The sequence below is a fragment of the Acidovorax sp. 35-64-16 genome (assembly GCF_002281195.1).
Lineage (GTDB): Bacteria > Pseudomonadota > Gammaproteobacteria > Burkholderiales > Burkholderiaceae_C > Acidovorax > Acidovorax defluvii.
The window spans coordinates 1-55,261 of the sequence record NZ_NCFM01000001.1; the positions used below are offsets into that span (position 1 = coordinate 1).

At 63.0% G+C, this 55,261-nt stretch carries 55 protein-coding genes and 2 pseudogenes; 22 read left to right on the forward strand and 35 right to left on the reverse strand.

Annotated elements, in window-relative coordinates; translation table 11 throughout:
• The 9 genes from B7Y64_RS00005 to B7Y64_RS00045 form a co-directional block, all read right to left on the reverse strand.
• Positions 1 to 120, reverse strand: a 120-nt coding sequence (locus tag B7Y64_RS00005; RefSeq protein ID WP_233250791.1) for a GTP-binding protein, incomplete at its 3' end; no start/stop codon positions are given.
• A 219-nt stretch (positions 121 to 339) separates the two neighbouring features.
• Complete coding sequence (gene fusA / locus B7Y64_RS00010) at positions 340 to 2,442, reverse strand: elongation factor G (RefSeq protein WP_291325989.1); 2,103 nt, start codon at positions 2,440 to 2,442, stop codon at positions 340 to 342.
• A gap of 150 nt (positions 2,443 to 2,592) precedes the next feature.
• A complete protein-coding gene (gene rpsG / locus B7Y64_RS00015) occupies positions 2,593 to 3,066 on the reverse strand; it encodes a 30S ribosomal protein S7 (RefSeq protein ID WP_005798541.1) in 474 nt (157 codons plus the stop codon).
• Between the two features lie 164 nt (positions 3,067 to 3,230).
• Positions 3,231 to 3,608 (reverse strand): 30S ribosomal protein S12, encoded by a 378-nt coding sequence (gene rpsL / locus B7Y64_RS00020; protein ID WP_024813771.1) that lies wholly within the window; start codon positions 3,606 to 3,608, stop codon positions 3,231 to 3,233.
• 234 nt (positions 3,609 to 3,842) lie between these two features.
• Entirely contained in the window at positions 3,843 to 5,012 is a 1,170-nt protein-coding gene (locus tag B7Y64_RS00025; protein ID WP_111868740.1) for a D-alanyl-D-alanine carboxypeptidase family protein, read from the reverse strand.
• Between the two features lie 101 nt (positions 5,013 to 5,113).
• Entirely contained in the window at positions 5,114 to 5,755 is a 642-nt protein-coding gene (locus tag B7Y64_RS00030) for an alpha/beta fold hydrolase (protein WP_024813769.1), read from the reverse strand.
• A gap of 83 nt (positions 5,756 to 5,838) precedes the next feature.
• Positions 5,839 to 6,198: an NAD(P)H-dependent oxidoreductase subunit E gene (locus tag B7Y64_RS00035; protein ID WP_024813767.1), complete on the reverse strand. Its 360-nt coding sequence runs from the start codon at positions 6,196 to 6,198 to the stop codon at positions 5,839 to 5,841.
• Between the two features lie 9 nt (positions 6,199 to 6,207).
• A complete protein-coding gene (locus B7Y64_RS00040; RefSeq protein ID WP_024813766.1) occupies positions 6,208 to 7,305 on the reverse strand; it encodes a VanZ family protein in 1,098 nt (365 codons plus the stop codon).
• A gap of 18 nt (positions 7,306 to 7,323) precedes the next feature.
• Positions 7,324 to 7,752: a CopD family protein gene (locus B7Y64_RS00045; protein WP_114656278.1), complete on the reverse strand. Its 429-nt coding sequence runs from the start codon at positions 7,750 to 7,752 to the stop codon at positions 7,324 to 7,326.
• Positions 7,753 to 7,920: 168 nt separating this feature from the next.
• On the opposite strand from B7Y64_RS00045, the gene hemB reads away from it, so the two are divergent.
• Together hemB and B7Y64_RS00055 are read left to right on the forward strand one after the other, a co-directional pair.
• Positions 7,921 to 8,928, forward strand: a complete 1,008-nt coding sequence (gene hemB / locus B7Y64_RS00050) for a porphobilinogen synthase (protein ID WP_111868746.1) — start codon at positions 7,921 to 7,923, stop codon at positions 8,926 to 8,928.
• Between the two features lie 59 nt (positions 8,929 to 8,987).
• Entirely contained in the window at positions 8,988 to 10,118 is a 1,131-nt protein-coding gene (locus B7Y64_RS00055; RefSeq protein ID WP_291325987.1) for a magnesium transporter CorA family protein, read from the forward strand.
• Between the two features lie 87 nt (positions 10,119 to 10,205).
• On the opposite strand, the gene B7Y64_RS00060 is transcribed toward B7Y64_RS00055, so the two are convergent.
• Positions 10,206 to 10,895 carry a dienelactone hydrolase family protein gene (locus tag B7Y64_RS00060; RefSeq protein WP_291328103.1) on the reverse strand — a complete coding sequence of 230 codons (690 nt, stop codon included), beginning with the start codon at positions 10,893 to 10,895 and terminating at the stop codon, positions 10,206 to 10,208.
• 247 nt (positions 10,896 to 11,142) lie between these two features.
• On the opposite strand from B7Y64_RS00060, the gene B7Y64_RS00065 reads away from it, so the two are divergent.
• From B7Y64_RS00065 to creC, 3 genes are all read left to right on the forward strand, one after another.
• A complete protein-coding gene (locus B7Y64_RS00065) occupies positions 11,143 to 11,778 on the forward strand; it encodes a MarC family protein (protein WP_291328105.1) in 636 nt (211 codons plus the stop codon).
• Positions 11,779 to 11,784: 6 nt separating this feature from the next.
• Positions 11,785 to 12,504 (forward strand): winged helix-turn-helix domain-containing protein, encoded by a 720-nt coding sequence (locus tag B7Y64_RS00070; protein ID WP_291326468.1) that lies wholly within the window; start codon positions 11,785 to 11,787, stop codon positions 12,502 to 12,504.
• A gap of 89 nt (positions 12,505 to 12,593) precedes the next feature.
• Positions 12,594 to 14,042, forward strand: coding sequence for a two-component system sensor histidine kinase CreC (gene creC, locus B7Y64_RS00075; protein WP_291326470.1), 1,449 nt, complete (start codon positions 12,594 to 12,596; stop codon positions 14,040 to 14,042).
• 79 nt (positions 14,043 to 14,121) lie between these two features.
• Here the strand turns inward: creC and B7Y64_RS00080 are convergent, their stop codons facing one another.
• The 3 genes from B7Y64_RS00080 to B7Y64_RS00090 are packed head-to-tail and all read right to left on the reverse strand — an operon-like array spanning position 14,122 to position 15,049.
• Positions 14,122 to 14,772 (reverse strand): hemolysin III family protein, encoded by a 651-nt coding sequence (locus tag B7Y64_RS00080; protein WP_291326472.1) that lies wholly within the window; start codon positions 14,770 to 14,772, stop codon positions 14,122 to 14,124.
• A gap of 9 nt (positions 14,773 to 14,781) precedes the next feature.
• Positions 14,782 to 14,910, reverse strand: coding sequence for a hypothetical protein (locus tag B7Y64_RS00085; protein WP_291326474.1), 129 nt, complete (start codon positions 14,908 to 14,910; stop codon positions 14,782 to 14,784).
• 4 nt (positions 14,911 to 14,914) lie between these two features.
• Entirely contained in the window at positions 14,915 to 15,049 is a 135-nt protein-coding gene (locus B7Y64_RS00090; RefSeq protein ID WP_291326476.1) for a hypothetical protein, read from the reverse strand.
• A 165-nt stretch (positions 15,050 to 15,214) separates the two neighbouring features.
• Here B7Y64_RS00090 and B7Y64_RS00095 point away from each other — a divergent pair, with 165 nt between their 5' ends.
• From B7Y64_RS00095 to B7Y64_RS00110, 4 genes and pseudogenes are all read left to right on the forward strand, one after another.
• Positions 15,215 to 16,228, forward strand: coding sequence for a M14 family zinc carboxypeptidase (locus B7Y64_RS00095; RefSeq protein WP_291326478.1), 1,014 nt, complete (start codon positions 15,215 to 15,217; stop codon positions 16,226 to 16,228).
• A 10-nt stretch (positions 16,229 to 16,238) separates the two neighbouring features.
• Positions 16,239 to 17,024: an alpha/beta hydrolase gene (locus B7Y64_RS00100; RefSeq protein ID WP_291326480.1), complete on the forward strand. Its 786-nt coding sequence runs from the start codon at positions 16,239 to 16,241 to the stop codon at positions 17,022 to 17,024.
• A 269-nt stretch (positions 17,025 to 17,293) separates the two neighbouring features.
• Positions 17,294 to 18,706, forward strand: a pseudogene (creD, locus tag B7Y64_RS00105) (cell envelope integrity protein CreD).
• Positions 18,703 to 19,032, forward strand: a complete 330-nt coding sequence (locus B7Y64_RS00110; protein WP_291327118.1) for a hypothetical protein — start codon at positions 18,703 to 18,705, stop codon at positions 19,030 to 19,032. The pseudogene creD and the gene B7Y64_RS00110 overlap by 4 nt, the downstream one beginning before the upstream one ends.
• Positions 19,033 to 19,515: 483 nt before the next feature.
• On the opposite strand, the gene B7Y64_RS18975 is transcribed toward B7Y64_RS00110, so the two are convergent.
• The 3 genes and pseudogenes from B7Y64_RS18975 to B7Y64_RS00120 form a co-directional block, all read right to left on the reverse strand.
• On the reverse strand, positions 19,516 to 19,722 hold the full coding sequence (locus B7Y64_RS18975; RefSeq protein WP_366444406.1) for an HNH endonuclease signature motif containing protein: 207 nt from the start codon (positions 19,720 to 19,722) through the stop codon (positions 19,516 to 19,518).
• A 440-nt stretch (positions 19,723 to 20,162) separates the two neighbouring features.
• A pseudogene (locus B7Y64_RS18980) lies at positions 20,163 to 20,444 on the reverse strand (DUF262 domain-containing protein); the annotation flags it as partial.
• Position 20,445: 1 nt separating this feature from the next.
• Positions 20,446 to 21,411 (reverse strand): adenine-specific methyltransferase EcoRI family protein, encoded by a 966-nt coding sequence (locus B7Y64_RS00120; RefSeq protein ID WP_291327114.1) that lies wholly within the window; start codon positions 21,409 to 21,411, stop codon positions 20,446 to 20,448.
• A 410-nt stretch (positions 21,412 to 21,821) separates the two neighbouring features.
• Here B7Y64_RS00120 and B7Y64_RS00125 point away from each other — a divergent pair, with 410 nt between their 5' ends.
• On the forward strand, positions 21,822 to 22,877 hold the full coding sequence (locus B7Y64_RS00125; protein WP_291327112.1) for a hypothetical protein: 1,056 nt from the start codon (positions 21,822 to 21,824) through the stop codon (positions 22,875 to 22,877).
• 5 nt (positions 22,878 to 22,882) lie between these two features.
• A complete protein-coding gene (locus tag B7Y64_RS00130) occupies positions 22,883 to 23,440 on the forward strand; it encodes a hypothetical protein (RefSeq protein ID WP_291327110.1) in 558 nt (185 codons plus the stop codon).
• A gap of 305 nt (positions 23,441 to 23,745) precedes the next feature.
• On the opposite strand, the gene B7Y64_RS00135 is transcribed toward B7Y64_RS00130, so the two are convergent.
• From B7Y64_RS00135 to B7Y64_RS00165, 7 genes are all read right to left on the reverse strand, one after another.
• Complete coding sequence (locus B7Y64_RS00135; protein WP_291327108.1) at positions 23,746 to 24,285, reverse strand: hypothetical protein; 540 nt, start codon at positions 24,283 to 24,285, stop codon at positions 23,746 to 23,748.
• A 195-nt stretch (positions 24,286 to 24,480) separates the two neighbouring features.
• Positions 24,481 to 25,059, reverse strand: coding sequence for a hypothetical protein (locus B7Y64_RS00140; RefSeq protein ID WP_291327106.1), 579 nt, complete (start codon positions 25,057 to 25,059; stop codon positions 24,481 to 24,483).
• 89 nt (positions 25,060 to 25,148) lie between these two features.
• The gene (locus B7Y64_RS00145) at positions 25,149 to 25,367 is read right to left on the reverse strand and encodes a CsbD family protein (protein WP_291327104.1); all 219 of its coding nucleotides are present in this window, start codon (positions 25,365 to 25,367) and stop codon (positions 25,149 to 25,151) included.
• Positions 25,368 to 25,695: 328 nt separating this feature from the next.
• Positions 25,696 to 26,322: an ABC-type transport auxiliary lipoprotein family protein gene (locus tag B7Y64_RS00150; protein ID WP_291328270.1), complete on the reverse strand. Its 627-nt coding sequence runs from the start codon at positions 26,320 to 26,322 to the stop codon at positions 25,696 to 25,698.
• A gap of 53 nt (positions 26,323 to 26,375) precedes the next feature.
• A complete protein-coding gene (locus B7Y64_RS00155) occupies positions 26,376 to 27,353 on the reverse strand; it encodes an MlaD family protein (protein ID WP_291328107.1) in 978 nt (325 codons plus the stop codon).
• Positions 27,353 to 28,192 carry an ATP-binding cassette domain-containing protein gene (locus tag B7Y64_RS00160; RefSeq protein WP_291324421.1) on the reverse strand — a complete coding sequence of 280 codons (840 nt, stop codon included), beginning with the start codon at positions 28,190 to 28,192 and terminating at the stop codon, positions 27,353 to 27,355. The genes B7Y64_RS00155 and B7Y64_RS00160 overlap by 1 nt, the downstream gene beginning before the upstream one ends.
• 154 nt (positions 28,193 to 28,346) lie before the next feature.
• Positions 28,347 to 29,468, reverse strand: a complete 1,122-nt coding sequence (locus B7Y64_RS00165) for an ABC transporter permease (RefSeq protein WP_024813749.1) — start codon at positions 29,466 to 29,468, stop codon at positions 28,347 to 28,349.
• Positions 29,469 to 29,739: 271 nt separating this feature from the next.
• Between B7Y64_RS00165 and B7Y64_RS00170 the strand changes: the two genes are divergently transcribed.
• Entirely contained in the window at positions 29,740 to 31,425 is a 1,686-nt protein-coding gene (locus B7Y64_RS00170) for a GMC family oxidoreductase N-terminal domain-containing protein (RefSeq protein ID WP_291324422.1), read from the forward strand.
• Between the two features lie 68 nt (positions 31,426 to 31,493).
• Here B7Y64_RS00170 and B7Y64_RS00175 read toward each other — a convergent pair whose 3' ends face one another.
• A complete protein-coding gene (locus tag B7Y64_RS00175) occupies positions 31,494 to 31,811 on the reverse strand; it encodes a hypothetical protein (RefSeq protein WP_291324423.1) in 318 nt (105 codons plus the stop codon).
• An 11-nt stretch (positions 31,812 to 31,822) separates the two neighbouring features.
• Positions 31,823 to 33,214, reverse strand: coding sequence for an ammonium transporter (locus tag B7Y64_RS00180; RefSeq protein ID WP_291324424.1), 1,392 nt, complete (start codon positions 33,212 to 33,214; stop codon positions 31,823 to 31,825).
• A gap of 362 nt (positions 33,215 to 33,576) precedes the next feature.
• Here B7Y64_RS00180 and B7Y64_RS00185 point away from each other — a divergent pair, with 362 nt between their 5' ends.
• The 5 genes from B7Y64_RS00185 (at position 33,577) to B7Y64_RS00205 (ending at position 38,069) form a co-directional block, all read left to right on the forward strand.
• A complete protein-coding gene (locus tag B7Y64_RS00185; protein ID WP_114656921.1) occupies positions 33,577 to 34,335 on the forward strand; it encodes a TSUP family transporter in 759 nt (252 codons plus the stop codon).
• A 239-nt stretch (positions 34,336 to 34,574) separates the two neighbouring features.
• On the forward strand, positions 34,575 to 35,336 hold the full coding sequence (locus B7Y64_RS00190; protein WP_291324425.1) for an ABC transporter substrate-binding protein: 762 nt from the start codon (positions 34,575 to 34,577) through the stop codon (positions 35,334 to 35,336).
• A gap of 28 nt (positions 35,337 to 35,364) precedes the next feature.
• Entirely contained in the window at positions 35,365 to 36,147 is a 783-nt protein-coding gene (locus B7Y64_RS00195; protein WP_024813743.1) for an amino acid ABC transporter permease, read from the forward strand.
• On the forward strand, positions 36,144 to 36,887 hold the full coding sequence (locus B7Y64_RS00200; RefSeq protein WP_024813742.1) for an amino acid ABC transporter ATP-binding protein: 744 nt from the start codon (positions 36,144 to 36,146) through the stop codon (positions 36,885 to 36,887). The genes B7Y64_RS00195 and B7Y64_RS00200 overlap by 4 nt, the downstream gene beginning before the upstream one ends.
• A gap of 288 nt (positions 36,888 to 37,175) precedes the next feature.
• Positions 37,176 to 38,069, forward strand: coding sequence for a DMT family transporter (locus B7Y64_RS00205; RefSeq protein WP_291324426.1), 894 nt, complete (start codon positions 37,176 to 37,178; stop codon positions 38,067 to 38,069).
• Positions 38,070 to 38,156: 87 nt separating this feature from the next.
• Here B7Y64_RS00205 and mrdA read toward each other — a convergent pair whose 3' ends face one another.
• The 4 genes from mrdA to B7Y64_RS00225 all read right to left on the reverse strand — a co-directional run bounded on the left by mrdA (position 38,157) and on the right by B7Y64_RS00225 (position 42,852).
• On the reverse strand, positions 38,157 to 40,097 hold the full coding sequence (mrdA, locus tag B7Y64_RS00210; protein ID WP_291324427.1) for a penicillin-binding protein 2: 1,941 nt from the start codon (positions 40,095 to 40,097) through the stop codon (positions 38,157 to 38,159).
• 100 nt (positions 40,098 to 40,197) lie between these two features.
• Positions 40,198 to 40,716, reverse strand: coding sequence for a rod shape-determining protein MreD (gene mreD, locus B7Y64_RS00215; RefSeq protein WP_024813739.1), 519 nt, complete (start codon positions 40,714 to 40,716; stop codon positions 40,198 to 40,200).
• 37 nt (positions 40,717 to 40,753) lie between these two features.
• A complete protein-coding gene (mreC, locus tag B7Y64_RS00220) occupies positions 40,754 to 41,674 on the reverse strand; it encodes a rod shape-determining protein MreC (RefSeq protein ID WP_291324428.1) in 921 nt (306 codons plus the stop codon).
• 134 nt (positions 41,675 to 41,808) lie between these two features.
• A complete protein-coding gene (locus B7Y64_RS00225; RefSeq protein WP_024813737.1) occupies positions 41,809 to 42,852 on the reverse strand; it encodes a rod shape-determining protein in 1,044 nt (347 codons plus the stop codon).
• Between the two features lie 216 nt (positions 42,853 to 43,068).
• On the opposite strand from B7Y64_RS00225, the gene gatC reads away from it, so the two are divergent.
• From gatC to gatB, 3 genes are read left to right on the forward strand one after another with little or no spacing between them, the layout of a single operon-like run.
• Positions 43,069 to 43,368 carry an Asp-tRNA(Asn)/Glu-tRNA(Gln) amidotransferase subunit GatC gene (gene gatC, locus B7Y64_RS00230; protein WP_024813736.1) on the forward strand — a complete coding sequence of 100 codons (300 nt, stop codon included), beginning with the start codon at positions 43,069 to 43,071 and terminating at the stop codon, positions 43,366 to 43,368.
• A 7-nt stretch (positions 43,369 to 43,375) separates the two neighbouring features.
• Positions 43,376 to 44,878: an Asp-tRNA(Asn)/Glu-tRNA(Gln) amidotransferase subunit GatA gene (gene gatA, locus B7Y64_RS00235; protein WP_291324429.1), complete on the forward strand. Its 1,503-nt coding sequence runs from the start codon at positions 43,376 to 43,378 to the stop codon at positions 44,876 to 44,878.
• 1 nt (position 44,879) lies between these two features.
• Positions 44,880 to 46,340 carry an Asp-tRNA(Asn)/Glu-tRNA(Gln) amidotransferase subunit GatB gene (gene gatB / locus B7Y64_RS00240; protein ID WP_291324430.1) on the forward strand — a complete coding sequence of 487 codons (1,461 nt, stop codon included), beginning with the start codon at positions 44,880 to 44,882 and terminating at the stop codon, positions 46,338 to 46,340.
• A 158-nt stretch (positions 46,341 to 46,498) separates the two neighbouring features.
• On the opposite strand, the gene B7Y64_RS00245 is transcribed toward gatB, so the two are convergent.
• Positions 46,499 to 47,164 carry a DUF4124 domain-containing protein gene (locus tag B7Y64_RS00245; RefSeq protein WP_291328109.1) on the reverse strand — a complete coding sequence of 222 codons (666 nt, stop codon included), beginning with the start codon at positions 47,162 to 47,164 and terminating at the stop codon, positions 46,499 to 46,501.
• Positions 47,165 to 47,181: 17 nt separating this feature from the next.
• Positions 47,182 to 47,889 (reverse strand): orotate phosphoribosyltransferase, encoded by a 708-nt coding sequence (gene pyrE / locus B7Y64_RS00250; protein ID WP_024813732.1) that lies wholly within the window; start codon positions 47,887 to 47,889, stop codon positions 47,182 to 47,184.
• Between the two features lie 9 nt (positions 47,890 to 47,898).
• On the opposite strand from pyrE, the gene B7Y64_RS00255 reads away from it, so the two are divergent.
• Together B7Y64_RS00255 and B7Y64_RS00260 are read left to right on the forward strand one after the other, a co-directional pair.
• Positions 47,899 to 48,702: an exodeoxyribonuclease III gene (locus B7Y64_RS00255; RefSeq protein WP_291324432.1), complete on the forward strand. Its 804-nt coding sequence runs from the start codon at positions 47,899 to 47,901 to the stop codon at positions 48,700 to 48,702.
• Between the two features lie 46 nt (positions 48,703 to 48,748).
• Positions 48,749 to 50,680, forward strand: coding sequence for a type II/IV secretion system protein (locus B7Y64_RS00260; RefSeq protein WP_291324433.1), 1,932 nt, complete (start codon positions 48,749 to 48,751; stop codon positions 50,678 to 50,680).
• Between the two features lie 185 nt (positions 50,681 to 50,865).
• Here B7Y64_RS00260 and B7Y64_RS00265 read toward each other — a convergent pair whose 3' ends face one another.
• From B7Y64_RS00265 to B7Y64_RS00280, 4 genes are read right to left on the reverse strand one after another with little or no spacing between them, the layout of a single operon-like run.
• Positions 50,866 to 51,249: a response regulator gene (locus B7Y64_RS00265; protein WP_291324434.1), complete on the reverse strand. Its 384-nt coding sequence runs from the start codon at positions 51,247 to 51,249 to the stop codon at positions 50,866 to 50,868.
• Positions 51,246 to 51,743, reverse strand: coding sequence for a GAF domain-containing protein (locus B7Y64_RS00270; protein WP_291324435.1), 498 nt, complete (start codon positions 51,741 to 51,743; stop codon positions 51,246 to 51,248). Before B7Y64_RS00270 ends, B7Y64_RS00265 begins: the two co-directional genes overlap by 4 nt.
• Before the next feature lie 55 nt (positions 51,744 to 51,798).
• On the reverse strand, positions 51,799 to 53,250 hold the full coding sequence (locus tag B7Y64_RS00275; RefSeq protein WP_291324436.1) for a chemotaxis protein CheW: 1,452 nt from the start codon (positions 53,248 to 53,250) through the stop codon (positions 51,799 to 51,801).
• 8 nt (positions 53,251 to 53,258) lie between these two features.
• Positions 53,259 to 54,989, reverse strand: a complete 1,731-nt coding sequence (locus B7Y64_RS00280) for a PAS domain-containing methyl-accepting chemotaxis protein (RefSeq protein ID WP_291324437.1) — start codon at positions 54,987 to 54,989, stop codon at positions 53,259 to 53,261.
• Between the last annotated feature and the right edge of the window lie 272 nt (positions 54,990 to 55,261).

The following is a 55,261-nucleotide window of genomic DNA, read 5'->3' on the forward strand; positions in this document are numbered from 1 at the left end:
GAACTTGGCGGACAGCACCGTGGCGATGGCCGCCGTCAGCGTCGTCTTGCCATGGTCCACGTGACCGATGGTGCCCACGTTGACGTGGGGCTTGGTGCGTTCAAACTTACCTTTTGCCATTTTTAATTCTCCAAAGAGCGATGCCTGTGTATTGGTTTAACGTCTGCATCCGGTTGCTGATTCGCCCTGCACAGGCAACGGGGCGGCACCGGATCGCAGATTGCAAAAATAATTTGCTACTAAGTTTATAGCTACTAACGCTTACTGGATAAGCGCCAGCGGCCTTTTCAGCAAAGTCGATGGGGACACAACAGCGAAGCTGGCATTGCCCCCCAGGACTTATTTGGAGCGCGCAGCCATGATGGCTTCCGACACATTGCGCGGTGCTTCGCTGTAGTGCTTGAATTCCATCGAGTAGGTGGCGCGACCTTGCGTTGCGGAACGCAGCGTGGTCGAGTAGCCGAACATTTCCGACAGTGGCACTTCGGCCTTGATGGCCTTGCCGCCGCCAGGAATGTCTTCCATGCCTTGCACCATGCCGCGACGCGAGGACAGATCGCCCATCACGTTACCGGCGTAGTCTTCAGGCGTTTCCACTTCCACGGCCATCATGGGCTCCAGAATCACGGGGTTGGCCTTGCGGCAACCTTCCTTGAAACCGAAGATGGCTGCCATCTTGAACGCGAGTTCGTTCGAGTCCACATCGTGGTACGAACCGAAGTGCAGCGTGACCTTGACGTCGACCACCGGGTAGCCGGCCAGTACGCCTTGCGTGACGGCTTCGTTGATACCCTTTTCCACGGCCGGGATGAATTCGCGAGGAACCACACCGCCCTTGATGGCGTCGACGAACTCGATGCCCTTGCCGGCTTCGTTGGGTTCGATCTTGAGCACAACGTGGCCGTACTGGCCCTTGCCGCCCGACTGGCGCACGAACTTGCCTTCGGCCTCTTCCACCGTCTTGCGGATGGTTTCGCGGTAGGCCACCTGGGGCTTGCCGACGTTGGCTTCCACGCCGAACTCGCGCTTCATGCGGTCCACGATGATTTCCAGGTGCAGCTCGCCCATACCGGCGATCAGCGTCTGGCCCGATTCTTCGTCGGTCTTCACGCGGAAGGATGGATCTTCGGCAGCAAGGCGTTGCAGCGCGATGCCCATCTTTTCCTGGTCGGCCTTGGTCTTGGGTTCGACAGCCTGCGTGATCACAGGCTCGGGGAACACCATGCGCTCCAGAATGATCGGCGAGTCGATGTCGCTCAGCGTTTCACCGGTAGTCACGTCTTTCAGGCCCACACAGGCAGCGATGTCGCCGGCGCGGATTTCATCGACTTCGACGCGGTCGTTCGCCATCATCTGCACGATACGGCCAATACGCTCTTTCTTGCCCTTGACCGAGTTGAAAACGGTGTCGCCCTTGGTCAGAACGCCCGAATACACGCGCACGAAGGTCAACTGACCAACAAACGGGTCGGTCATCAGCTTGAACGCCAGTGCCGAGAACTTTTCGCCGTCGTCAGCCTTGCGGGTGACTGGGTTTTCATCTTCGTCGGTACCCGTCACGTCCGGAATGTCCGTCGGTGCTGGCAGGTAGTCGATGACGGCGTCCAGCATGCGTTGCACGCCCTTGTTCTTGAACGCGGTACCGCACAGCATGGGGTGGATTTCGGTGGCAATGGTGCGCTGGCGCAGACCCGCCTTGATTTCCTCTTCGCTCAAGTCACCTTCTTCCAGGTACTTGTTCATCAGCTCTTCAGTGGCTTCGGCTGCGGCTTCCACCATCTTCTCGCGCCATTCCTTGGCGGTTTCGAGCAGGTCGGCGGGAATTTCTTCGTAGGTGAACTTCATGCCCTGCGAGGCTTCATCCCAGATGATGGCCTTCATCTTGAGCAGATCAACCACGCCCTGGAACTTGTCTTCGGCACCAATCGGGATCACGACGGGCACAGGGTTGGCCTTCAGGCGCAGCTTCATCTGCTCGACGACCTTGAAGAAGTTGGCGCCGGTGCGGTCCATCTTGTTCACAAAGGCCAGACGGGGCACCTTGTACTTGTTGGCTTGGCGCCAGACGGTTTCCGACTGGGGCTGCACGCCACCCACAGCGCAGTACACCATGCAGGCGCCATCGAGCACGCGCATGGAACGCTCGACTTCAATCGTGAAGTCCACGTGACCGGGGGTGTCGATGATGTTGAAGCGGTGCTCGGGGTAGGACAGGTCCATGCCCTTCCAGAAGCAGGTCACGGCAGCGGAAGTGATCGTGATGCCACGCTCTTGCTCTTGCTCCATCCAGTCCGTGGTGGCAGCGCCGTCATGCACCTCACCCAGCTTGTGGGTCACGCCGGTGTAGAAAAGAATACGTTCGGTGGTCGTGGTCTTGCCAGCGTCAATGTGGGCCGAGATACCGATATTGCGGTAGCGCTCGATGGGAGTCTTGCGAGCCATGGTGGATCCTTGGATGGTTCGTGTTATTCGGGGGCGGGCCCAGCATTCTGACGCTGCAACCCGTCAATTTTGTGACCGCCTCAATCGCCACAAGGCTGCAGGCAAAAATGCCGGCAGCCTTGCGAAGGACGACGAGAGCGGTTCGTCGACTTAGAAGCGGAAGTGGCTGAACGCCTTGTTGGCTTCTGCCATGCGGTGCACTTCGTCACGCTTCTTCATGGCGCCGCCACGGCCTTCGGTGGCTTCGAGCAGCTCGTTGGCCAGACGTTGGGCCATCGACTTCTCGCCACGCTTGCGGGCGGCTTCCTTGATCCAGCGCATCGACAGAGCCAAGCGACGGACAGGACGCACTTCCACAGGCACCTGGTAGTTGGCACCACCGACGCGGCGGGACTTCACTTCAACCATGGGCTTGACGTTGTTGATGGCAACAGTGAAAGCTTCCAGAGGGTCTTTATCAGGGTGCTTCTTCTCGATCAGTTCCAGGGCACCATAAATGATGCGCTCTGCAACAGCCTTCTTGCCGCCTTCCATGATCACGTTCATGAATTTAGACAGCTCTACATTGCCGAACTTTGGATCCGGCAGGATTTCACGTTTGGGGACTTCGCGACGACGTGGCATTTTTTCACCTCATTCTTGCTTCAGTTGGCATCTTTTCAGACACCGCGAGAGCCATTCAGGACTCCCACTTACTCGACCCACGCAGACATTTGCGCTTGGGGTCACTACGCTGCATCACCGCGCCACGCGGGAAACAGCACCTTTTATATCGATCAACCGCAGGCTTATTTGGCCTTTGGCTTCTTGGCACCGTACTTGGAGCGCGACTGCTTGCGGTCTTTCACGCCTTGCAAATCGAGCGAACCGCGCACGATGTGGTAACGCACACCGGGCAAGTCCTTGACACGACCGCCGCGAACCAGCACGACGCTGTGTTCTTGCAGGTTGTGGCCTTCGCCGCCGATGTAGGAAATGACTTCGAAACCGTTGGTCAGGCGAACCTTGGCGACCTTCCGCAGAGCGGAGTTAGGCTTCTTAGGCGTCGTGGTGTACACACGGGTGCACACGCCACGGCGCTGTGGAGAGTTTTGCATCGCAGGGCTTTTGGAGTTGGTCGTTTCGACCTGACGCCCCTGACGCACGAGCTGGTTAATGGTTGGCATGAATACGTCCCTAAACGTGAAATGCTTCGTGAAAGCGAAAACGTGAATCCCTTCGGAAATTCCGAAAAGCCTTCTAATGTAGCAGGGCAGACCTCAACGGGCAAGCCCCGTAGAGCTCGGCCCTGCCACTGCTGCATCTATCTGATTGATAGAAACTACCGTCAAATTGATGCTTTGCGCTTATGGGTTAAGCGCCGACAGCTATCTTTTTTGATGACCGACAGCACAATGCGGTTACTTGATCCACAACCGGATCGCATCCCAGGCCCGGCCCAGAACACCCGCCTGCTCGACGCCATCCAGCGCCACCAGCGGCACTTCGGTCAGCGGCTGGTCGCCCAGCACGACCTTGAGCGAGCCAATCGCCTGGCCCTTGGTGAAGGGCGCCACCAATGGGTCCTGGCGCACGATCTGGGTGGTGACCTTGCCGGCGCTGCCCGAAGGCACAGCCACCACGATGGCCTCAGCGCGGCCGATCCGGATGGTGCTTTCTGTGCCCTTCCACACTGCGGGCGTGGCCACGGGCTGGCCCGCATCGAACAGCTTGACGGCATCAAAGGCGGTGTAGCCCCAGTTCAGGAGCTTTTGGCTTTCGTTGGCGCGGGCGTTCTCACTGGCGGCGCCCAGCACGATGGACAGCAGGCGGCGCTGCCCCACGTTGGGGAAATCGCGCTTGGAGGTGGCTACCAGACAGTAACCGGCAGCAGCGGTGTGACCGGTCTTGAGGCCGTCCACCGTGGGATCGCGGAACAGCAGCATGTTGCGGTTGTTGCCGTTGGATGCGGGCGTGCCGGGGTAGCTGTATTGTTTGGTGGCGTAGTAATGCATGAACTCCGGGAAGTCCTGCATGAGCCGGGTCGCCAGGGTGGCCAGGTCACGCGCCGTGGTGGTGTGACCGGGTTCCGTCAACCCCTCGGGGTTCTTGTAGACCGTGCCCTTCATGCCCAGGGCCTGCGCCTGGTCGTTCATGAGCTTGACGAAATTCTCGACCGTGCCGCCCACGCCTTCGGCCAGCGCCATGGTGGCGTCGTTGCCCGACTGCACGATCATGCCCTTGAGCAGATCGTCCACCGGCACCTGCATCTTGGGGTCGATGAACATGCGCGAGCCGGGCATCTTCCAGGCGCGCACGCTCACGGGCAGCTTCTGGTCCAGCGTGACCTTCTTGGCGCGCAGCGCATCAAACACCAGATAGCCCGTCATGAGCTTGGTGAGCGAGGCCTGCTCCACCGGCGCATCAATGTCTTTGGCCGCCAACACCTGGTTGGCCGTCACATCGACCAGCATGTAGGTGCGTGCGGCAATCTCGGGGGGCTGGGGCGCCTGGGCGTGGGCCCAGAAGGCGGCGGGCGCGACCGCAGCAAAAAGAGCCAGGGATCGCAGTGCGGGCAGGATTCGTTTCATGGGGCAGAAAAATGGGGCGCAAGGCCCGGGGATAAAAAAACACAAAAGGTGAAGCCTGAAAACGCCGCCTGGGGCGCGCAGCCCCCGCAATGGCCCAGGCTTCACCGCCCAGACTGGAGGTGGCGCACCACCAGATTCTTCAGCAGGGTCAATTGTCCGTGAAAGAAATGGCCGCCACCGGGGACGACTGTGACAGGCAGTATCTGGGGCCGTGCCCAGTCGAGCACTGCCGACAGCGGAACGGTGTCGTCGAGCTCGCCATGCAGCACCAGCGTGCGCAGATGGGCTTCGGGCGGCACGGGGGCCACGGTGAAGCGGCTTGCTGCGGTGCCAACCAGCACCGCCTGCGCCACCTCGCGCTCGCCCCACAGGGCGGCCAGTGCGTGGCTGGTGACAAAAGCGCCAAACGAGAAACCTGCCAGCGCTATCGGGCCCTGGGGCGCCACCTGCTGCACCACGGCCAGCAGATCCTGCAGCTCGCCGCGCCCCTCGTCGTGTACGCCGGCGCTGGCGCCCACACCCCGAAAATTGAACCGCACCGTCGTCCAGCCGCATTGGGTGAAGGCGCGCGCCAGGGTCTGCACCACCTTGTTGTCCATGGTGCCGCCAAACAGTGGATGGGGATGGGCCAGGATGGCCACGCCACGGGGGGCCGCGCCGTCGGGCAGGGACGCTGCATCGCGGGCTGCCTCGATGGCTCCTGCGGCGCCGCTCAGCGTCAGGCGTTCGGTTTGTACATTCAAGGTTTACTACTTATTTAATAGCGTATAGCGCTTATCACATAAGCGCCAGACGCCAAAAACACTCAAAACACACAGAGCAGCGCTCAGCGCCCCAGTTCTGCCGGCGTGACCAGGCGATGGACGATCTTGCCGTTCTTGAGGTGCGATTCCACGATTTCATCCACATCGTTGGCATCTACATAGGAATACCAGGTTCCCTCGGGGTACACCACAGCCACGGGGCCGGCTGCGCAGCGGTCCAGGCAGCCCGCCTTGTTCACCCGCACCTTGCCGGGGCCCGCCAGCCCAGCGGCCTTGACCTGATCTTTGCACCGATCAAACGCCTCCTGGGCGCCGTGGTGGGCACAACTGTTTTCGCCGTTGGCACGGTCGTTCAGGCAAAAAAAGATGTGGCGGGCGAAATAGCCAGGCGCTGCGGCGGGTGTGGAGGGGGTGTCGCTCATGGGGACATTCTAGTTTTTCGGCTCCCGGCGCGACACCCGAAAGAACACATACGCCAGTGCGGCATAAGGCCACAGCCAGCCGACCCACTGGCCCAGGCCAAAAAATCGGATGAACCGCCCCTGCTCCCAGATTTGTAGCGTCTGGGCAAAATAGGCACTGGTGGGCGCCTGGTTGAGCAGCCCCAGGTGCCACGCCAATGCCAGCAGCAGCACCGCCGCACTGGCGCGCCGCGGCAAAGCCAGCAGCATCGCCGCCAGCGCCAGCGCAGCCCACACCCCCACGCGCGTGGGCAAACCCAGCCAGCTCCAGGCGTGCAAAGGCCCCCAGCTCAAAGCCGCCGACAGGGCCGTCACCCCGATGCCCACCACCACCACGGCAAGGGCAAAAAGGGCCCGGCGCCCCACATGGCGAATGACGCAATACCCAAGCAGGCAGGGGATCAGCAGCCCCAGCGTCACGCACAGCAGCTCGCCGCCCGGCGACAGGGGCTCCAGTGGCACGTCGCGCACCGGCAACCAGCCAAGAAAGGGGGTGTCGGCCAGCATGTCTTCAAGGCCCAGCTCCAGCCGCTCCAGCACCTGGCCCAGGCCAAAAGGCACGGCCGCCGGAAACAACAGCGCCATGGGCCACAGCGCCAGCAGCACCAGTGCTCCGCGCGCATCCTGCACAAACCAGCGGGCGCGGAAATCGCTCCAGCGGTCGATGGCTCCCCAGCGCTCCAGCAGCGCTGCCGCGCACGCCCCCGCGAGCGCGCCGATGGCGTTGAGCAGAAGGTCCAGATTGGAGGGCACACGCCGGGGCAGATAGATCTGCAGGTATTCCATCAGCAGCGACAGCAAAGCGCCCGCCAGCGCTGCCAGCAGCACCGCCCAGCGCTCGTGCCCCCAGCGCAGCAGCGCCAGCGCCAGCAAAAAACCCAGGGGAACGTAACCCGCCACGTTGACGGCGACATCAAACCCCGTCCAGTACGGCGGCGGCAATGGGGCCGACAAAAAAATCCAGGGATCGATGCCCTGATCGCGCCAGCCGTCAAAGGGGAACAGGCTGGCAAAAACAATCAGCGCCGCATGAATCAGCGCAAGCGGCCAGGCAGAGGTTTTGTGCACCGGCGCGGCCCCAGGGTGTCAGAACGGCTTGACCACCACCAGCACCACAGCCACCAAAAGCATCAGCACGGGCGCTTCGTTGAACCAGCGAAACCACACATGGCTCTTTCGGCTGCTGCCGGCGATGAGCTTGCGCAGCAGCACGGCGCAGGCATGGTGGTAGCCAATCACCAGCACCACCACGAACAGCTTGGCGTGCATCCAGCCATTGCCCGGCCCCCAGCCGATGCCATAGCCCAGCCACAGCCACAGGCCGAGCGCCACGGCCGGCACTGCCAGCAGCGTAGTGAAGCGCAGCAGCTTGCGCGCCATCAGCACCAGTCGGTCGCGCTCGGCCACCGAGCCGGGCGCCACCATCGCCAGATTGACGAAGATGCGCGGCAGATAGAAAAGGCCGGCAAACCAGCTGGCCACGAAAACGATGTGAAGGGCTTTGATCCAGAGCATGCCCGCAGTTTAAGGGCCTGCGCGCACGGCCACGGCCAACCCGCACCAGCCCGGCACGTCCGCCGGGCCACGGCCGCCTTTTTTTGCAGCGCCACCCACCACAGCGCCGCCCCGGCCGCCGCCCCGTGGGGCGGGACGAAGCGACGCAGGGGGCTTCATAATTCCACCATGCACCTCTCCAGCCCCACCCCCTTTCCGCAAAGCCGCCCACGCCGCCTGCGCCGTGACAGCTTTACCCGCAACCTGGTGCGCGAGCACGCCGTCACGCCCCACGACCTGATCTATCCCGTGTTCGTGCACGAGGGACAGAACCAGCGCGAGGCCGTGGCGTCCATGCCCGGCGTGGACCGCCTGAGCCTGGATCTGCTGCTGCCGGTGGCCGAAGACTGCGTGAAGCTCGGCATTCCGGTGCTGGCGCTGTTCCCGGCCATCGACCCCGCGCTCAAAACACCCGACGGCAAGGAGGCGCTCAACCCCGACGGCCTGATCCCGCGCGTGGTGCGGGCGCTGAAAAAAGAGTTTCCTGACCTGGGCGTGATGACCGACGTGGCGCTCGACCCCTACACCAGCCACGGCCAGGATGGCGTGCTCGACGACACCGGCTACATCATCAATGACGAAACGGTGGAGATCCTCACCGGCCAGGCCCTCACCCACGCCGAAGCGGGCGTGGACATCGTGGCGCCCAGCGACATGATGGACGGGCGCATCGGCGCGATCCGCGAGGCGTTTGAGGTGCAGGGCCACATCCACACCCGCATCATGGCCTACAGCGCCAAATACGCGAGCGCGTTTTACGGCCCCTTCCGCGACGCCGTGGGCACGCGCGGCGCGCTGGGCAAGAGCAACAAGTTCGTCTACCAGATGGACCCGGGCAACAGCGACGAGGCCCTGCGCGAAGTGGCGCTGGACATCGCCGAAGGCGCCGACATGGTGATGGTCAAACCCGGAATGCCCTACCTGGATATCGTGCGCCGCGTGAAGGACGAGTTCCGCGTGCCCACATTCGCCTACCAGGTGAGCGGCGAATACGCCATGATCAAGGCCGCCGCCGCCAACGGCTGGCTCGACCACGATGCCGTGATGATGGAAAGCCTGCTGGCCTTCAAACGCGCAGGCGCCGATGGCGTGCTCACCTACTTTGCCCGCGACGCCGCGCGTTTGCTCCTAAAATAATAGCTATTGGCGCTTATCCAATAAGCGCCAGAGGCCATTTTCACCCCAAATTGAGCGGCATGCGCATCTTCCACATCCACGCCGGTGGCGCGATCGAGCTGAACGCGCTGCCGAGCCAGCCACCCGGCCAGGGGTTTTTCTGGGTGTCTTGCGCACGCACCGTCTTCAGCACACAGCTGGGCCAGATCCAGGCCTCGCTGCAGGCCATCACCGGCCTGCAAGTGGTGGACCTGCATGTCTCGGACCTGCTCAATGCGCAGCTGCCATCGCGCTACGACTACACCTCGCAATACGACCTGCTGGTTTTTCGCCGCCTGGCCGCCCTGCCGCCCACCGCCGAGCCAGACCACCCGGAAGGTGCGGCTGTAGCACCGATGCGGCGCAGCGGCCCCCCGGTGCTGCGCCGCATCGACACCAGCCCGGTGGGGTTTGCCATGTTTGACCATGTGCTGCTGTCGGTGCACCCCACCGACTGCACCGTGCGCGATGCCTACGCCGCGCGCCTGCTGGCCACCGCCTCCACCGATCTGCACGAGGGCCGCGCCAGCCCGGCACCCGGTGTACGGCAGCCGTCCAGCACCGCCGACCTGATGCTGCGCGTCGTCAACTTGATGGTGGATGGCTACCTGGACCTGCGCCGCGACCTCACGCGCCAGCTCGATCACTGGCAAAACGAGCTGCTCAAGCCCCGGGCGCGCTTTGTGAACTGGAACTCGCTGCTCGAAGCACGCCTGTCGCTACACCAGCTCGACGAGATCTGCGAAGACCAGCGCACCGCCGTGCAAAACTGGATCGACGAACTGGAAACCTGGGCCCTGCCCGACAGCAGCGCCGGCCAGCGCGATCTGGACCTGCTCAAGGTGCGCAGCCGCGACGTGCTCGAGCACATCGAGCGCGTGGTGCACCATGTGCGGCGGCTGGAGCAAAGCACCGAAACCGCCGTGCAGATGCACTTTTCTGTGCAAAGCAACCGCACCAACGACATCATGCGCACCCTCACCGCGCTGACCGCCGTGTTTTTGCCGCTGAACCTGATTGCAGGCATTTTTGGCATGAATTTCGAGTTCTTGCCGCTCATCCACAAACAAGACGGATTCTGGTGGGCGCTGGGCACCATGACGGCGATTGCCACAGGGCTGGTGGCGCTGTTCTGGCGCAAACGCTACCTGGCGCGCACCGGCGGGCAATGACCGGGGGCTGGTGGGCCGCCGCACCGGGACCCAAGCCCCGGCGCCACATGCACCCCGCGTTGCCCCGGCCACTCCTCAATCGCCGTTCTACCCCACGTGCTTTGCAAAGAAGGCCAGGGTGCGGTCGCGCGCCACCAGTGCCGAGGCTTCGTCATACGACCCGCGCTGGTCGCAGTTGAAGCCATGGTCGGCGTCGTACACATGCACCTGCACATCGGGGTGCGCGCGCGCAAAAGCCTGCACGCTGTCCACCGAAATCCAGTGGTCGTGCTGGCCAAAATGTGCCAGCACCGGCACCTGGGGCTGGCGCGCCACTTCGTCTGCCGTGGTCATGCCACCGCCGTAGTAGCACGCCGCCGCCGACAAGCCCTTGAGGCTGCAGGCCGCGCGCCAGGCCAGCAGGCCTCCCCAGCAAAAACCCACAATGCCCACCTTGCCGCCACCGTGCTGCGCGGCGTAATCGATGGCAGCCTGGATGTCGGGCATGGCACCGGCGCCGGGCAGTGCCTCCACCGCCGTCTTCAGGCCAAAGCCCACGCCCATCTCGGCCTCGCTGTAGCCCAGGTCCACATCGGGCTGCACCCGCGCAAAGGTGGCGGGGGCCACTGCCAGATAGCCACGCGCCGCAAAGCGGTCTGCCACCGCACGGATGTGCGAATTGACCCCGAAGATCTCCTGCAGCACCACCACGGCGCCACGCGGCGCTCCGTCGGGCTGGGCGACCCAGGCGGGCACCACAAAACCGTCCTGCGACGTCAGATTGACAAACTGGCCCATGCAATTGCTCCTTGAGAAGAAAAAAACCTGTGGTGCAAAGACACCACCGCCACCCTCGAATGCACTCCGGCCCGGTGCCGGGATGCTGTAATGCACCCCATTCTTGCAGGAGACCGGTTGTGCTCAAAGTGGTTGTTGTCACCCGCGCAGGCCGCCGCATCGGGGCGGCCACGGCTCTCGCGTGGCGGCTGCCAGATGCCACCCGCACCACCCGTACCACCCCCACGCGCATTTTCGAAGGCCACCGATGGATCTGAAACCCCTCATCACCTTGCTGGCCATCGTGAACCCGCTGGCCATCGTGCCGTTTTTCATCCACTACACCCAGGGGTTTTCCAGCGAGCAGCGTCGGCGCACCATCCGCACGGCGGCCCTGGCGTCGTTTTGCGTGATTGCCGCGTGCGCCCTGCTGGGCCTGCAGATTCTGGAGTTCTTCAACATCTCGCTGCAAAGCTTTCAGGTGGGCGGAGGCATGTTGCTGCTGATCAGCGCCATGAACATGCTCAACGCGCAGCCGGCAGAGGCCAAGCCCCACACGCACGAGTTCGAAGAAGGCGCCGAAAAAGCCGCCGCAGGCAGCAGCATTGCCGTGGTGCCCCTCACCATTCCCCTGCTCACCGGGCCGGCCAGCATGTCCACCGTGGTGATTTACGCCGACCGCGCGCAAACCTTTTGGCAGCACGCGGCGCTGGTGGGCTACGGCGTGGTGATTGCGCTCGCCACGGCCCTGTGTTTTTCGCTCGCCGATCCGATTGCCCGCGTGCTGGGCAAGACAGGCATCAACGTGATGACGCGGCTGATGGGCCTGATCCTGGCGGCACTTGCCGTAGAGGTGATGGCCGATGGCCTGGGCAAGCTGTTCCCCATTCTCGGAGCGAGGTAAGCGCCCTTGGCTGCGCGATTGCTGTTGCTGGAAGACGACCCGGCCATCGCCCGCACGGTGGTGTACACGCTCGAACGCGATGGTCTGGCCGTGACGCACAGCCTGCTCCTGCGGGACGCCCGCCAGCAAGTGCAGGCCCGGGCGTTCGACCTGCTGGTGCTCGACGTGGGGCTGCCCGATGGCAGTGGGCTGGACCTGCTGCAGCAGGTGCGCAACACCCCGCCCCCCACACCTGGAACACCTGGAACGCCCGGCACGCCCAGCGCCACCCCGGTGCTGATGCTCAGCGCGCGTGGCGAAGAGCTCGACCGCGTGCTGGGGCTCGAACTGGGCGCCGACGACTACCTGACCAAACCGTTCAGCCCGCGCGAACTGGCAGCCCGCGTCAAGGCGCTGCTGCGCCGTGCCGGTGCGCCCGCAGCCGCGCTTGCAGCGGCCCCGGCACTGTTGCACGACGATGCCGCAGGCCAGCGCATCTGCCTTCGCGGCGAGCCACTGGCACTGACCCGGCGCGAATACCGCCTGCTGGCCTGCCTGCTGGCGGGCGCAGGCCGCATCCACACGCGCGAAACCCTCCTGGCCGCCGCCTGGGGCGACGAGAGCGACAGCCACGACCGCACGGTGGACACCCACATCAAGACCTTGCGCGCCAAGCTGCGCGAGGCCGACCCGTCGCGCGAGTACATCCAGACGCACCGGGGCATGGGCTACTGCCTGAACCTGTGAAATATGAGCCGAATTGGCCTCTAGCGCTTATGCACAAAGCGCTGACAGCTATGATTTTTGAAAACACACTGACCCTGCCTTGGTGACCCATGCGCCTTGGCATCCGCCTGCTTTTCGCGTTCTTCCTGATCAACGGCATCGCAGCCTTCTTCGTACTGCGCGTGTTCACCGCCGAGATCAAGCCCAGCGTGCGCGAGGTGATGGAGGACATGATGGTGGACACAGCCAACCTCCTGGCCGAGCTGGCCAGTGATGACCTGGCGGCCGGGCGCCTGGCGCAGGGCGACGCTGACAGCGCCTTTGCCCGCCATGTGCGCAACTACGCCAGCCGCCCCATCGACGCAGGCATCTGGGGCTTTACCAAGCAGTCCCTGGATTACCGCATTTACGTCACCGACGCCACCGGGCGCGTGCTGTTCGACTCACAGGGCCAGGCGGTGGGCCAGGACTTCTCGCAGTGGCGCGACGTGGCCCGCACCTTGCGCGGCGAGTACGGCGCCCGGATGACCCGCGAAGTGACCAGCGACGACACCAGCGGTGTGATGCACGTCGCCGCTCCGGTGCTGGTGCAAGGGCGCATCCTCGGCGTGCTCACCGTGGCCAAGCCCGTGCGCACCGTGCAGCGCTTCATCGACCGGGCCGAACGCAAGGTGCTGATGGGCGGCGTGGTGTTGTTGCTGCTGTCGGCCGCCGTGGGCGTGGCCGTGACGCTGTGGATGGTGTGGAACGTGCGCCGCCTGCGCGACTACGCCCTGAGCGTGCAGGGCCCCGCCGATGGCGAGCACGACGCCCTCCCGGCCACCGCACTGGCCGTGCCCCGGGTGCCCGGCGAGCTGGGCGACCTGGCGCGCGCCATGGACCGCATGCGCGCGCGGCTGCAAGGGCACGACTACATCGAAGGCTATGTGCGCGCACTCACCCATGAGCTCAAAAGCCCCGTGGCCGCCATCCGTGGCGCGGGCGAGCTGTTGCAGGAAGACTTGCCCGCCGCCGACCGGGCGCAATTTGCCACCCAGGTCGTGCAGCAAAGCGAGCGGCTGCAGCGGCTCATCGACCGGCTGTTGGAGCTGAGCAAGCTGGAGCAGCGCCAGCACACCGAGGTGCGCAGCCCCGTGTCGCTGCACGACTGCGCCCGTGCCGCCCTGGCCAGCAGCCAGGCCCGTGCCATGCAGCGGGGCCTGCAACTCACTCTCAGCGGGGCGGGCGCCAGCGGGCCATGGGAGGCCGAGCTGGTGACCATGGCCCTGACCAACCTGCTCGACAACGCCATGGATTTTTCCCCGGCGGGCAGCACCATTCGAATCGAACTCGACGGCTCCAACGTGGCCGTACAGGACAGCGGCCCCGGCGTGCCCGACTACGCCTTGCCGCGCCTGGGTGAACGCTTTTTCACCACCGCACGGCCGGGTGGCGAGCGCAGCGGCTCCGGCCTGGGGCTGGCCATTGTGCGGCGCGTGATGACCCTGCATGGCGGGCACATGGACGTGCGCAATACACAGCCAGGGTTGCGGGTGGTGCTGGAGTTTCCGGCCGGATAGACGGGCGTGCGCACAACGCGGCACGCCCCTTCGCCATGGGCAGATAACAGCCGCCGGGTTGCGGCGTTCTTGCAACCCGTCAGCCCAGCACCGCCCAGGTGTGGCAAGCCGTTCCCGCCGCCACAAACCCATGCCATACCGCGTGGGCATACCGAATGCGGGCGTCCAGCACAAAAAAGACCACCCCCAAGGTATACAGGCAGCCCCCGGCCACCAGCCATTGCACGCCCGCCGCAGACGCACGCTCCAGGATGGGCAACGCCGCCAGCAACACCAGCCACCCCATGGCGAGATACCCGCCCGTGGACCACCACGGCGACGACAGACGGCCCATGGCCTTGAGCACCATGCCTGCAGCGGCCATAAGCCACACCACCACCAGCGTAGCGCTGTCCCCGGGGCCGCCGAATTGCCTCGACACAAAGACCGTGTAACTGCCCGCAATGAACAGATACACCGCGCCGTGGTCGAGCCTTAGAAAAACCAGCTTGGCGCGGCCCTGCGGCAACGCGTGATAAACGGTGGACGCAAAGTACAGCCACACCATCGTTGCCACGAAAACGCAGACACCGGCAAAACCCTGGGCACTCAGGCTTCGCCCCCAGGCCACCAGCCAGTAACCGGCGGCCAGGGCAGCGACCAACGCCGCTCCGTGGCTGACCGCGTTGGCGATTTCCTCACCACGGCTTTGCGGGCGCCCGGCGTTGCCCGAGAGGAAAAACCGGCCCATCGCCCGTTCCTAGTGCGGGAGCGCAGTCTGCTGGCGGTCGCGCCAGGCGTGGTAGCGCGCCCGCTGCAGGGCAAAAAGCTCCACCAAACCCCACGCCATGCCGCAGCCCACCAGGCCGCACAGCATGAGCCAGCGCATGGCGTCAATCCTGCGCTGGCGATGGGGCCGTGAATTCTTCATGGGAGAAACAGTCGTTGCCCGGCAAATCCAGCCAACGCCAGGTTTCGTCGAACAGTTCGTCGAAGAGTCTCTGCAATCCGAGCAGTTTCCAGAGCATGCGAGGCCTTTGGAGAAGGTTGTGGGCCACTGCAAGGTAACTGCGGTATGTGACAGTTTGGCGTCCGTCGGCGCATTTGCCACACCCGCAGGTTCGATCAACACGCAAGGCCAGGCGGGCGGTATGCTGCGGCGTCCCCCCTCTGCAACCCCGCCCTCCACCACCGTGCCCGAAAACGTTCTGCCCGAACTGCGGGCCCTGGAAAAGATTCTGGAACAGGGCGGCCCGGACCTGCAGGTTCGCGTGGTGCGCGAGGTCAGCGTGGCGTCGGGCGCAAGCTTTCCCATCTACTCGATTGGCATTGGCAACCCCAGCCCGGACATCCCTGCCGTGGGCTTTTTTGGCGGGGTGCACGGGCTGGAGCGGATCGGCGCCGAGGTGGTGATTGCCTATCTGCAAAACATCGTCATGCGGCTGCGCTGGGACACCACGCTGCACCAGCAACTCGAACATGTGCGCCTGGTGTTCATGCCCATCGTCAACCCCGGTGGCATGTGGGCGGCCACACGCGCCAATCCCAACGGGGTGGATCTGATGCGCAACGCCCCCGTGGAGGCGCTGGACCGCGTGCCTTTCCTGATGGGCGGCCAACGCCTGAGCGCAGGCCTGCCCTGGTACCGCGGCCACTTTGGCGAACCCATGGAAGTCGAGAGCCAGGCCTTGTGCGAGGTGGTGCGCACCGAGTTGCTGCCCCGGCCCTTCAGCATTGCGCTGGACTGCCATTCGGGGTTTGGCGTGCGGGACCGCCTGTGGTTTCCGTTTGCCCACACCCGCAAACCCATTGCGCACCTCAACGAACTGCATGCGCTCAAAGACATCTTTCTGCAGGCGCACAGCAACCACCAGTACATCATCGAACCCCAAAGCGCGCAGTACCTCGCCCACGGCGACCTGTGGGACTACCTGTATCTGCAGGCCTGTGAGAACACCGAACGCATTTTCCTGCCGCTGACGCTGGAGATGGGCTCATGGATCTGGATCAAGAAGAACCCGCGCCAGCTGTTCTCGCGCCTGGGCATCTTCAATCCGCTGATCGACCACCGCCAGCAGCGGGTGCTGCGCCGGCATCTGGCGCTGCTCGATTTTCTGTCGCGTGCGGCCTGCAGCCACCAGCGGTGGGTGCCCGGCAAGGAAGGCTACGAACAACGCCGAGCCAATGCACTGGCCGAGTGGTATTGAGCGCGCCCCCATGGACACCTGGATTTTGTTGCGTGGATTGACCCGGGAGGCTGCCCACTGGGGTGCCTTTGCGGGCGATTTTCAGACTGCCTTGCCCCAGGCCAAGGTGGTGGCGCTCGATCTGCCGGGCAACGGCCAGCTCCATGCCCTGCCAAGCCCGCTCACCGTGCAGGGCATGGTGGCGGCTTGCCGCGCCGAGCTGGCAAGGCAAGGGGTGTTGCCACCGTTTCATTTGTTTGCCATGTCGCTGGGCGCCATGGTGGCCACCGAATGGGCGCGCACTGCGCCCGAAGAAATCAGCGGGTGCGTGCTGGTGAACACCAGCTTTCGCCCGTTCAGCCCCTTTTTTCACCGGCTGCGGCCGCGCAACTACGCGGCATTGCTGGGGCTGGCGCTGCGCCCCCCATCGGCCGACGCCATCGAGCGCACGGTGTGGCGGCTGACAAGCAATGCGCCAGGCCCACGCACCGCTGTCATTGACGACTGGGTTGCCGCCCGCACCCGGCGCCCGGTGTCGGCCATCAACGCCCTGCGCCAGCTGGTGGCGGCGGCCCGTTACAACGCCCCCACGCTGGCGCCGCCCCCGCCGGTGCTGCTGCTGGCCAGCCAGAACGACCAGCTGGTGAACAGCCGCTGTTCACTGGCCATTGCCGACGCGTGGCACTGCGCCCTGGCCCTGCACCCCGATGCCGGGCACGACCTGCCGCTGGATGCGCCCCAGTGGGTGATAGAGCAGGTGCGGCATTGGTTGGCGCAGCAAGCCCCGTCGCAACGGCCAACGCCCGAAGAGAAATAACCCCCGTTTGGGATGACCTGCATAACCCTCGCGCGTCGGTGGTAGTGCGGATCGGGATGGGCCGCAAGGCGTCTTTTTGCGGCCAATAGCCTCGCTATTGGCAAGAAAAGCAACGCAGTGGACCGCCCGAGACCGCGCTGCCACCGACCGCAGGGAGTTATGCAGGTCATCCCTTGCGCCACGCGCGGACTTCACGCTCGCCTCACAAACTTCATCGTGGCCTCACCCGGGGCAACAACACTGCCTTCACATTCACCGTGGAGGAGCCCTTGAAAAATCCCTTGTTCAACAAACTGGCCGCGCTGGCGGCCATCACCCTGCTGTTGCTGTTCGGTCTGGGTCTGATCGAAGACGTGGTGCGCGACCGCCAGCGCTACCGCAGCATGACAGCACAGGGCGTGGCCAACAGCCTCGCCGGCCCGCAAACCCTGGTGGGCCCGATGATCCACAGCGCCTGCGTGGAAAGCTGGGATGTGGCCACCGGCCAGGGAGAGGAGCGCCGCGCCACCGAGCAGCGGCGCGAGTTTCTGCTGACCGCCATGCCTGAGCAACTCACGCTGCAATCGGGCGCCGCCATGCAGGAGCGCTCGCGCGGCCTGCACAAGGTGAACACCTACAACCTCAAGGCCCACATCACGGCGCAATGGGCCTCGCTGGCCAGCTTGCAGCCGCAGGCCACGGTAAAAGGCTCACGCATGCAGTGCGGCGCCCCCATCCTGATGATGGCGGTGGGCGATGCCCGCGGCATCCGCACCGCGCAGCTCACCCTGGGCGAGCAGACGCTGCCGCTCAAGCCTGGCACGTTTCACCCCACCTACAGCCGGGGGCTGCACGCCGCGCTGCCCGAGGCCGTGCGCGACCAGACCAACGGCCTCTCGGCCACGCTGGAACTCGAACTGGTGGGCACCGAGCGCCTGGCCATCGTGCCCCTGGGCGGCAACACCGAGGTGCAGATGGGCAGCAGCTGGCCCCATCCCTCTTTCGCGGGGCGTTTTTTGCCCTCCGAGCGCGAGGTCAAATCTGACGGCTTCAGCGCCCGCTGGCGCCTGTCGGCGCTGGCCACCACGGCCCAGCAGGACATTGCCAACGGAAAAAAGGTGTGTGACGCAGCCAGCACTGCAGGCAGCGACCATGCCCTGGCCGCCACGGCGGAGCGCGACTGCGCCGACAGCTTCAGCGTGGCCTTTATCGACCCGGTCAACCCCTACACCCTGTAGGACCGGGCCACCAAATACGGGGTGCTGTTTATTGCGCTGACCTTTGTGGCGGTGGGCTTGTTCGAGCTGATGAAAAAACTGCGCGTGCACCCGGTGCAATACCTGCTGGTGGGCAGCGCCCTGTGCAGCTTCTTCTTGCTGCTGGTAAGTCTGTCGGAGCACCTGCCGTTCGGGGTGTCGTATGCCATTGCCGCCACGGCCTGCGTGCTGCTGCTGGCCTACTACGCAAGCCACATGCTGAGCAGCCTGGCGCGGGGCTTGCCACTGGGCGCGGGCATTGCGTTGCTGTATGGCCTGCTTTATGTGCTGCTGCAACTGGAGCAGACCGCCCTGGTGGTGGGCGCCATTGCGCTGTTCCTGGTGCTCACCGCCGTCATGGTGCTCACCCGCAACGTGAACTGGTATGGACTGGCGCCCGCCCGCGCTGGCGCCACCCATGGCACCCCCCGGCCGGAGGCCGCATGACAACCGCCACACAAGGCCGGCCTGCAGCGCCCTTGCAAACGCCACTTTGTGCCGAAGCACCAGAGGTTTGGGCGCGCTATCTTGCCTCGGCGGCGGCGCCTGCGGCGTCCGGGCTGTCCGAGGGCGAAGCGCTGCGCGTGCAGCGCCACCGCGACCGTCTGCTGGCCGCGCTGCAGGTGCAAGACCGCGCCGCGCTGGAGCAAGCCAAACAGGATGTGCTGCAAGCCACCTGCCTGCCGCCCGGATCGTCGGCATTGCGGCGCGCACTGAGGGAACTGTCGTGGCGGATGGCGGGCCTGCGGCTGCCACGTCGTCCGATACCGTGATGCCGTGATGCCGTGATGCCGTGATGCACTTCGTTCTGGAATCCGCCAGTGAAAACAGCCTGCAGCGCAATAGGATCAAGCGCTAACAGCTATTTTTTAGATAGCATTGAACGAACGCCAAATCTCATCAGATCGTCACCGTGCCATTGAGCGCCTGGTTCTTGGCGGTGCACGGCGCCGCATACTGGGCAGTGTGAACCCCGCGACGTACACACCATGGGTGTTATGCATCTGATGGCCAAAATCCAATCAAATCAAGCACTTAGCCTGTGTTTCGGCACTTCGAGAGAAAAATTAGGCAGCGCCGGCCTGGCCTTGTGAATCCCGCCTGCTGCAGACTGCCTCATGGCGGTTTGCCCGTCTCAAAGTGTTTTGGGCTTGGCGTTAGCGCTCTCAAAAGCGGGCACTTGTGAGACGTCAAGCGTACGAAAAACGCCACCTTTGAGGTGGCGTTGCACTTTCTAGCTGAGATGATGCGTCCCGTCAGGGGCTACCCGGAGCAGCAGGTGCAGCAGGCGTTGACGGAGCAGCAGATGCTGCCGGTGATGCAGGCGATGCCGATGCAGTGGCCATCGCGGGTATGAACACCGCTCCGCCCTTCTTACCGTTGCAATCCTTGCAAAGCATCTGGCAGTTCGACGCAATAGTCTTGCCTCCCGCGTGCCAAGGGACGATGTGGTCGGCCTCCATCTCTTCCAGTTCAAACTTGTGGCCAGGCTTCGAACAGCCTGGGGCTGCGCAAATCCCCCCTGACGGTTGTAAACCTCTGTTTTGGTGTTGGGAGTGAACGCGCGCAGGCTCAGGTGTTTTCGGTTGCCGTCCAAGACGTAGGTGTAAATGCCAGCTTTCCGCGTGACATCCTCGTCTTTCATCAACTCTACGATGCGAACTTCCAAGGCGACTGGGTCAAGGTTCTCGCCCTTGTAGGTGTCGTACAGCTCACCCCATGGGATAGCTTTCATTTCCTTGCGGACCGTCGGGAACGTCAATTTGACCCAGCCGATGACGCTGCTGAAGTAGCTCCACAGGTCGAAGGCCGTCTTGTCGAACTGGTGCGCAGCCATGTATGAGGCGGGGTTGCCTTTACTGGCCCATTTGAGCGCTGTCTCTAGGTAATCTTGCCGGATACTCAATGTGCGCTGCTGCCCGTCGAGCACTTCAAAGCGGGCCAGGTCGTCGTTGAGCGGGTCTACAGGGTCAGGATTGCGAACCCAATACATGACGTTGAGGGGATAGCCCTTGCGCACGGTGTCGATAACCTTGTTGCGCTGTTCGTCCTTGTAAACGAACTCGCGTTGGTAGGCCGGTCGAATGTTGAGTTGACCTCCGAAGCCGACAACGCCCGCGTCGCCTGAATCTTTGTAGCCGTCGTAAAGGTCGCGGACTTTGATTTGTTTTGGTTGGATTTTCATGTCAGGATTTTTTCTTGATAATGATTCGTGCGTAGGTCGCACGAAGTTTTCCGTTTTCAGACAAGACCATGCCGACAAATCGCTTATGTTGCTCGTCGAGATGTGTTTCACGTCCTTGGACAAAGGCATCGTCAACGGCACGCTTATCATTAGCTAGCCCGACAATCTCAAACTGCGTGGGGTTATACTTATCCAGGAAAGTAATAGGCACGCCCATTAATCCTTGGTAATCAATGGGAATATCTACAACCTTGCTGACTTCAATGCCGTCGTAGTTGTAGTAGCGGGGATAGCTCGCCTCGTTGCCCCTGTAAGACTTGAAGAGAACCAGCTCCTCGTTGCGCTTATGGTGCGATAAATTGGTAAACCAGCATGCGTTGACGTCCTTCTCTGAGCCATCCGGTAACTTGAACTTCATGCTGCGAGGGCTGACGCCCATCCAAAGCTTGTTCTCTTTGATAAGCTTGAAAACATCTTTGTAGGTCAAGGCGTTATTGTTTCCGATAATCAGAAACTGCTTCTCGTGCTCGACAAGCTGTGCGACGTATTCCCTGAACAAAGAAAATGGTGGATTCGTGACAACAATGTCCGCGCTTGTGAGCAATTCGACGCATTCATCGCTGCGGAAGTCGCCATCACCTTGAAGGGGTGTTCTGACTACAGGCTGGTCCTTGCCTGTGAATTCCAACTTGTACGAAGGCTCACCTCGTGAGTAATGTGTCGCTACGACTTTTGCCAATCCGTAGTCTTCAAACTTCAGCGTGAAATGAAGCCAGAAGTTAGACCACTCGGGGTCATCGCAGTTACAGAGAATCACCTTGCCTTTGAGGTGGTCCTTGTAATGCCGAAGCTCTTTCTCGATGTCGGAAATCTGGGTGTAGAACTCGTCGTTCTTCGCTGACCTTGCAGCGTGAAGCGAGCTATTGCTCGGGGAAGTCGGGGCGGCACTGGCCAATATCTGCTCCATGAATAGAGCAGCACCTGCAACGCAAAAAACTAGTCAGCCAAAGGAATGGCTGCGTTACAGGTGATATATGGCCTAGAAAGGTGCTGCGAGGGTTACGGTGATTTGTTTAAAAACCCGCGTTTAGCCTTTCCAAGGGGAGGAGAGCAATAACTTCGCGACTTGCTACCCAGTAGATGCGCTAGCAAGAGCTACATGCATACACTCGCCTCATGGGCGGGCGCATGGACGATAGGCTGAGTTAGCCGACCTACAGCGTTTTCGAACGTGTTCGGAGCACTGCTCACGGGGGTTGTGGGAGGCGACCATCCGCGCCTTTGTATCAATCTCTGCTACATTGCCTCAATCACGCGGGTAGCCCATGAGCTGAGTCAGGCGTCAAGCCTATCCGCGGTCAATTAGGAAGGACAGCAATGCCTAAGCGGATAGTTACGGTCATGCCAGCAGCTCTATCGCTTGCGCTGTTGATGGGCACCCCCAACAGCGCCAATTCTCGCGATTACGAGTGGACAACTGTTCTTGACTATTCGAATCAACTGACTGAAGTTGACGCGAAATCCGTGCATAAATTGGTGAGCGAGAGCGACGTTGTCGCATTCACGTGGAAACAAACCGACTCCACTTCCACGCTGCAAATGGAAAGTACTGCGAACTGCAGAGACTTTGAGCTAACAAATGTTCGCGGTTCCTTAGAGAGCAAGATTGTCAACTTCAAGAAATCGTTTTCATACGCTAACGATGAAATATACCGAGAAAGCCAAACAAGATTCGGTAACTTTTGGGAGAACAATCCTGTAGGGCGAGTCATACGTTTTGCGTGCTCTTTAGAATACCCTGAGATAATTGAAGAGCTGTCAAGCCCAATGGTTGACTGCAAGAAGCCTTCAAGCATCATTGACCGAATGCACTGCGTTAAAGACAAAGAACTTTCCGGCAACATTGAGTTGCTAGCGGACTGGTCTATTGCTTTAGCTCAGGCATGCGGGGAAACAGACGAGCGCAGCCGAGAAGTTTTTATCGAGTACATAACGGGGGCCAGAGCTTGCCCTGACCTCGCTTGTGCAAAAAAGAAAGTCCGCGAAGGACTTGAATTGGTAGGCCGGGACCTGGAGAACGCCGCAAACAAACGGCTACCCGACGGCTCACTGCGTCATGGGATATGCGTTGCACCAAACTCTGTTGCAAGGGCCATTCAAGCCCGAAAAGACCAAGCGTTAAGCGATGCAGCCTTCATCGAATACAAAGTCTGCATAAAGTCAGCCATAAAGCGATTGGATGACAAAAAGTCCAGTGCAGAAATCATTGTCAAAGGCGCACATGGAACCTGTCTCAAGCACTTCCAGGCGATAATTGACAATAGGCCCACCTATAAAGGCTCTGGTGGTGACGTTTTATATCGAGCGCTTGAACCCCAGCTGATAAGCGAAGTCTTGCAAAATCGAGCCGGCTCTAGAAGCAGCAGGAAGTAACGCTTATGCGCCTAGACCTCATACAGGCTGCAACGAAGTTGCTCATCACTCTTGGTGTCGCCCTTCTCATCCCAGGTGCTAGCGGAGCCACCACAACCGATGAAAAGCAGTCCCTGGAACTACTTCAAGGAGCACGCACGGGGTGGTATGTATTTTCAGAGTTTGATGACGGGATTTGCACCTACGAAAAAAGTCTCAAACAAAAAGCACAGCCCCTCATAGATGAGATAGCTGAGCTAGGTTTGAAACCCATAGAGAGAGAGCAAATCAGCCGCGACAATCTTCCTGATGTCACCATACTTGTGGGCGTTGAAGCCAAAGCCACACGAGAATCCGTATCAAAGAATTCGTGCACCATCTACGTCAAGGTAGAGGTGTTCCACTCCATGACCGGAACGCTCAGGTATCAAGTTGAGCCGCAACCCCTAAGAGTTTTGGCTTATAGAACAATTTGGGTTGACGCAGCGGAGGCGGATGGTATCGAAAAATATCTTCATCAAACAGCACTTCATGCGTTAGCCAAATTTGGGTTCACCTATTTGCAGGCTAATCCTAATAAATGAGCGCGTGAATAATATTTCCCAACTTTCGAACGCGAATCCCTAATAATATATAAGCCTTTAAAACCGGCTATGCTAGGGTTTACAAAAACAGGGAACAGTAATTCGGTTATCGGCCTAGCAGCTTCTTCGCTTCCAGTAAGACCAACCCTCGCCAGCCAGGCAAGTCTGGGTCCAAGCCATATTTCTGGCGCACTATCGCCTTCGCATGAGGCTCAACCTTGGCAAGCTCTTCAGCCGTCGGAGGTCGACGACGCTCTGCCTCTGTGCGCAACTTCTCCGCTCTTTCTCTGGCCGCCTGTTCGACCTTAGCGTGCTGCTCCTGTCTTCGCCGTGCCTGCTCCAGCAAAGCCTGATGCTCGGCTTCGAACTGGGCGATGAGCTGCTCCGTGTTCTCTGTGACTTACCAGAAGGCCATCTCTTCGGCCTTGAACCAAGGCGGGGCGAACCGCGCCCATCAGCAGGTCCGTAAGCTCCTTGGTGCTCGTGATTTCGATGCCGAAGTGAACGCTGACCATCAACGTCAGCTGGCGGGTTTCCAGGCCGGCAGCACCTGCATCTCGGACTTTTGAATAGAGAAACCTCGTCAATGCACCGTACTCGCCCCAGCGCCCGGTCCAGACCTTGAGCGCCCCACCCGCAGTGGGGGAGACTTCCGGCGCAACAAGCTCTAGAGTCACGTCTAGCGCGGCGACCTTGCTCGCCAGCTCCTGAGCACGCTGCTGCAGCCGGCCGATTTGCTTGGTCAATTTCTCTTGCTCGCCAACGAGAGCGGCACGCTCTGTCAGGAGCCACTTGATAGTGGAAGGGGTTCGCTTTGCGGTTCTGGGCTCGAGAGAAGAAGTCACGTCGGCATGTCATGAGTGGACAATACCGACCTACAGCACTTACCTGTGCCTAAGAATTAAGCAAAAAACAGCCTACCAAGGGATGTTGGGCCATCAGATGCATAACACCCCACACCATGCAAAAGCCCCGCTCTGGGCGGGGCTCTCGGGGTCGCAACCGTTCGGGCAATCCTTGCGGATCGCCCAACAGATTGTTTATTGACCATACATGCGCTTGGCATCGTCCACGCACTTGGACTTGACGTCGCCCTGCATGGTGTCGCAGCGCTCCTTGGCGGCCTTGTAGTTGGCTTCGTTCTTCTCGGCGGAGGCATCCTTGCGTGCCTCGGCAACTGCGGCGCCCTTGGCGGCGGGCGTGTCGGCAGGCTTGGCTTGTGCCTGGGCTACCTTGGCATTTTCCTTGGCAGTCACGTGGGCCGCCTTGGCATCTTTCACGCAAACGTCCTTGGCGTTGCCGCTGAGGTCGTCGCATTTTTCCTTGGCGATGGCGTAGTCGGCATCGGCGCGGGCCACGCGGGCCTCGTAAGCAGCTTTGGTGCTGGGTTTGTATTGCGCTTCCAGCTCAGCCTTGGCGACATCTTCATGGCCTTTGGCTTCCTTCAAGCAAATGTCCTTGGCGTTGTCAGTCAAGGCATTGCACTTTTCCTTGTTGACTTTGTAGTCGGCTGCAATGGTGTTTTTTGCTGCCTTGTATTCTGGCTGCGTCAGTGCAAAAGCGCTGGTGGCCAACAGGCCGGCGGTGATGGATGCAATCAGTGTGCGTGCAATTTTCATGGGTAAATCCTTGGTCAAAATTGGGGGTAAGCCGGCGCCACAGCGCCAGCCTGCGGACAAATGCCTTCGTTGCGCAAACGCGCAGGACATCAGTCTTTGAAGCGGAACTCTGGATGACGGTCTTGCCATTCCTTGAGCTGCGTTTCGGCCGCATCGCGAGCGATGCCATGACGCTCCTGGAGCTTGCCTAGGAACTGATCGCGCCGACCGGCGATCACGTCAAAATCGTCATCGGTGAGCTTGCCCCACTGCTCGACCATCTTGCCTTTGAACTGCTTCCAGTTGCCTTGAAGGGTGTCTTCGTTCATGGTGTGCTTCCTCGAGAATTTCGCCTCTGCCGTCCACCCGGAATGCGTGGAACAAATGCGAGATGCGATGGAGCTCACTGTAAAAACGACGGCCGCCGCGCGGCGTAGGCCATGCTGCGAAACACGCGTCAGTGCAGGACTACGGCACTGAAAGAAAAAAGCCAGACATTGCTCGCGGGAGCGACGGCCGGAACGCGCAACCCGCACCCGCCACGGAGAAACGCCCAAGCGCGCGATGCAGGCAGTTGCCTATAGGCGGTGAACTCAACTGCAATGGTCGCCCTTTGCTGCGCCTGGTGATGAAGGTGCACGCCCCTTCAGGCGCCGCTCATCGTCCCAGCTTCTCCACCCACTCCGCCAGCTCTTGCGCCACCTGGTGGGTGGCTTCGGCCAGTGCCCGTGTGCCACCGGCGGCATCGGCAGTGCTCGCAGGGCGCTGGATGATGAATACGCGCTGGCCCAGCAACGTTTCACCGGTCTGTGTGGGCTCGACCAGCGTGGCACGCAGGCGCACCAGGCCGGCGCTTTCAGTGGCACTGGTGAAGACATGGCTGAACTCCTCCAGGTCCACGCGCAACACGGTGGGCAGCTTGCCGCCGGCGCGGGCCTGGGCGGCACCGCTTTCGAGCGTGAGCACGGCACGGCGCTGGCCCAGCTGGTCGAGCAGGCGCTGCTGCACCAGTTGCGCAGGCGGCTGACTCCAGCGCGCCTGGGTGTAGGGGCGCAGTTGCCGGGCATCGGTGTAAGCCAGGCGGTAGAGCACGGCGGTGCTGCCTTCGGCGAGGCCGGGGGCCTCTACGTCGGCCAGGGCCAGCGCAGGCAGCGGTGCACGGCGGTCGGTGGGCACTGGCGCCATGGCACCCGGGCCGAAGTCGTAGTGCACGGGGCGCGATGGCGGGGAGGGCAAGATCGAGCATCCTGCCAAAAAAAATGCAACAAATACGACCGCAACCATTGATGGATAAGCGCAAGCAGCTATTGTTTTGATAGTTTTCATGGCGTATTCGATCAGGGTTGAACCTTGGGGGCCTCAAAACCGGGCTCTCCCGGGCCGGCGCCGGCACGGCCTGCACCATAGATGAAGAGCTGCGGGTTTTCGTTGATGCCCCCGGCCGTGCGCCCAAACTGGCGCGCAGCACGCGAGGTGTCGTCTGCGGCGCGGTTCAGGCGCGGCAGGGTAACGCTGCCAAACTGGTCTGCGGCGCGCGCCAGTGACTGGGTGCCCTGGGTGATCTGGTCGAGGGCACCGCCTTCAGCGCCCAGGCGCTTGTTGGTCTGACCGATGTCGATGGCCAGCGTGGACACCTGCGACCCCGCCTGTTCTAGCGCCCTGAGGGTCCGGCGCGCGTCGCCTACCAGGGGCGGCAGGGCCGCCAGGGTGGGGTCCAGGCGCTCTTTCACGGTGGTGTCCAGCCGCTGGGTGAGTGCTGCCACGCTGCTGGCCGCCTGCCCCAGGCTGTCGAGTGCCGTGCTGAACCGTTTCTGGTTGTCATCGCCCAGCAGCGTGTTGATGCGGTGCGTGGCTTCTTCCACCTGGCCCAGGATGGCGGGGCCTTGGTCCGCCAGGCGCGACAGCGGCGAGCTGCGCAGCGGCAGCCGCGGCAGGCCACTGGGGCCGGGGGGCACGGCTGGCTGCGCCACCCCCTCATCGTCCAGCTGCACATGGGCCAGCCCGGTGACTCCCTGGTAGCCCAGCACGGCGAAGGTGCCAGGGGTAATGGGGGCCTGGTCGTTGACGGCGATGCGGATCAGCACGTTGCCCGGAATCTGGGGGTCAAAACCAATGCGCGTGACCTTGCCAACGGCTACGCCCTTGTAGCGCACGGCGGCCTGTGGCTGCAGTCCGGTAACGCCGTCCTTGCTGGTCAGCTCGTAGTGCTGGTAACTGGTGTTGTCGCGGGTGAGCCAGATCGCCAGACCCGCCAGCATGGCGGCCACCGCCAGCACGAAGATGCCGGCTGCAAGGGCGTGGGATTTGTTTTCCATCAGGATTCCTTGGCGGTAACCGCGTTATGCACTGGCGCCATGGCGCGCTGGCCGCGTTCACCCAGAAAAAAGTGTTCTATGAACGGATGAGGGTAGCGCGTCACTTCATGGGGCGTGCCGGTGACGATCACTTTCTTGTCTGCCAGCACAGCCACCCGGGTGCTCAGCGCAAACAGGGTATCGAGGTCGTGCGTGACCATCACGACGGTCAGGCCCAGCGCTGCATGCAACTCGCGCAGCAGGGCCACAAAATCGTCTGCACTGCTGGGGTCAAGCCCCGCCGTGGGCTCATCGAGCAGCAGCAACGTGGGGTCCATGATGAGCGCCCGCGCCAGCGCCACGCGCTTGACCATGCCGCCCGACAGGTCGGCGGGCATGCGGGTGGCGTGCTCGGGCTTGAGGCCCACCATCTGCAGTTTGACCAGCGCCGCATCACGCACCACATCGGCCGGCAACGTGCCTTGCTCACGCAGGGCAAACGCCACGTTGTCGAGCACGTTGAAGGCCGAAAACAGGGCGCCGTGCTGGAACAGCATGCCCACACGGCTGGCAGCGCCTTCGCGCCCCATTTCCGAGGCCGGCTGGCCCAGCACCGTGACGCTACCGCGCGTCGGCCAGGCCAGGCCCAACATCTGGCGCAGCAGCACGGTCTTGCCGGTGCCCGAGCCCCCCACCAGCGCCAATATCTCGCCGCGTTGCACCGACAGCTGCAGGTCCTGGTGCACCGAAAAGGCCTCGTTGCCCTTGCCGAACGTGGTCCACAGCCCTTGCACGTCCACAACGGGCGGCTCGCCAGGCGCGACGGCGATGTGCCCGGGTTTGGCGGTGCGCTCCGTCATGGGCACCCTCTCTTTGAATTTGAAACTGGCGCGCGCGAAGCCAGCGGCCGCCGCTCAAGGGCCGCCCCGCCGAGCTGGCCGCGTTCCCCTTCCCGCAAAACAACGTTTTGCGAGAGAAGGGGGAAGGTGCGAAGCACCTCAGGGGGATGCTTCCTCATATTCCGATGTTCTTGAATGCCACGGCAAACAGCGCATCCACGATGATCACCATGGTGATGGACGTCACGACCGAGGCCGTCGTGCCCTCGCCCAGGCTCTGCGTATTGGGTTTGACGCGCAGCCCCCAGTGGCAGCCAATCAGGGCAATCAGGGCGCCAAACACCACCGATTTGGACATCGCCAGCCCGAGGTTGCCAATCTTCACCGCCGAGGGCAGCGCCTCGACAAAGTACGCCGGCGAAATGTCCATGGCCACATCGGCCGCCAGCATGCCGCCAGCCAGTGCCGCCAGCGTGGTCCACACGCTGATGAGGGGCATGGCCAGCGCCAGCGCCAGCGTGCGCGGCAGCACCAGGCGAAAGCCATGGGGAATGCCCATCACGCGCATGGCATCGAGCTCTTCGGTGACCCGCATCACACCGATCTGGGCCGTGATGGACGAGCCCGACCGCCCCGCCACCAGAATGGCCGCCAGCATGGGGCCCAGCTCGCGAATCAACGAAATGCCCAGAATATTGACGATGAATGACTCGGCCCCGAACTGGCGCAGCTGCAGACTCATCAGGTAGGCCAGCACCACGCCAATGAGAAACCCCACCAGCGCCGTGATGGGCAGCGCCGTGGCACCCATGCGGTACACATGGCCCGACACATCACGCCAGGGCCCGCGCCCCGGCGCACGCGCCAGCCGCACGAGGTCAAGCATCAGCTGCCCCACCAGCTGCACCATGTGCCTGGCGTGGTCCGCACCATGCAGCACCAGCACACCCAGGTGGTCCATCTGCTCGGACAGGCGCCAGGGTTCTGCGGGCGGCGGCACTACGGTGAGGCTTGCCACACGCTCCAGCATGGCGCGCTGGGGGTCGGTCAGCTGCAAATGCTGCGGCCACTTCTGGCCCCAATGCTTCCAGAGCAACTGCGCGCCCACATGGTCCAGCCACTGCAGGCTGCGCAGGTCCCATCCTCCCGGAGGCACCGGTTGCTTGCGCAACTGTGCCGCCAGCGCGTGCCAGTGCTCACGGTGGCCCAGCTCGGCCGCACCCCAGCGGCCCAGCAATTGCGCCTGGGGCCCTTCGGGTGATTCGGCAAAGACGATGCGAGGCGAAAGATCGCTCATGGATGGGGCGGCGCAAGCCACCATGGTTGGAAAAAAGCAAAAGCAGCGCAAACGGCCTGGGCCCGGACCATGCGCCAAGCACAAGCACAGCCGCGAGCACTGTGCGTGCAATTATTATCAAAATAGCCTCCGGCGCAATACCATAAAGCACTATTAGCTACAAATTGCGTAGCAACTGGCGTTTGCCCCCTCGACAGACGGATTGCCCGCCGCACAATGGTGCGCAGACCCTTTTCTTGTTTCGCGCAGCGCCGCAGTCCGCTTTCATCCCATGAGTGACACCACGTTTGACTACATCATCATCGGCGGCGGCACGGCCGGCGCCCTGCTTTGCAACCGCCTGAGTGCCGACGGCCGCAGCCGGGTGCTTCTGATTGAAGCCGGCCGCAAAGACGATTACCACTGGATTCATATCCCCGTGGGCTACCTCTACTGCATCGGCAACCCCCGCACCGACTGGCTTTACAACACCGAACCCGACGCCGGGCTGAACGGCCGCACGCTGCGCTACCCGCGTGGCAAAACGCTGGGCGGCTGCAGCAGCATCAACGGCATGATCTACATGCGCGGCCAGGCGCGCGACTACGACCAGTGGGCCGAACTGACGGGTGACGACAGCTGGCGCTGGGACAACGCCCTGCCCTATTTCCGCCGCCACGAGGACCACTGGCGCCTCGACCAGCCCAGCGGTGTGAATGAAAATTTCAAACGCCTGCACGGCAGCAAGAGCACTGGCGGCACGGGCGAATGGCGCGTGGAAAAGCAGCGCCTGCGCTGGGATGTACTGGATGCTTTTGCCCAGGCCGCGCAGCAGGCGGGCATTCCGGCCACCGATGATTTCAACGGCGGCAGCAACGAAGGCGTGGGTTACTTCGAGGTCAACCAGAAAAATGGCTGGCGCTGGAACACCGCCAAGGCCTTTTTGCGCCCCACCTGCTACGGACGCCCCAACTTCGAGATGTGGACCGCCGCCCAGGCGGCCAAACTCCTGATCGAGACGCAGCCGGACGGTAGCCGCCGCTGCACCGGCGTGCAGGTGTGGGACGGCCATGAGATGGTCACAGCCCGCGCCACGCACGAGGTCGTCCTGAGCGCCGGCGCGGTCAATTCGCCCCAATTGCTGCAGCTGTCGGGCATCGGCCCCGCAGCGCTACTGCGCCAGCATGGCATTGACGTGGTGCACGACCTGCCCGGCGTGGGCGCAAACCTGCAAGACCACCTGCAGATCCGCACCGTGTTCAAGGTGCAGGGCGTGGAGACACTCAACACCATGGCCAACTCGCTGTGGGGCAAGGCCAAGATCGGACTGGAATACGCCCTCAAGCGCAGCGGACCCATGAGTATGGCGCCCTCGCAGCTGGGCGCCTTCACGCGCAGCAGCCCCGACCAGCCCTGGCCCAACATCGAATACCACGTGCAACCGCTGTCGCTCGATGCCTTTGGTGAGCCGCTGCACAGCTTTCCGGCCTTCACGGCCAGCGTGTGCAACCTCAACCCCACCAGCCGGGGCAGCGTGCAGATCAAGACGGGCCGCTTTCAGGACGCGCCCGCCATCGCCCCCCGCTACCTCAGCACCCCCGAGGATCGCAAGGTGGCGGCCGACAGCCTGCGCGTCACGCGCCGCATCGTTGCGCAATCGGCGCTGAGCCGGTACCAGCCCCAGGAATGGAAACCCGGCACGCAATATGAAACCGATGAAGACCTGGCCCGGCTGGCCGGCGACATTGCCACCACCATCTTCCACCCCGTGGGCACAACCAAGATGGGGCGCGATGGCGACCCGATGGCGGTGCTCACCCCACAGTTGCGGGTGCGCGGCATTGACGGCCTGCGCGTGGTGGATGCCGGGGCCATGCCCACCATCACCAGCGGCAACACCAATTCGCCCACGCTGATGCTGGCCGAAAAGGCCGCCGAATGGATCCTGGAGGCGCGCAAGGCGGCATCCGGGCACTGACACAGCCGCCCGGTCGTACCGCCCATGCAGTGACGCCCCCTGAAGAAAGGCCGCAGACTCGGACAGCTTCAGCGAATACCACCCACATAGCGCGGCACCTCGGGCGACGGCGCGATGCGCTGTCGCACTGCCTGCGCAGCTACGTCCAGCAACGGGCGGCGCTCCGCGTCGGGGGCTGGAGCATGGATAGCGTGGTCCAGACGTGCAGCCCACTCGGCCAATTCGGGCACGTTGTCTTCCTGGGCGTGCTGGCGTGCAAAACGCACGATCTCCAGCGCATATTCGGCGTTGACCGCCATCCATTCGGTGTCTGTCACGCGCCCCGTCTTGCGGCGCAACAAAACATGCAGATGGGCAGCAATGGCGAGCTTGTCGGCTTCAGGCATGGCAAAACCCTTCATCCGCCCAGGCGTTCGCGGTGCTGGGCGATGTCGAGCCCGGTCTGCTCGCTCTGCACATCCACACGCAGGCCCATCGCAAAATTGGTGATCCATAGCAGCGCAGCCGTCGCGACCAGGCTGTAGGCCATCACCGCGCCCACACCAATGGCCTGGGTGAACAGGCTGCCCTGCACGCCACCCACAGTTTCGTTGGCCAGCACGCCCGTTAGCAGCGAGCCCACGATGCCGCCAATGCCATGCACACCAAAAACATCCAGCGAGTCATCGGCGCGCAGCAGGCGCTTGAGTCCCGTGGCGCCCCAGTAACACGCAAGGCCCGCAACCAGGCCAATCACCACCGCCGAGCGCAGTGTCACAAAGCCCGCAGCGGGCGTGATGGCCACCAGCCCCGCCACCAGGCCAGAGCAAAGGCCCAGCAGAGATGGCCGCCCTCGTACCACCCATTCGCCCAACATCCACGACAAGGCACCCGCCGCTGCCGCCAGGTGCGTCACCGCCATCGCCAGGCCCGCGCGCCCATCGGCGGCCACGGCAGAGCCCGCGTTGAAGCCAAACCAGCCCACCCACAACATGCCCGCGCCCGCCATGGTGAGCCCTAGGTTGTAAGGCTCGAAAGGCTCTCGGCCATAGCCCGTGCGGCGGCCGAGGAACCAGGCGCAGACCAGCCCTGCAATGCCCGCGTTCACATGCACCACCGAGCCGCCAGCAAAATCCAGCGCACCCATCTGGGCCAGCCAGCCGCCGGGCTCCCACACCCAATGCGCCACGGGGGCATAGACCAGCAAGCTCCAAAGACCGACAAAGATCAACATGGCAGAAAACCGCATGCGCTCGACCAACGCGCCCACCAGCAACGCTGCGGTAATGATGGCAAACGTGAGCTGAAACATGGCGTACACCGACTCAGGGATATGCGGAGCTACATGACTCACAGCCAGCCGTCCTTGTGCCAGCTGGAAATCGAGTCCCGTGAATCCCATGCGGTCAAAACCGCCGAGCCAGGCGCTGCCCGGCGTAAATGCCAGCGAATACCCCGCCGCAAACCACAACAGGCTGACCAGTGCCGCAATGGCAACCACGCTGGCCATGGTGTTGAGCACGTTCTTGCGGCGCACCATGCCGGCATAAAAAAGTGCAATGCCCGGAAGCGTCATGAGCAGCACCAAGACGGTGGAAGTCATCATCCAGCCAGTGTGTGCCGCACTCACGGTGTTGTGGTCGACCAGCGTGGGGCGCGTTGGTGGCTTCGCAACATCAGCCACGCCCACCTGTGCTGCCTGTGTCGCGTTAGGTGGCGCGGTCAATGGCCCCGTTTGCGCCATTGCACTGATGCACAACCCCAGACCCAGCGCCGATATCACCATCAACCGCTGCATGAATGCCCGCATAGAGACTCCCTTTCGCAAATTGTTACGAACGCATTGCACGAGCCATGCCAGCCGGCGGCCTCTTTTCAAGGCAAAAGCGCTTCTGAATCGCTGCATAGGGGTGCGGGAAACTCCCAATGCACCATCGAAGTGCAGCCATTACAGTTGCCCCACTCGAAAGCGCGCTCCGGTGTGCCAAGCGAGGGGCCCGAGGAGACATCTTTTCTACCAATAACCAAATTTAAAGCACCCAACGAGGTGCATCCTTTTATAAGCGCTGGCGATCCCAGCGCTTTTTTCTTGCCCATTTTCTGTGCGCAGCACCGGAACCACGGGGCAAGCAATCACGAAATTGATAGCACTCACGGTGCGAAAATCCTGGGATGGAATGGATTTTTATTACCCTGGCCTCACTGCTCGCAGGTTTTGTGGACGCGATCGTGGGCGGTGGGGGACTGGTTATGGTTCCAGCGCTGTTTGCGGCTTTTCCGGGCGCGCCACCGGCCACGCTGCTGGGCACCAACAAGGCCGCAGCGGTATGGGGAACGGCCATGGCCACCTGGCAATACGGTCGGCGTGTGCAGATACGCTGGTCTGCCATGCTGCCTGCTGCAGCGGCCGGATTCATGGGTGCATTCGCCGGCGCGTGGGCTGTCACGGTGGTGTCGGCAGATTTTCTGCGCAAGCTGCTGCCACTCGTCTTGCTGGGCGTGCTGGTCTACACACTCGCAAAAAAAGAGTTGGGACGACACCACAAGCCCCGCCATGAGGGGCGGGCCGAGGTGCTGATCGCCAGCCTGATCGGTGCGCTCATCGGTTTTTATGACGGTTTCTTCGGCCCCGGTACCGGCAGCTTCTTTGTTTTTCTGTTCGTGCGCCTGCTGGGCTATGACTTTCTCAACGCATCAGCGTCGGCCAAGCTGCTCAATTGCGCCACCAACATCGCGGCCATTGCGCTCTTTGCCGCCAAAGGCCATGTGTGGTGGCACTTCGCCGTGACGCTGGCGGTGGCGAACATCGTGGGAAGCCTGCTGGGCACGCACATGGCGCTCAAACACGGCACCGGCTTTGTGCGCGGCATTTTCATCGTGGTCGTAAGCACTTTGATTCTCAAGACGGGCTACGACGCCTTCCTGCGCTAAAGCCCCACAGGGCGCCCACCGCAATCGCCGCGCGGGCGGCCGAAAGGTCCTGCGACACTCTGCCGCGCGGCCGCGAATCAGGGTTGTCCGCCATAGGCCCCGCGGCCCGGGCGCCATTTATAATTGCGGCAGATTTGTGACGCCCACCATCTTTGGGTACTATCATTTCCTTGGCTCCGGTTGCGTGACCCGCAAGCCGGATTTTTTGTATCTGCACCACCCCACGACAGGATTCCCCCATGAAATTCTTCAAGGTCATCGCCTCCACCCTGGCACTGTGTGCTGCCTTTTCCATACAGGCCCGCTCCCTCGATGACATCAAGAAGAGTGGCAAGATCATTGTGGCCACCGAAGGACAGTTTGCGCCCTTCAACTACTTCAAGGGCACCACCCTGACGGGTTTCGAGGTGGAAGTGGCAGAACTCGCCGCCAAAAAGATGGGCCTGAAAATTGAATGGAAAACCATCGGTTTTGACGCCCTGCTGACCGGCCTGAAGCAGGACCGCTGGGATCTGGTGATTGCATCGCACGGCGTGACCGAAGAACGCGCCAAGGCCGTCACGTTCACCGCTCCGCACTACTGCTCTGGCGGCATGGTGATCGCCATGGACCCTGCCATCCGCAGTGCCAAGGACCTGGCCGGCAAGACCGTTGCAGTGCAGACCGGCACCAGCTATCTGGAAAACGTCCAAAAGGTCACAACGATCAAGGAAATGAAGAATTTCCCCACCGATGTGGACGCGCGCAGCGCGCTCACCTCGCGCCGGGTGGACGCTTGGGTGACCGACCGTTTCGTGGCCAAGGAAGTGGTGGCCAAGAACCCCACGGCCGGCCTCAAGCTGGGTGAAATGGTGTTCATCGAGCGCATTGCCTCGGCAGTCGCCAAGGGCAACCAGACCCTGGCAGACGCATGGAACAAGGCTCTGGCCGAAACCATGGCCGATGGCAGCTACGCCGCCGTGTCCAAGAAGTACTTCAACGAAGACGTACGCTGTAACTGAGAACGGGGGCTCCGGCCCTCTCTGATCCATGCTCATTGCCCTTTGGCCGCGCCACTGGAGCCGCCAGCAGCGCAGCAACGCTACGCTGGTTGCGGCTCTGGTCCTCATGGTGGTCATGCTGGCCCTTCTCGGCCAGATACTCTCCCTGTTCCCCGAACCCATTGGCTCCAACGCACAGGCGTTTTCCGATGGCGCACGCACCACGCTGTGGCTCACGCTGATCAGCGGCACGGTGGGCCTGATCCTGGGCACCGCTGCGGCGCTGGCGCGCACCGCCCGCTGGATCGGCTTGCGCTGGCTGTCGGGTTTTTATATCTGGGCGATCCGCGGAACACCGCTGCTGGTCCAGATCCTGTTTGTTTACTTCGCGCTTCCGGTGCTCGTGCCGGGCCTGAATCTGCCTGACTTTGCCGCCGCCGTGGTGGCGCTGGGCCTGAACGTGGGCGCCTACAACGCCGAGGCTATCCGCGCGGGCCTGCTGGCGGTGCCCCGGGGCCAGACCGAAGCCGCGCGTGCGCTGGGCCTTGGCCGGGGCCATGTGTTTTTCGATGTGGTGTTCCCGCAGGCTTTCAAGATATCGCTGCCGCCCCTGGTCAGCAATTTCGTGGCGCTGCTCAAGGATTCTTCACTGGCCTATGCCATTGGCGTGGTGGAACTCACCAATGTGGGCAACCGCATCCAGTCGGCAACGTTTCAACCCATTGCCACCTTGACCACGGTAGCCCTGACTTACCTGCTGCTGACCACGCTGGTGACCCAGCTATCCAACGCCATCGAACACCGGTTTGATGTGGAAGGACGCATCCAATGACCGCCACGACGCCGTACATCGTGGCAGAGAATGTCTGCAAGACTTTTGGCACGAACCAGGTGCTGAAAGAGGTGTCCACGCATTTCAACACTGGTGAGGTCACGGTCATCATTGGTGCATCTGGCTCGGGCAAAAGCACCCTGCTGCGTGCCATCAACCGGCTGGAACCGCATGACAGCGGCACCATCCGCATCGGTGGCGTGCCCGTCACGGACGATCCCCGCACCCTGCAGCAGCAGCGCTGCGAAGTGGGCATGGTGTTCCAGCAGTTCAACCTGTTTGGCCACATGAGCGCACTCGACAATGTGGCGCTGGCCCCAAGGCGCCTGCGCCATCTCTCGAGAGCCCAGGCCAACGAGCAGGCAATGACGCTGCTGCGCCGTGTTGGCATGCAGGACCATGCACACAAGTACCCTTGGCAACTGTCCGGTGGGCAGCAGCAGCGCGTGGCCATTGCCCGCGCCCTGGCCATGGCGCCCAAGGTGATGCTGTTTGATGAGCCCACCTCGGCCCTGGACCCCGAGATGGTGCAGGAGGTGCTGGATGTGATGCGCGAATTGGCGCGTGGCGGCATGACCATGATAGTGGTGACCCATGAGATGGGTTTTGCGCGCGAGGTGGCAGACCGGGTGCTGTTTTTCGACAAGGGCCGCATTGCCCACGACGCGCCCCCCGCGGAGTTCTTCAACAACCCGGGCAATGACCGTATCCGCGCCTTCATTGGCCGGATGGGTGCTTGAGCCTCCCACGCCCAGCCAGAACTGCCCGCAAAACGCCCCGCCGCGCGGGCCTCGTTTCTTTGCCGCTCCTGGATCCTCAGCGCATTGGCCTGGTGTCCCGAATTGAACGTTCGCTTCATAAAGATGCCGGGAATCGTCGCCATGCTGCGTTGCACATCCTCGCGGTAGCTGCGGGTATCGCTGCGGTTTGCACCTTGCCTGACGACGATTTCGACATCTTTGCTTCTTCAACGTACTTCCAACCCAGGACACTCACCGGTGCGCGTGCCGGGCGCCATCCCATTTTTTATGCGTTCTGAACGTTTTGGCCTTTGGGCCCTGTTGGTCGTCACCGCAGTGTGGGGAACCACCTTCCCTGCCATGAAGTTGCTGTCGGCGCACCTCGATGCCCTGCAGATCATCTGGCTGCGCTTTGCCCTGGCACTTCTGGTGCTGGCCCCGCTGTGGGTGGGCATGCGGCCCAAGGAACGCCTGTGGGGTTGCGCACTGGGGCTGCTGCTGTTTGTGGCGTTCTGGCTCCAGATTGAAGGCCTTGCGCGCACCAGCAGCAACCGCAACGCGTTTGTCACCGGGCTCAATGTGCTCGTGGTGCCGTTGATCGCCATGGCAGTCCTCGGGCGGCGCTATGGATGGCGCCTGTGGGCGGCCTGCGCCATGGCGTTCGCAGGCATGGCCTTGATGTTCCACGAGAACGATCCCTGGAATCTGGGCGATTCGCTCACGCTGGCCAGCACGGTGTTCTATGCCATCTATATCCTGGTACTGGAAGAATGCTCACGCCGCACATCCGCACACCCCCTGCGTGCCACGCGCATGGCAGCGGCTCAGGCAACCGTGATGTGCGTGGCCGCCACCGTACTGCTGCTGACACGCGATGGCAGCATGAACTGGGTGCAAACGCTGGGTAGCCTGCAGACGCCAAGCTGGCTGGCGCTGGTGTACCTGGGCTTTGTGGCCAGCGTGGTGGTAGTGACGTTGCAGGCCTGGGGCCAGCAGCGCGTGGATGCCATGCGCAGTGCCATCGTGTTCGGGCTGGAACCGGTTTTCGCCGCCCTGACCGCCTGGGTGCTGCTGGGCGAAAGCCTGGGATGGTCTGGACTGAGTGGTGCGGCCATGATTGTGGCGGCTCTGGTTTTCAGTCAGCTCCGGCCGCCCACGCAGACCGCGGCGACCCCGGCCTAGTGAAGCCTGCGCAGCAACAGAATATTGAGAGAAATCCGACTGTAAGGCTTATGGAATAAGCGCAAACAGCTATCATTATTGACAATTCTATGGCGCCAACAGCGGAACATCAGCGGCAGCACGCGGCTTGCCGATAGGGGCGGAAGCCTGCCCCTTCTGCACGGCAGCAATGTCGGCCTCGCTGGGATACTCCCCCATCAACCAGTAGTCAAACACCCTGCGCGCGATGGGAGCTGCGTGCGCGGCGCCAAAGCCGGCGTTCTCGACGATCAGTGCCAGCGCAATCGTCGGGGCTTCGGCAGGAGCGAACGCCGTGAAGAGCGAATGGTCGCGCTGGTGCTCCTCCAGCGCCTTGGCGTTGTAGCGCACGTTTTGCCCCAGGCTCACCGCCTGTGCCGTACCGGTCTTGCCCCCCGATGTGTAGGGCGCCCCGGCAAACACGCGGGTGCCCGTACCCCCCTTGTTCACTGCCACCATCGCATTGCGCACGATTTCCACGTTTCTTGGTAGATAGCCCAGGTTTTCGCCCGGTGGCTGGGGTATCTCGGTGATCGCCCCGGTGACCGAATTCTTCACGGCCTTGGCCATGTGCGGGCGATAGCGGGTTCCACCGTTGACCATGGTGGCCTGCGCCGAAGCCAGCTGCAGCATGGTGAAGTTGTTGTAGCCCTGCCCGATGCCCAGCGACACGGTCTCGCCCGGGAACCAGCGCTTCATATCGGCGCGCTTGTAGGCATTGCGCTTCCATTCGGTGCTGGGCAGCGTACCGCGCACCTCGCCATTGAGGTCCACACCGGTCGCCTGGCCAAAGCTCAGCGGCTTCATGAAATCGTGAATGGTATCGACGCCCATCTCTACTGCCAGCGAGTAGAAATAGGTATTGCTCGAAAACTGAATGGCCCGGTGCATGTCCACGCCCCCCAGACCCCCTTCGTGGCTGCGAAAGGTGTGGCCGCCAAACGTGTATGAGCCCGGATCGTTCACCACCAGACTGGCCGATCGTTTGCCCAGTTGCAGCGCGGCAAGCGCCATGAAGGGTTTGTAGGTTGAACCCGGCGGGTAGGTGCCCCGCAAGGCGCGGTTCAGCAGGGGCTTGTCGATGGATTCATTGAGCGCGGCCCAGTTTTCTACGTCGATGCCCTCGACAAACAGGTTGGGATCGAACTTGGGCATGCTCACCAGTGCCAGGATCTCGCCGTTGCGGGGGTCGATGGCGACCAGCGCGCCACGGCGGGTGCCATACAGATCCTCGACAAGTTTCTGCAGCTTGATGTCAATCGACAGCATCACGCTGTCGCCCGGCGTGGCCGCACGGCTCGACAGCTTGCGCACGGCCCGGCCTCCCGCAGATGTCTCCATCTGCTCCACGCCCGTAGTGCCATGCAATGCCGCTTCGTAGCTTTGCTCAATGCCCAGCTTGCCGATGTGCTCGGTGCCACGGTAGTTGGCCTCGTCTTCTGAGTCCTGTATCCGGCTTTTCTCCGCCTGGTTGATGCGACCGATGTAGCCAATCGCATGGCTTGCCACGTCGCCCAGCGGATAGTTGCGAAAGAGCCGCGCCTTGATGTCCACCCCAGGAAACCGGTAGCGCTGCGCCGTGAAGCGGGCCACCTCTTCGTCCGTCAGTCGGGTGCGAATGGGCAGCGACTCGAAATTGCGCGACTCCTCCATCAATCGCTTGAAGCGTCTGCGATCCCGGGTCTGGATCTCCACGACCTTCGACAGCGCATTGATGGTGTCGTCCAGCACACCCGCCCGCGCAGGTGTGATTTCGAGGGTGTACGCCGAATAGTTGGTGGCCAGCACCACACCATTGCGGTCCAGAATCAGGCCCCGGTTGGGAACGATGGGAACGATCGCGGTGCGGTTGCTCTCGGCCTGCGCGGCAAGGTCTTCGTGCCTCACCACCTGCAAGAAAAGCAGACGTGCCACGATCAGGCAGAACGCCAGAAAAACCACCGCGCCAATCACCAGCACCCGCGTACGAAACCGCGCGGCATCCGCATCGACGTTGCGCAATTCCGTCATGCCATCCGCCCATTGCGTGCCGACGAACCGAACGCGCACCCCGCGGCACGCAATGCTTCACCGTTTGACAGGACGCAGGTCGTCTTGCTCAAGGAGGGCCTCACAGGGGTCGATTCTGGTCACGATCCGGCGGGCGGCGCTGCGGCGCCAACAGCACCCAGCTGGCCAGAGGCCAGAGCAAGGCCTCCAGCACGGGCGCGATCAGCCCCCAGAATCCCGGGAAAACCCCGCCACCGACCATGCGCAGCAAAAGCTCCACCACGTGGGCCATCAAAAACAGGGGAAACACCTGCAATGCCTGGGACGGAACGCTGAACCACAGCAGACGGCGGTGCATGGCCATCGCGCCAAACGACAGCACCGTGTAGGCCAGGGCATGCTGGCCCAGCCAGGACGACTGGTGCACATCCATGCAAAGACCCAGCACGAATGCAATGCCCATGCCGATGCGCTGGGGCTGGTGCACGACCCAGAAAGCCAGCAGCAGCATCAGGATGTCGGGTGTCCAGACCACACGCCCAAGCGGCAAAAAATTGATCGCCAAACCCACCAGCAGGCTGACGACAATAAAAACGGGATTGACTGGCAGCAGCAAAGGCTGCCCGCGCGGCATGATCATGGCGCGAGTTCCTTGGACCTGCCGGGCCTGCAATACATCACTTGGAATTTACCTTCTTGCCAGGGGGCGGCGACACGGGCTCGGGCAGCTTCGACAAAGGCTCTGCCATTGGTTTGAGCAACATCACATGGCGAGCCCCCTGCACCTCGGCAATGGGCACGCAATAGATACGGGCGAATGCCGAGTCGGCCCTTCGCTCGACACGCACCACCTTGGCGACGGGCAGACCCGGGGGGTACAACCCGTCCACTCCGCTCGTGGTGAGCAGATCACCCTCTTGAATGTCGGCGCTCGACGGCATGAAACGCAGTTCCATACCACCGCCATGGCCCGCCACCGGATCGCCATACGCGACACCGCGGACACCGGTGCGAAGGTTCAGCACCGGGATGGCCTGATCGCGGTCAATCAGCAAGGTGACCTCACTCACGAACGGGTGCACGCGTGTGACCTGGCCCAGCACCCCCTTTTCGTCGAGCACTGGCGAGCCCAGTTCGACCCCTGCCACCTGGCCCTGGTCCACCACCACACGACGCGTATAGGGATCGGCGGTGTCATACAGCACCTGCGCTGCCTGGGCGGGTGTTTCCAGCCTGGCCCGCAGGTCGAGCAGCTGACGCAAGCGCGCATTTTCCTGCATCAACTGCTCGGTCTGCATGGAGCGCTGCGACATCAGCGCCATCTGCTTGCGGGCCGCATCGGCGTCATGCTGGGCCGTCTGCAAGGACTGAAAGTAACCGCTGCCCTGGGCAATGAACTGGACCGGCTGCAGCATCACCCATTGCACCGGGTAAAGCACAGCGGCCACCACCTGGCGCAGCGCGCCCGTGATCTGAAAACGCGCGTCCGCCACCATCAAAAACAGCGCCAACGCGCTGTAGAGAAGCAGCCGTGAAAGGGCGGATGGCCCTTGCTTGAACATTGGTGGCGCGCTGCGCTCAAGTGTTCCGAGCGGCATGGCACATGGTGGTTGTCAGACGGGGCCGCACGACCGCCGAGCCGCGGATGCGTGCCGATGTGGCATGGGTGCGAACGCAGTCAGTCATGCAATGGAGAGCAGTGTGCGACCTGTGCAGACACAGGTGTTCCGTCTTACTCGCTGGTAAAAATGCTGCCCAGGCGATCCATGCGCTCCAGCGCAATGCCGCAGCCTCGCACCACGCAGGTCAGGGGGTCTTCGGCTACCAGCACAGGCAGGCCGGTTTCCTCGGCCAGCAGGCGATCCAGGTCGCGCAGCAGTGCGCCGCCGCCGGTGAGCATCATGCCGCGCTCGGCGATGTCGGCGCCCAGCTCGGGCGGGGTCTGCTCCAGCGCGTTCTTGACGGCAGAAACAATCTGGTTGAGCGGCTCGGTCAGTGCCTCAAGCACTTCGTTGCTGGAAATGGTGAAACTGCGGGGCACACCTTCGCTGAGGTTGCGGCCACGCACTTCCATTTCACGCACTTCGGAGCCAGGAAAGGCCGAACCAATGTTCTTCTTGATGGCTTCGGCGGTGGGCTCGCCGATCAGCATGCCGTAGTTGCGGCGGATGTAGCTAATGATGGCTTCGTCGAACTTGTCGCCGCCTACACGCACACTGCCTTTGTAGACCATGCCGCCCAGCGAGATCACGCCCACTTCAGTGGTGCCGCCACCGATGTCCACCACCATGGAACCGCTGGCTTCGGACACGGGCAAACCTGCGCCGATGCCGGCGGCCATGGGTTCTTCAATCAGGTAGACGGCCGTAGCGCCTGCAGCCTCGGCCGCGTCCTTGATGGCGCGACGCTCGACCTGGGTGGAGCCGCAGGGCACGCAGATGATGATGCGCGGGCTGGGGGTGAACAGCGTGCGCGGGTGCACCATCTTGATGAACTGCTTGATCATCTGCTCGGTGATCACGAAGTCGGCAATCACGCCGTCTTTCATGGGCCGGATGGCTTCGATGTTGCCCGGCACCTTGCCCAGCATGGCCTTGGCCTCACGACCGACGGCCTGAATCACTTTCTTGCCATGGGGACCACCCTCGTGGCGAATGGCAACAACGGAGGGCTCATCAAGCACAATGCCTTTGTCGCGGGCGAAAATCAGCGTATTGGCTGTGCCAAGGTCAATGGCGAGGTCGGTGGAGAAATACCGGCGGAAAGCTCCGAACATTCAAAAATCCTCTCAGGCACGGCATGCACTTCGGCCTGCCGTCGCCGGGTGTGTCAGGGAGTGGGTGGGGGTCAGATATCGCTTTTTTCGCACAATGACCGGCAGTCAAGAGGGTATTGCGGCAAAGCCGGGATAATACCCCATCCCCTGTGAATAACTCTCTTCGGTTTGACCCGGATCACAGGTTTACATCTGGTTTCCCACGAGTTTTCCTTTATGGCACTGACACCCCAGGACATCGGCCGCATCGCCAATCTGGCACGGCTGGAACTGAACCCCTCCGAAAGTGAGCGCATGCTGACTCAGCTGAACGGCTTCTTTGACATCGTGGAAAAGATGCGGGCTGTGGACACATCGGGGCTCACGCCCCTGGCGCACCCCGTCGCCACCATCCAGGACGTGGCACTGCGGCTGCGCGAGGACGTGGCCAGCGAGCCCAACCAGCGCGAAGCCAACCAAAAGAGTGCACCCGCAGTCGAACGCGGCCTGTTCCTCGTTCCCAAAGTGATCGAGTGAGACCTGAATGACCACTTCCCCCACCAAAGCCCTGCACGACCTGGGCGTTTCAGAACTGGCCGCCGGCCTGCGCGCCAAGCAATTCTCTGCCGCCGAAGCCGCCCAGCATTTCCTGGCCCGCGCCAAGGTGCACCAGCACCTGGGCGCATTTGTGGCCATGAACGAAGACGCCACACTGGCGCAAGCGCAAGCCGCTGATGCCCGCATTGCCGCTGGCACGGCGGGCGCGCTGGAAGGCGTGCCGATTGCGCACAAGGACATCTTCGTCACGCGCGACTTCCCCAGCACCGCTGGCTCCAGAATGTTGGCGGGTTACCAGTCACCGTTTGACGCCACCGTGGTAACCCGGCTGGCCAAAGCCGGCGCCCTCACGCTGGGCAAGCTCAACTGCGACGAGTTCGCGATGGGCTCGGCCAACGAAAATTCGGCCGTTGCCCCGGTGGGCTTCGAGGCCCCCGCGCCGGTCCGCAATCCCTGGGACACCAGCCGCATCCCCGGCGGCTCGTCGGGCGGCAGCGCCGTCGCCGTGGCTGCGCGCCTGGCCCCGGCGGTGACGGGCACCGACACCGGCGGCTCGATCCGCCAGCCCGCATCGTTTTGCGGCATCACCGGCATCAAGCCCACCTACGGCCGCGCCAGCCGCTACGGCATGATCGCCTTCGCCTCCAGCCTCGACCAGGCCGGCCCCATGGCCCGCAGCGCCGAAGACTGCGCCCTGCTACTGTCCGCGATGTGTGGCCCCGACCTGGACCGCGATTCCACGTCGCTCGATGTGCCCGCCGAAGACTACAGCCGTTCGCTGAACGACTCTCTTGAAGGTCTGCGCATTGGCATACCCGCCGAGTTTTTTGGCGAAGGCCTGGCGCCCGATGTGCGCGCCGCCGTGGATGCCGCACTGAAGGAATACGAAAAACTCGGCGCCACGCTGGTACCCATCAGCCTGCCCCGTACCGAGCTGTCCATCCCGGTGTACTACATCATCGCCCCGGCCGAGGCTTCCTCCAACCTCTCGCGTTTTGACGGCGTGAAGTTCGGCCACCGGGCCAAGGACTACACCGACCTGGTGGACATGTACAAGAAGACCCGCGCAGAAGGCTTTGGCGACGAGGTCAAACGCCGCATCATGATCGGCACCTACGTGCTTTCGCATGGCTACTACGACGCTTACTACCTGCAGGCGCAGAAAATCCGGCGCATGATCGCTGACGACTTCCAGAACGCCTTCAAGGAATGCGACCTGATTGCCGGCCCGGTAGCGCCCACCGTGGCCTGGAAACTGGGTGAGCATGGCAACAATCCGCTGGCAGACTACCTGGCAGACATCTTCACACTGCCCGCCTCGTTGGCTGGACTGCCCGGCATGAGCGTGCCAGCCGGTTTTGGCGAGGGTGGCATGCCCGTTGGCCTGCAGCTCATCGGCAACTACTTTGCAGAAGCCCGCCTGCTGAACGCAGCCCACCGCCTGCAACAGGCCACCGATTTCCACCTCCGCCAACCCGGGGGACTGTGACATGACCAGCAAATTGATCCACGGCTACGAAGTTGTCATCGGCTTCGAAACCCACACCCAGCTTGCCACGCAAAGCAAGATCTTCAGCCGCGCCCCCACGGCCTTCGGCGCCGAACCCAACACGCAGGCCTGCGCCGTAGACCTGGCGTTGCCCGGCACGCTGCCCGTGATGAACCGAGAGGCTGTTGCTTGCGCTATCAAATTGGGACTGGCCCTCGGCTCCCACATTGCGCCCGTGAGCATTTTCGCCCGCAAAAACTATTTCTACCCCGACCTGCCCAAGGGCTACCAGATCAGCCAGTTTGAAATTCCGGTGGTGCAAGGCGGCGAGGTCGAGTTCTTCTTGGGCGACGAGAAGAAAACCGTGCGCCTGGTGCGTGCCCACCTCGAAGAAGACGCGGGCAAGTCGCTGCACGAAGACTCAGCACTCGGAGGTGGGGGCCAAAGCGGCATCGACCTGAACCGCGCAGGCACGCCGCTGCTGGAAATCGTGACGGAGCCCGACATGCGCTCGTCCGACGAAGCCGTGGCCTACGCCAAGGAACTGCACAGGATCGTCACCTGGATCGGCATCTGCGACGGCAACATGCAGGAAGGCAGCTTCCGCTGCGACGCCAACGTGTCGGTGCGCAAGCCCGGTGCCGCTTTAGGCACGCGCCGCGAGATCAAGAACCTGAACTCGTTCAAGTTCATGCAGCAGGCCATCGACTACGAGATCCGCTGGCAAATCGAGCAAATCGAGGACGGCCACGCGATCCAGCAGGCCACCGTGTTGTTCGACCCCGACACGGGCGAAACACGCGCCATGCGCACCAAGGAAGATGCGGCGGATTACCGCTACTTCCCCGACCCCGATCTGCCACCGCTGCACATTTCAGAGCAGTGGGTGCAGGAACAAAGGGAGTTGATGGCCGAATTGCCCCGCACCATGGCCGCGCGTTTTGTCGCGGACTATGGCCTGCCTGAATACGACGCCACCACGCTCACACAAAGCAAGGCCATGGCGGGCTATTTTGAGGCGGTGGCCAAGGCCTGCGGGCAGGCGAAGCTGGCCAGCAACTGGATCATGGGCGAGGTGTCACGGCGCCTGAACACGGGCGAAATCGGCATCGAGAAAGCCCCCGTCACGGCAGCACAACTGGCCGCGCTCATCGGCCGTATCGCCGATGGCACGATTTCCAACAACGCCGCCAGGCAGGTGTTCGACGTGTTGTGGGCCTGCGAATCTGCCGATGTGGACGCCATCATCGAGTCCAAGGGCCTCAAGCAGATGAACGACACCGGCGCGCTGGAGAAAATTGTCGACGAGGTGATTGCCGCCAACGCAGACAATGTGGCGCAGTTCCGTGCGGGCAAGGACAAGGCGTTCAATGCGCTGGTGGGCCAGATCATGAAGGCCAGCAAGGGCAAGGCCAATCCGCAGCAGGTCAACGATTTGCTGCGGGCACGGCTTGCAGCTTAGTTTCCACGTTGGATACGGCTCTTTGAGAGCCCCGGTGCCGTTCAGGCCAGGCTCGTCGAAACCCTTCGACGAGCCCAGGGCGAGCGGTTCAATCGATATCGGGCCAGATCAATAGGGCAGGCAAAGCAGGGCGTGCACAAGCCTGCGGGTGCCGCCTTTCAGCGCGCTGCGGCTGGCAGCAATACCTCGGAGGCGGGTGCCGCGGGCGCCATCTGCGTCGCCCACAGCCTGCGCAGTTGCGCCAGCTCGGCGTCAAACCGCTGGTGGATGCGGCGCTTTTCCAGATCCTGATTCGCCACGAAGCGCTGTTGCTCAGCCATGCCGTCCTCGTTTTCGGCGATCTTGCGTCGCAGTGCCATGGGGGCCTTGGCGGGATCGCGCTGGTAGAACTCCATCTCCGTATCCAGCGCCTTGCGCTGCTGCTGCAGTTCTGCCATGCGCTTTTCGGCAATGGCGGTGACGTCGTCCAGCAGCTGGATGGCGGCGGCGCGCTCTACATCGTGGGCCGCCTTGTCTGGATAGCGTGCCGTAAGCACCCGCTCACGGCGGCGCTCTTCTTGCTGGCGCGTACGCTCTTCGGCCTCCTTGCGGCGCTGCACTTCCAGCGCCGCGCGCTCCTGTTCGGTGAGCGAGGGGCCAATCTGGCGGCGCACGGTGCCCGTGGGGCCCAGTTCCCGCTGTTCGCGGTCCAGGCATTCAGCAATGGGACGGTCGGCCGTCAGGCGCCGCCCCTGGCGATCGACACAGGTGTAGATGCTGCCAGTGTTGGACTGCTGCGCCCACGCGCAAGGCCCCACCAGGCTGGCAATTGCCCCCACTCCCATGATCCACGCCCATTTGCTCAACTGGATGACCCTTCGTTGACTCCATACCGCTGGCGATAGGCCAGGACCCGTTCGTGGTGTGCGCTCATCTCCACCCCGCCCTTTTGGGAGAGATACAGCAATAAGTCTGCCAGCGTTGCAATGGCACACACCTGCATGCCCAGTTGCTGGCGCACATACTGCACGGCACTGTGCTCGACGTCCTGGCCATTCTCGGTGGCTTTTTCCTGACGGTCCAGCGCTATAGCGACAGCATGTGGCACGGCGCCGGCCGCGCGGATGATGGCAATCGACTCGCGTGCAGCAGTGCCGGCCGACATCACGTCGTCAATGATCAACACCCGGCCCTTGAGCGGCGCCCCCACCAGCGTGCCGCCTTCGCCATGGTCCTTGGCCTCTTTGCGGTTGTAGGCAAAAGGCACATTGCGCCCCTGCCGCGCCAGTTCCACGGCCACCGTGGCAGCCAGGGGAATGCCCTTGTAGGCCGGGCCAAACACCATGTCGAACTCGATACCACTGGCCAGCAGCGCTTTTGCATAAAATTCTGCAAGACGGCCCAGCTTGTCCCCGTCGTCGAAGAGGCCCGCGTTGAAGAAGTAGGGACTCAGACGCCCCGCCTTGGTCTTGAACTCCCCAAACCGCAGCACGCCCGCCTCGACAGCAAAACGTACAAAATCCTGCGCCAGACGGCCCTGCTCAGGGGTGTGCGCGCCAACATTCACCATGGGAATTCCTTGTTCAAGTTAACCAGCCTCAATCTCAACGGCATCCGATCGGCCACCACCAAGGGCGTTGAACGCTGGATCGAAGCCACGCGGCCGGATTGTATTTGCGTGCAGGAAGTGAAGGCCCAGGCGGCCGATGTCGCCACGCGATTCGAGCAGCTTGCCGGAATGCAGGGGCATTTCCACTTTGCCCAGAAAAAAGGCTACTCGGGTGTGGGCATCTACACGCGCCATGAGCCCAGCGACATCATCGCCGGCTACGGCTCGCCCGAGTTCGATGCCGAGGGCCGCACCATCGAACTGCGCTTTGACACACCCGCGCGCAAGCTGTCCATCATCAGCGCCTATTTCCCTAGCGGATCTTCGGGCGAAGAGCGCCAGCAGGCCAAGTTCCGCTTTCTGGACACCTTCCACCCGCACCTCATGGCCACCAAGGGTGCACGGGAGTTCATCCTGTGCGGCGACATCAACATCGCGCACCAGCAGATTGACCTGAAGAACTGGCGCAGCAACCAGAAAAACAGCGGTTTCCTGCCCGAAGAACGCGCCTGGATGACAAAGTTGTTGCACACAACTGACCCCGATGGCGGGCTGGTAGACGTTTACCGTCAGTTACAACCGACGGCCACCGACACCGCCTACACCTGGTGGAGCAACCGCGGCCAGGCCTATGCCAACAACGTGGGATGGCGCCTGGATTACCACCTGGCCACCCCCGCGCTCGCGGCCCTGGCGCGCACCGAGCATATCTACAAGGACGAGAAGTTCTCGGACCACGCGCCCATCACCGTGGATTACGACTTCACGCTCTGACCGCAGCGCTTGCTGCCTTCGCCGCACCTTCATGCAGATCGCCCCCATGCCAGAAACACCCCCCCCGACACCTGCCCAGTGCTTTACGCCCCAGGATACGGACGCCCTCTGGAAACTGGTCACCACGCCGCACCCGGTGGTAGGGAAAGCCCGCCATCTGGGGGAGGCCCTCTTGCATGCCGGCATCATCAGCGAAAGTGCCCTGCTCGACAGCCTGCGGGCCCAAAAGAGCGATCAGGAAAGAGGCATCCGACGCCAGATCGGCCAGATCCTGGTGGACCAAGGCGACGTGACGCAAGAGCAACTCAAGCACGTCATCGGCAGCTGGCTGGGCGAATACATGGTGAACCCCGCCCACCTGACGCCCGATGCGGTATCGCTGGCGCTGGTGCCCCGCGCGGTGGCCGAGCGCGAATCCGTGCTGCCGTTGCTGGCACGCGAAGACGCGCTGGTGCTGCTGATGGCAGACCCCTACGACCGCGTGCTGCTCGACGAACTGCGCTTTCTGACCCAGCGGCGCCTGATTCCGCTGCAGGCCGCGCCCGGCACCCTGATGCCGGCCATCTCCAAGGCCTACAGCGTGCATCTGCAAACCCCGGCGAGCACGCCACCGGGCGCAGGTGCGCACCGGCCCTCCGTACCCACCTCGCGGGCCACGTCGCAAGAGCTCGCCGTCAACCTCACCACGACGGCCCCCGACAGCGAATCCGAGCAGACCGACGTCATCAGCGAGTCAGACAACACCCTGGTGCGCCTGATCAACTCGGTGATTGACGAGGCCATCAACCACCGCGCTTCCGACATCCACATAGAAACCGAGCCCGCCCCGCAGAACGTGCGCGTGCGCTTGCGCATCGACGGGGAACTGACGCCCTACCTTGAGCTGCCCGCACGCTTTCGGTTTGCCATGGTGGCCCGCATCAAGATCATGGCCAGCATGGACATCTCCGAGCACCGCAAGCCGCAGGACGGGAAGATCGACTTCTCGCGCTTCGGCGGCCCGCCCGTCGAGCTGCGCGTGGTCACCGTGCCCACCTCGCGCGGTCTTGAAGACGTGGTGCTGCGCCTGCTGGCTGGCGCCAAACCCCTGCCACTGGAAGCCATTGGCCTGAGCCCGGCCAACCTGGTGGCCATACGCGGTGTGATGAAAAAGAGCTACGGCCTGGTGCTGGTGGTCGGCCCCACGGGGTGCGGCAAGACGACTTCGCTGCACTCGGTCATCCGCGACATCAACACCGCTGGCCGCAAGATCTGGACAGCCGAAGACCCGATCGAAATCACCCAGAGCGGGCTGCGCCAGGTGCAGGTGAACGCCCGCATCGGCTGGACCTTTGCCGCCGCCATGCGCACCTTTTTGCGGGCCGACCCGGACGTCATCATGATCGGTGAAATGCGCGACGAGGAAACCGCGCGCATCGCCATCGAGGCCTCGCTGACCGGGCACCTGGTGCTGTCCACACTGCACACCAATTCGGCGCCCGAGAGCATTGCGCGGCTGCTCGAAATCGGGTTGGACCCGTTCAACTTCTCGGACTCGCTGCTGGCCATCCTCGCCCAGCGCCTGGTGCGGCGCCTGTGCACCGCCTGCCGCGAGCCCCGGTTGGCCGACGAGGAAGCCCTGAACGATCTGGCCTCGCAATACCTCGCCAGCGGCACCAGCAACACGCCCGAGGCGCGCTCGGCGCAGGTGGCACGCTGGCGCAAACAGCATGGCGACGCCACCGGTGCCATGCAGCTGTGGCGCGCGGTAGGCTGCAAGGAGTGCGAGAACCACGGTTACCGCGGACGGCTGGGCATCCATGAGCTGATGATCAGCGACGACTCCATCCGACAGCACATCCGGCACCGGGCCCCCGCCTCGGACATCCGGCACTCGGCACTGGCGGCCGGCATGCTCACCCTGCGGCAGGACGGCATCGAAAAAGTGCTGCAGGGCCTGACCGACATGCCCGAAGTGATTGGCGCGACCAATCTGTGATCGACTTAATGCCAAATACGCCTCTAACCCTTATGGATAAAGCGCTAATAGCTATTTAAATAATAGCATTTCATGCACACATGCCCCCTGCGGCGCAGCACCCAGGCGGGGCCGCGGGCAGCAACGGCGCCCCGGCGGCCCCTGGATGCTTGCGCAACCGGCGATGCAGCGCGCCCCAGCCCTGTTCAACAAGCCTGTGCAGCCACGAGCATGTTGAGCAAATCTCTGATGCGCACCGGTTTGTTGAGCACGCAGGTAGCCCCCAGGGCCTGCACGCGCGTGGCGGCGTCGGGCTTCGCATCGGCCGCCAGCACGACAACCCTGGCATCCCGCGCCGTGGCGAACCGGCCCAGCCGCAGCTCGCCGAGCAGTTCCAGGGCCTGCTGCTCCTCGTGAAGATCCAGCACCAGGCCGTCATAGGTCTGCGCTGCCAGCAGCGTGCGGGCGCGGCCCACGCTGCTGGCCTCATGAAAATCCACCATGCCAAGATCACGGGCGACCATGACGATGGTGCGCCGCAACACAAACTGCGGCTCAACCAGCAAGATCCGGGGCAACAGCGCGGTCATTCGTCGCCCTCTTTTCCGGCCAGGGTCTCGTTTGCCAAGCGGCGAAGTGCATCCAGAATGGACAGCTCCACCGGCCCCAAGGTGCGCGGCACGGTGTCGATCACGCACAGCGTGCCAATGTGGTGCCCGCTGGGGGCACTGAGCGGGGCACCGGCATAAAACCGGATGTGGGGCTCACCCGTCACCAGGGGGTTGTCGGCAAAGCGGGGGTCGCTGCTGACGTCCTCGACGACAAACAGATCATTCTTCATGATCGCGTGCCCGCAAAAGGAGATGTCACGGGGGGTTTCTGTTGCCTCCAGGCCCACACGCGACTTGAACCACTGGCGTTGCCCATCCACCAGCGTCAGCAGGGCAATCGGCACGTTCAGTTGCTCGGCCACAAATCGGGCAAGACGGTCATAGCGCTCTTCGGGCGGGGTGTCCAGCAGCAACAGGTCGCGCAGGGCATCCAGTCGGTCGGCCTCGTCGGCGGGTACGGGTGCGGGTGTCATGGTAAATCCTGGGGTAAATCGTGCGGCGATAGGAGTGGAGGTCAGGTCGCTGGGCTCAGCCCAGCAGGTACGCCATCTGGGCGAGGTCGACCACCACCAGGTTGGCGTGGTCCACCGCGCCTTTGGCATTGATCAGCCCGAACTCGCCCATGGCGCCCATGCGCATGCCGCTGCGCCGCGCGCTGTGGGCGGGCAGCCAGTCCGTCAGGCTGTGGATGGCGATGCCCAAGGGCGCCGTCGTGCCGCCGGGCGCCTGGACAAGAACCGCCAGCTGCGGGTCTGCGAGTCCCTCCGACCTGGCGATGGCGGGCAGGCTGACGAGGCGAACCGTCTGGCCACGCCACGCCAGAAAGGCCGGTCGCCCCGAACAAAGGTCTTCCCTGGCCTGGGCGGGCAGTTCCACCACCCCCACAATGCCATCGACCGGGGACGCATAGCGTTGATCCGCATCGAACACCAGATAGGGCAAGGGCTCGGTGGCGTCGGGTTGCACGGCGCCGCCGGGCGCATGCAACGGGGCCGACGCACGCCGGCTGATGGATGCCTCGGGCGTCAGGCCAAAGAGTTTGGCGACATCCAGCACCTGCAGCCTGGCACCGTCTGGCAGCAGCGCCACGCCCGCCAGCAAGGGGTCGCCGGGTATGCTGGCCACGGCAGCCTGCGGCAGATCCAAAAACTGCTGGCACTCCGACACCGTCAGCCCCAGCAGCAGCGGCCCCTGGCCCAGCATCACCATCCACGGCGCGGACTGGCGATCGCTGGCCTGGCGGCCCTCGCTGATGTCCACCAACGGCAGCTTGCGGCCCTGCCACTGGCCGATGGCCCAAGTGCGCTCCTTGGGCCCCAGCGCCAGTTCGGTGGCGGGCACGGGGACCACACGCTCCACGGCGCTTACCGGCACCGCCCACTGCTCCACACCGATCCCGAACACGGCGTGGCGTTGTGTTGTGCCCACCTGGTGCGGTGCAGGGACTGCCGGTGCGCCCGTGGCCGCTTCTTCGGCGGGCTCCACCTGTGCCTGCTCGCACCAGGCCTGGCCCAGTCGCATCAGCCGCTCCACTTCCAGAATGCACAGCGTCGGCGCGCTGGCTGTCGCGGGCACCACCGACTCGAACAGTTCGTTGTCATCGGGCGCGTGGTGCACCCGCCGGATATCGGCCGCCGCCACGGCCTTCACGCCCAGCACCGCGTCCACCCGTATGCCCACCAGGCCACCCGCCTGCTGCAGCACCAGCAGTCTTTGCAATGCAGCGGAACCGTCGTCCCGGGTCTCCAGCGGCACCCAGCGCTCCAGCGCCACAACCGGCACCGCCGAACCTGCCACATCGGCCACGCCCAGCAACCCGCCGCTGCGGCGCGGCAGCGCTATCAGGCCCTGGGGCGGCAGTGGCAGGGCCTGCCAGACCTGCTCGATGGGAATGGCGATGTCGCAGCTGCCCACGCGCACATGCACATGCTGCGCAACCCCAAGCGGGGCGCTGGATGGGGACTGGATCACGTCGTCCACTGCGCAGCTCAAGTCGACTTGCGGGGGCTACCGCTGCCCTGAAGGTCTTCGAGCAGGCGGGCCACGTCCTGGGTCGAATGCTCCTGCTCTTCGGTGGCACTGCGGATCTCGCTGATGGAGCGCGTGGTGTTTTCCACCGCGCCCAGAATGCGCGAGAACGCCGCGTCCACATCCTCGGACAAGCGGCTTCCCTCCGAGACGCGGACCACCGTCTGGTTGATCAGCTTGGCGATCTCGCGGGCTGCCAGCGACGACTTTTCTGCCAGCTTGCGCACTTCGTCTGCCACCACGGAAAAGCCCACCCCTTGCTCGCCCGCGCGCGCCGCCTCAATGGCCGCATTGAACGCCAGCAAGTGGGTCTGGCTCGAGATCTCGCTGATGGTGTCGACAATTTCATGGATATCGGACGACGAGCGCTCGATGGCGATGATCGCGTCGCGCGAGCGGCGCACCAGCTGGCTGCCCTCGCCCGCCTCGCGCTGCGTCTGCTCGGCCAGCTCGGTGGAGCGGCCCGCGCTGCGCGCCAGCTGCTTGATCGATCCACTCATTTCCTGCAGCACGGCGGTGATGTCGTGCACCTTTTGCGCCACCGCGCGCTCGCGCTGCACCTGGGTGGTGATGTCAATCGCATACTTGACCACCTTGTAGGGCCTGCCATCGACATCGAGGATGGGGTTGTAGGTGGCCTGAATCCAGACCTCCGCCCCATGCTTGCCAATGCGGCGGTAGCGCGCGCTCTGGAACTTGCCCTCGCCCAGATCGGCCCAGAAGTCGCGGTAGGCCTGGCTTTGCACCAGGCCCGGCTCACAGAACATGCTGTGGTGCTGCCCCTGGATTTCGGCCAGGGTGTAGCCCATGGTGCGCAGAAAGTTGGGGTTGGCCAGCAACACGTTGCCCTGCATATCAAACTCGATGACCGCTTGCGACAGGCCAATGGCATCAATCTTGCCCTTGGTCTCGGCGGCCGATGTCATGTCGTGCGTGATGTCCACAGCGAACTTGACCACTTTGTAGGGCTTGCCGGTGACATCCAGGATGGGGTTGTACGAGGCCTGCAGCCAGATGTCGCGGCCATCCCTGGACAGACGGCGAAACCGCCCGGCAATGAAGTCACCACGGCCCAATCGCTCCCAAAGGCTCGCGTACTCATTGGACTGGGCAAACTCGGGCTGGCAGAACATGCGGTGGTGCTGGCCCACCACGGCCTCACGCCGGTAGCCAAAGGTTTGCAGGAAGTTCGCATTGGCGTCCAGCACCCGGCCCGTCAGGTCGAACTCGATCACGGCCTGCACGCGGTCAATCGCCGCCATCTTGCCCTCAAAGTCTGCCTGCTGCACCCGCTGCGCGGTGATGTCGGTGGCCAGCTTGACCACGCCCACCATGTGGCCCTCAGCGTCCCGCACCGGGTTGTACGAGGCCTGCAGCCAGACCGGCTTGCCCGCCTTGGTGATCCGCAAAAACACATCCTCGCGCACCTGTCCGGCGCGCAACCCATCCCACAACGCCCGATACGCCTCGCTGCTGGTCACCTCGGGCGGGCAAAAAATGCGGTGGTGCTGGCCCAGAACCTCGCTGGCGCTGTAGCCCATCAGGTCCAGAAACAAGCGGTTGGCCCGCAGTACCCGGCCCTCCAGGTCAAATTCGATCACGGCTTGCACATGCTCCAGCGCAGCCAGCAAGGCCGCTGTGCGTGCAGCCTCTTGTGGGGCGGTAGCGGGCGTATCCATTGAATTATTCATGGGAAAAAATGCCTGTTGTTGGGGCAAAGCGCCACTGACTGGGCGGCTTTGGGGGTCATTCAAGGTTGGTGGCACTTGCAAACAGCTGCCGCCCAAGGCATGCAGCGGGCCCGCAATTGCAACCATATGAAACAATTTCTCAGTATGGCGCAAATTTGCTTTTCCGGCATGGACAGCCATTGGCAACCGTAGCCGCCAGCAGGTCACTGAAGAAACTGCAACCCGGCCACCTCCAAAACTACACTGGTGCCCTGTGCTGTGAAACCGTGTTT

What these genes read in the sequence shown, in the direction of transcription:
- fusA (WP_291325989.1), bottom strand. Translation starts at nt 2,442, where the DNA reads ATGGCTCGCAAGACTCCCATCGAGCGCTACCGCAATATCGGTATCTCG.
- rpsG (WP_005798541.1), bottom strand. Translation starts at nt 3,066, where the DNA reads ATGCCACGTCGTCGCGAAGTCCCCAAACGTGAAATCCTGCCGGATCCA.
- rpsL (WP_024813771.1), bottom strand. Translation starts at nt 3,608, where the DNA reads ATGCCAACCATTAACCAGCTCGTGCGTCAGGGGCGTCAGGTCGAAACG.
- B7Y64_RS00025 (WP_111868740.1), bottom strand. Translation starts at nt 5,012, where the DNA reads ATGAAACGAATCCTGCCCGCACTGCGATCCCTGGCTCTTTTTGCTGCG.
- B7Y64_RS00035 (WP_024813767.1), bottom strand. Translation starts at nt 6,198, where the DNA reads ATGAGCGACACCCCCTCCACACCCGCCGCAGCGCCTGGCTATTTCGCC.
- B7Y64_RS00045 (WP_114656278.1), bottom strand. Translation starts at nt 7,752, where the DNA reads ATGCTCTGGATCAAAGCCCTTCACATCGTTTTCGTGGCCAGCTGGTTT.
- hemB (WP_111868746.1), top strand. Translation starts at nt 7,921, where the DNA reads ATGCACCTCTCCAGCCCCACCCCCTTTCCGCAAAGCCGCCCACGCCGC.
- B7Y64_RS00055 (WP_291325987.1), top strand. Translation starts at nt 8,988, where the DNA reads ATGCGCATCTTCCACATCCACGCCGGTGGCGCGATCGAGCTGAACGCG.
- B7Y64_RS00060 (WP_291328103.1), bottom strand. Translation starts at nt 10,895, where the DNA reads ATGGGCCAGTTTGTCAATCTGACGTCGCAGGACGGTTTTGTGGTGCCC.
- B7Y64_RS00065 (WP_291328105.1), top strand. Translation starts at nt 11,143, where the DNA reads ATGGATCTGAAACCCCTCATCACCTTGCTGGCCATCGTGAACCCGCTG.
- creC (WP_291326470.1), top strand. Translation starts at nt 12,594, where the DNA reads ATGCGCCTTGGCATCCGCCTGCTTTTCGCGTTCTTCCTGATCAACGGC.
- B7Y64_RS00080 (WP_291326472.1), bottom strand. Translation starts at nt 14,772, where the DNA reads ATGGGCCGGTTTTTCCTCTCGGGCAACGCCGGGCGCCCGCAAAGCCGT.
- B7Y64_RS00085 (WP_291326474.1), bottom strand. Translation starts at nt 14,910, where the DNA reads ATGCGCTGGCTCATGCTGTGCGGCCTGGTGGGCTGCGGCATGGCGTGG.
- B7Y64_RS00090 (WP_291326476.1), bottom strand. Translation starts at nt 15,049, where the DNA reads ATGCTCTGGAAACTGCTCGGATTGCAGAGACTCTTCGACGAACTGTTC.
- B7Y64_RS00100 (WP_291326480.1), top strand. Translation starts at nt 16,239, where the DNA reads ATGGACACCTGGATTTTGTTGCGTGGATTGACCCGGGAGGCTGCCCAC.
- B7Y64_RS00110 (WP_291327118.1), top strand. Translation starts at nt 18,703, where the DNA reads ATGACAACCGCCACACAAGGCCGGCCTGCAGCGCCCTTGCAAACGCCA.
- B7Y64_RS18975 (WP_366444406.1), bottom strand. Translation starts at nt 19,722, where the DNA reads ATGGAGGCCGACCACATCGTCCCTTGGCACGCGGGAGGCAAGACTATT.
- B7Y64_RS00120 (WP_291327114.1), bottom strand. Translation starts at nt 21,411, where the DNA reads ATGGAGCAGATATTGGCCAGTGCCGCCCCGACTTCCCCGAGCAATAGC.
- B7Y64_RS00125 (WP_291327112.1), top strand. Translation starts at nt 21,822, where the DNA reads ATGCCTAAGCGGATAGTTACGGTCATGCCAGCAGCTCTATCGCTTGCG.
- B7Y64_RS00130 (WP_291327110.1), top strand. Translation starts at nt 22,883, where the DNA reads ATGCGCCTAGACCTCATACAGGCTGCAACGAAGTTGCTCATCACTCTT.
- B7Y64_RS00140 (WP_291327106.1), bottom strand. Translation starts at nt 25,059, where the DNA reads ATGAAAATTGCACGCACACTGATTGCATCCATCACCGCCGGCCTGTTG.
- B7Y64_RS00145 (WP_291327104.1), bottom strand. Translation starts at nt 25,367, where the DNA reads ATGAACGAAGACACCCTTCAAGGCAACTGGAAGCAGTTCAAAGGCAAG.
- B7Y64_RS00150 (WP_291328270.1), bottom strand. Translation starts at nt 26,322, where the DNA reads ATGGTTGCGGTCGTATTTGTTGCATTTTTTTTGGCAGGATGCTCGATC.
- B7Y64_RS00155 (WP_291328107.1), bottom strand. Translation starts at nt 27,353, where the DNA reads ATGGAAAACAAATCCCACGCCCTTGCAGCCGGCATCTTCGTGCTGGCG.
- B7Y64_RS00160 (WP_291324421.1), bottom strand. Translation starts at nt 28,192, where the DNA reads ATGACGGAGCGCACCGCCAAACCCGGGCACATCGCCGTCGCGCCTGGC.
- B7Y64_RS00165 (WP_024813749.1), bottom strand. Translation starts at nt 29,468, where the DNA reads ATGAGCGATCTTTCGCCTCGCATCGTCTTTGCCGAATCACCCGAAGGG.
- B7Y64_RS00170 (WP_291324422.1), top strand. Translation starts at nt 29,740, where the DNA reads ATGAGTGACACCACGTTTGACTACATCATCATCGGCGGCGGCACGGCC.
- B7Y64_RS00175 (WP_291324423.1), bottom strand. Translation starts at nt 31,811, where the DNA reads ATGCCTGAAGCCGACAAGCTCGCCATTGCTGCCCATCTGCATGTTTTG.
- B7Y64_RS00180 (WP_291324424.1), bottom strand. Translation starts at nt 33,214, where the DNA reads ATGCGGGCATTCATGCAGCGGTTGATGGTGATATCGGCGCTGGGTCTG.
- B7Y64_RS00185 (WP_114656921.1), top strand. Translation starts at nt 33,577, where the DNA reads ATGGAATGGATTTTTATTACCCTGGCCTCACTGCTCGCAGGTTTTGTG.
- B7Y64_RS00190 (WP_291324425.1), top strand. Translation starts at nt 34,575, where the DNA reads ATGAAATTCTTCAAGGTCATCGCCTCCACCCTGGCACTGTGTGCTGCC.
- B7Y64_RS00195 (WP_024813743.1), top strand. Translation starts at nt 35,365, where the DNA reads ATGCTCATTGCCCTTTGGCCGCGCCACTGGAGCCGCCAGCAGCGCAGC.
- B7Y64_RS00200 (WP_024813742.1), top strand. Translation starts at nt 36,144, where the DNA reads ATGACCGCCACGACGCCGTACATCGTGGCAGAGAATGTCTGCAAGACT.
- B7Y64_RS00205 (WP_291324426.1), top strand. Translation starts at nt 37,176, where the DNA reads ATGCGTTCTGAACGTTTTGGCCTTTGGGCCCTGTTGGTCGTCACCGCA.
- mrdA (WP_291324427.1), bottom strand. Translation starts at nt 40,097, where the DNA reads ATGACGGAATTGCGCAACGTCGATGCGGATGCCGCGCGGTTTCGTACG.
- mreD (WP_024813739.1), bottom strand. Translation starts at nt 40,716, where the DNA reads ATGATCATGCCGCGCGGGCAGCCTTTGCTGCTGCCAGTCAATCCCGTT.
- mreC (WP_291324428.1), bottom strand. Translation starts at nt 41,674, where the DNA reads ATGCCGCTCGGAACACTTGAGCGCAGCGCGCCACCAATGTTCAAGCAA.
- B7Y64_RS00225 (WP_024813737.1), bottom strand. Translation starts at nt 42,852, where the DNA reads ATGTTCGGAGCTTTCCGCCGGTATTTCTCCACCGACCTCGCCATTGAC.
- gatC (WP_024813736.1), top strand. Translation starts at nt 43,069, where the DNA reads ATGGCACTGACACCCCAGGACATCGGCCGCATCGCCAATCTGGCACGG.
- gatA (WP_291324429.1), top strand. Translation starts at nt 43,376, where the DNA reads ATGACCACTTCCCCCACCAAAGCCCTGCACGACCTGGGCGTTTCAGAA.
- gatB (WP_291324430.1), top strand. Translation starts at nt 44,880, where the DNA reads ATGACCAGCAAATTGATCCACGGCTACGAAGTTGTCATCGGCTTCGAA.
- B7Y64_RS00245 (WP_291328109.1), bottom strand. Translation starts at nt 47,164, where the DNA reads ATGGGAGTGGGGGCAATTGCCAGCCTGGTGGGGCCTTGCGCGTGGGCG.
- pyrE (WP_024813732.1), bottom strand. Translation starts at nt 47,889, where the DNA reads ATGGTGAATGTTGGCGCGCACACCCCTGAGCAGGGCCGTCTGGCGCAG.
- B7Y64_RS00260 (WP_291324433.1), top strand. Translation starts at nt 48,749, where the DNA reads ATGCCAGAAACACCCCCCCCGACACCTGCCCAGTGCTTTACGCCCCAG.
- B7Y64_RS00265 (WP_291324434.1), bottom strand. Translation starts at nt 51,249, where the DNA reads ATGACCGCGCTGTTGCCCCGGATCTTGCTGGTTGAGCCGCAGTTTGTG.
- B7Y64_RS00270 (WP_291324435.1), bottom strand. Translation starts at nt 51,743, where the DNA reads ATGACACCCGCACCCGTACCCGCCGACGAGGCCGACCGACTGGATGCC.
- B7Y64_RS00280 (WP_291324437.1), bottom strand. Translation starts at nt 54,989, where the DNA reads ATGAATAATTCAATGGATACGCCCGCTACCGCCCCACAAGAGGCTGCA.